The sequence below is a fragment of the Hyphomonas pacifica genome (assembly GCF_000682675.1).
Taxonomy (GTDB): Bacteria; Pseudomonadota; Alphaproteobacteria; order Caulobacterales; family Hyphomonadaceae; genus Hyphomonas; species Hyphomonas pacifica.
In genome coordinates, this window is record NZ_AWFA01000012.1 from 115344 (window position 1) to 172324 (window position 56981).

The window sequence follows — 56981 nt, forward strand, 5'->3', positions numbered from 1 at the left end:
GGCGGGTACATGCCGGGCATTTCCGCCGTTTCGCCGCCGACAAGCGCGCAGCCGGACTGGCGGCAGCCTTCGGCGATGCCGGAAATGACCGCTTCCGCGATACCCGACTCAAGCTTTCCAGTCGCAAAATAATCAAGGAAAAACAGGGGTTCAGCGCCCTGTGCCAGCACATCATTGGCGCACATGGCAACGAGATCTATGCCGACTGTATTGTGAATGCCGGTCTCAAAAGCCAGCATCAGCTTTGTGCCGACGCCGTCCGTGCCGGAGACCAGGATCGGGTCTTCGTAGCCGGAGGCTTTCAGGTCAAACAGCGCGCCAAAGCCGCCGAGACCTCCCATGACACCAGCACGGGCGGTTGCTTTTGCCAGCGGGCCAATGGCCTCAACCAGCCTTTCTCCTGCCTCAATATCGACACCGGCATCGCGGTAGGAAAGGGGCGTTTTGGGCGTATCACTCATCATGACCTGCGCGTTAGCATGGGGAAAACGTCTCTGCCAGTGCCGCTTGCGGTTCCAGCTTCAGCCTGGGCTTGCTAAAAGAAATGCTACACGGAGGCCGTTGACCATGATTCGTATTTTTCTCGCTTCGCTTTTCGTCGCGATTGCGTCTGGTTTCAGTGCGCATGCAGACACGCGTGATGTCTATACCGTCTCCAATATTGACGTGAATGAGGTGGCCGACAGCCTGATCCAGGCGCGTGAGAAGGCCATGGGCGCCGCGCGGACCAAGGGTGCGCGCATTCTGATAGATCGCATCACCCTGCCGGAGGATCTGATCGCTGCAGGCGGCGTGCCGGTCGATTACGCGCTGGCTAACCGCCTCTCCGCTGCCGTTGATGTACAGGAAGAGACGGCCGGTGCCGGACGTTATCGCGGTACTCTGGCGGTTGTCTACAATCCGCGCATGGTACGTGCGCACCTGGATTCGCTGGGCGTGCCCTATGTCGACACGCAGGCCCCCATGGCACTTTTGGTGCCGCTGGCATCCAATGATGTACAGGAATATGCGTGGCGTGAAACGCTGGGTTCGAGCCGCAGCGAGACATTGTCGCCCTACAAGACATCGAGTGGCGGTGGTTACACGCAATTCAGCGACTGGATGGCGCTGTCGCCCGAGGCTTCAGCGCTTGGCGCGCGGCGGGGCATCCTGGCTGAGCTTTCCGGCAGCGAGAATGCATGGCGCGTTACAGTGTCTGTTGTCACCACCGCCGGGACGGAAACCATCGGCACCACACCCTATGCGCAGACCATGGACGGCGCCGTCGACGCCATGCTGAAACTGTTGGACGAGAACTGGAAGCGCAATTCGGTCATACGTAGTGGAGAGCGGACCGCTGCGGAGGCGAGTGTTCGCTATACATCTCTGGCTGAATGGAACACGCTGCGCGGCGCGCTCGCGCGGTCTCCGTTCATCTCTGATCTAAAGATTGAGGCGATTGCCCGGGACGGCGCGCTTGTGGACTTTTCGTATGCAGGAGACCCGCCGCGGCTGCAGAATGATCTGCTTCAGCGCGGAGTGTCCCTGTCGCAGGATGAACATGGCTGGGTGCTGCGTTCGGCTGTATCTGCATCGGCCGGACAGTGAGTAAGGGTGGCACGCATAAAGCCCCCACGCCAAGCCAGCTGAGCCTTGGATTTCCGGAGAGGCAGCTCACGCTGGACTCCTTGCTGGTGACGGCCGCGAACGAGACGGCTGTCTCAATTCTGCGCGGGCCTGAGAGCTGGCCATTCCCGGTCGTGTGCGTGACCGCGCCCGCAAGGGCCGGGCTGACGGCGCTAGGCCGCGCCTGGTGTCAGAAGTTTGAAGGACGATTCTACTCCGCCCAGGAGTTCTCCCGCATGCGCGAAAAGGAGTTGTCGACGCTGGCTGGCACTTATGTTGTCATCGATGACGCAGATCAGGTGAAGAAGATGGACCGCCTGCTGACCCTGATCAACATGATCTCGGCGAATGCGGGCAGGGTTCTGCTGACGTCGCGGCGAAGCCCCGGCCAATGGCAAACCTCTTCCGCTGACCTCAAATCCCGCCTCAATGCCCTGCCTGTGATCGAGATTGATGATCCGGACGAGCCGATGCTGAAAGTGCGCCTGGAAATGGCTGCAAGGAAGCATTTTCTCAAACTTGATCCGGAGGTTGTTAAATATCTGGTGCCAAGACTGGATCTTTCCTATGAGGCAATCGAAACCTTTGCGGAAAAACTGAGCGAGCGGATCACATTGACTGGACGAGCCCCATCTGTCCCCCTGGCGCGGGAAGTGCTGGAGGAGCTTGGCTGGTCGGACCCGGATCAGAGGCCACTATTGTAGTGCACACAGACACGGAGCAGACCTGATGCCGGATGGGGCAACACAAAGCCTGAAACAACAGATGCAGTCGCCACAACGCTTCATCAATCGGGAACTGTCCTGGCTGGAGTTCAACCGCCGCGTTCTGGAGGAGGCCGCCAATCCGGATCATCCGTTGCTGGAACGTCTGCGCTTTCTGTCGATCTCTGCAAGCAATCTCGATGAGTTTGAGATGGTGCGGTATGCGGGCCTGCGGGAGCAGGTGCGTGCAGGCGTCGTCAAGCCTAGCCAGGATGGCCTGACGCCAGCCCAGCAGGTTAGCCGAATTGAGCAGGCATCTCTGCAGCTGATTGCTGACCAGCAGGAGCGCTGGAAAAGCCTGAAGGAAGAAATGCATGTGGAGGGGATAGATGTCCTGGCTGTCAGTGAGCTGACCCGCAAGGACAAGACTGAACTCGATACCTATTTCCGGACCAATATCTTTCCGGTGCTGACGCCGCTGGCTGTGGATCCGGCCCACCCGTTTCCCTTCATTCCCAATCTCGGCTTCTCCGTTGCCATCAATCTGCTGTCGAAGCATGGTGGCGAGCAGCATGTCGGGATTATTCCTCTGCCTGCATTTGTGCGCCGCTTTATCCGGTTGCCGAATGGGCCAAAAAGCACGCTACGCTTCATTGCTCTGGAAGATGTTATCGGCATGTTCCTGGAGGAGCTGTTCCCAGGCTATGAGGAAAAGGACCGCTGCCTGTTCCGCGTGATCCGCGACAGTGATATCGAGATCGAGGAAGAAGCCGAAGACCTAATCCGGGAGTTCGAGGTTCTGCTGAAACAGCGTCGACGCGGACGTATTGTTCGTATACGGATGCAATCCAGCGCGCCAACCGATCTGCGTGAACTGATCACGCGCGAAATTGGTGCCGAGCAGGATGATATCGTTCTCTATGATGGGATCCTCGGTATGGCGCAGCTATCAGAGCTGATCGTGGATGACCGGCCTGATTTGCAATTCCCATCCTATGAGCCACGCTATCCGGAACGCATACGGGAAATGGGGGGCGACTGCTTCGCAGCGATCCGCGCGAAGGACATTCTTGTACATCATCCGTTTGAGACATTTGATGTGGTGGTGCAGTTCGTGCGACAGGCAGCGGCCGATCCGCAGGTCGTTGCCATCAAGCAGACACTCTATCGCACAACAAACAATTCCCCGATTGTTGCAGCGTTGATCGAGGCGGCCGAGGCTGGAAAGAATGTTACGGCGCTGGTCGAAATCAAGGCGCGCTTTGATGAAGAGGCAAATTTGCGCCTGGCGCGGGATCTGGAGCGTGCGGGCGTTCAGGTCGTGTACGGATTTATTGAGTACAAGACACATGCCAAGGTGTCTCTGGTGGTGCGTCGTGAGGGGCAGGAGCTGCGCAGCTATACCCATTATGGGACCGGGAATTATCACCCAATCAATGCGCGTATCTATACAGACCTTTCCCTGTTTACGGCAGACCCGGCGCTGGGGCGTGATGCGAACCGATTGTTCAATTTCGTGACAGCCTATCGCGAGCCGCCTGAAGTGGGTCCGGAACTTGAAAAGCTGTCCATGTCTCCGCTGAACTTGAAGGAAAAGCTAGTCACTTTGATTGAGGCTGAAGCGGCGAACGCCAAGAAAGGCAAGCCGAGCGGCATCTGGGCGAAAATGAACTCGTTGGTCGATGGGGAAGTCATTGATGCGCTTTACAAGGCCAGTCAGGCAGGTGTGCCGATCATCCTGGTGGTACGTGGTATTTGCTGTCTGCGTCCCGGTGTTACCGGCATGTCGGAGAACATCTCTGTAAAGAGTATTGTGGGTCGGTTCTTGGAACATTCTCGGATCGTGTGCTTCGCAAACGGCGAATCTTTGCCGTCCCCGAACGCAAAGGTCTTTATCTCCTCAGCCGACTGGATGCCGCGTAATCTCAACCGCCGGGTTGAGGCGCTTGTGCCGATTGAGAACCCGACTGTTCACCGTCAGGTGATGAACCAGATCATGGTGGCCAATCTGAATGACGAACAGCAAAGCTGGATCATGAATGAGGATAGCGATTATTCGCGCGTGGAAACATCGGGCAACTCGAAACCGTTCTCTGCGCACACCTATTTCATGGATAATCCCAGTCTTTCCGGCCGGGGTAGCGCACTGGAAGTGAGCCTACCGCCGCGCCTGCAACCCAAGAAGGGTGCCATTAGCTGATGTTTCCGAAGTCGGAACGCGCCGCCATCATCGACATCGGATCAAACTCTGTTCGTCTGGTGATTTATGATGTGCTGGGGGCCTCTATTTTGCCGACCTTCAACGAAAAGGTCATGGCAGGATTGGGCCAGGGTCTGATGCGTACGGGGCATCTGTCTGTTGAGGGCAGAGAGGCTGCGATCCGGGCACTTGGCCGTTACCGCGCCATTCTGAAGGCATTAGGCCTGCGGAACTTCACGGCGGTGGCAACGGCTGCTGTGCGGTCTGCGGAGGATGGGCCTGATTTCATCAAGACAGCGTCGCGGGTTCTAGGCCGCAAGATCCTGACGCTGTCCGGTGAAGACGAGGCACGTCTTTCTGCGCTGGGCGTGGAGGCGAGTTTCTACAAGTCCGAAGGCATTATCGGCGACCTTGGCGGCTCCAGTCTTGAGTTTAAGCGCGTCGGTGGCCGTTCTGCGCGGGGAGAGAGCCTGATGCTGGGCCCATTGTCCCTGGCCGAAGGCGATTTCGATCCCAAGGCCTTGCGCAAGACCATTCGTGCGGAACTGAAGAAATCCCGCGTGCTGGCCAGCGCCAGTGGTCGGTTCTACGCTGTGGGCGGCGCATGGCGGACCCTGGCGAAGTTGAACATGCAGCTGGAGAATTACGCGCTGCAGGTGCTGCAGGGCTATCAGATGACGGAGAGCCAGGTCTCCCGCGTAACGAAGGTCTGTCTCGATAGCCTGACCAATGCGGCCTCGCGGTCCATGCTCGAAGCCATCGACAAGAGGCGGGCAAAACATCTGCCGATTGCCGCGATGTTGTTGCAGGAAATCCTGGCAATGAGTTCGCTGGAAGGGGTTAGTATATCTTCCAGCGGTTTGAGAGAGGGGGTGCTGCGTGACCTGACCGGCACACCGACTGCCGACCCGCTGATGGATGGCGTGATTGCCTTTGCACGGCTGGATCATAACCAGATCCAGTTCGGTCAGGCTGTGCATGATTTCATCGCACCAGCCCTCGCGCCGGAGCCGGACTTGTTCGGCTCCCCTGCAGCCGACAAGCGTATCGAGCAGGCGGCCTGTATGATGGCCGACAGTGCCGGGCGCTTTCATCCTGATCACAGGTCAATCATGGCCTATGATCAGGCCCTCCGCGCGCCTTATTCCGGCCTTTCGCACAGCGAGCGCGCCCTGATCGCCTACGCCATTGGCTGCCGGTACGAGAAAGACTTCAAGCGTCCTGCCGAATATGAAGGCCTGACCACGCCTGAACAGGATGAGCGGGCACGCCAGATCGGCAGTGCGATGCGGCTGGGCGCCGTGTTTTCCGGGCGGTCCGGGCCCATCCTTCGCCGCGCCAAACTAGTGAGGCGTGGGGAAACACTGCAATTGCGTGTAAGCAAGGCTGATGAGGCCATGCTGTCGGATACGGTCCGTCGGCGGCTATCGCAGACGGCCAGCCAGCTGAACCTGAAACCGGATACGTCAATCGATTAGGGTCTTGGCCTAGACGTCAAACAGGCGGACCTGGCCACCTTCAAAGGAAACGGCCAGCTTGCCGTTCAGCAGCGCTTGGGCCTTCTGGCCGAACATGTCATAGCGCCAGCCCTGCATCGCGGCGATGTCGCTGCTCGTCTCGCCGCGGGCAATGCGGTCGATATCGGCAGCATTGGCGATTAGACGTGGCACGACATTGTTTTCGTCCGATACGTGCTTCAGCAGCACTTTTAGAAGCTCAGGCGCACCTGCCGGGATCTGCGCATTTTGCGGGCGCTTTTCCATTTCCGGGGCGTAGGCGTCAGGATTTTCGATGGCATCGGCAACCGCTTCGATCAGGCCCTGACCATGCTTTGACCGGATGAAGCCATTCGGCACGGCCCTCAGCTGGTTGAAATCCGCTTCGCTGCGTGGCTTTTGGCTGGCAATTTCCTGGATCGCGTCATCCTTCAGGATGCGACGACGGGGCTTGTCCAGCTCCTGCGCCAGGGATTCGCGCCAGGCCGCGACGGCGACGACAATGGCGGCGTAGTCTTTCTTTGGCTTGCGCAGCTTCAGGCGCTGCCAGGCATTGTTCGGATCTGTGTCGTATTTTGCGGGATCTTCGAGATCCGCCATTTCTTCCCGGACCCAGCTCATGCGGCCGGTTTCTTCCAGTTCGTCGCGCATCTTGAGATAGGCGTCGCGCAAATGCGTGACATCACCAAGGGCGTAGACCAGCTGTTTCTGGCTCAGCGGGCGACGGGTCCAGTCCGTGAACTGGCTCGATTTGTCAATCTGACGCTTCAGGACACGCTGAACCAGATTGTCGTAGGAGATCGAATCACCAAGTCCGAGCGCCATTGCAGCGATCTGCGTATCGAAGACCGGACCGGGGGGGTGGCCGATCAGGCGATTGAAGATTTCGATGTCCTGCCGCGCGGCATGAAACACCTTGATCCGGTTGTCTGCGGCAATCAGATCAAGGAAGGGCCCGATGTCCAGATCCTCGGCCAGTGGGTCAATCAGGCCTTCAACGCCGGGGGCAGAGGCCTGAACCAGACAGAGTTCCGGCCAATATGTTGTTTCCCGGTGAAATTCGGTGTCGACACAGATAAAGTCGGATTCAGCGAGCTTTCCGCACAGGTCTTCCAGCGCGGATTGCTCAGTAATGGGAGTCAGGGTGTTGTCAGTCATCGCGCGCTTGCGTATCGCATCGCCTTGACAATTGCGAGAGCTTGAATGCCTTTCGCGCCTTAAAATTATTGGACCGAATTTCCGGAGAGAGCATCCGATGCACGCCTATCGCACCCACACCTGCGGGGAGCTTCGCAAGTCCCATGTCGGGGAAACCGTTAAACTGTCTGGCTGGTTGCACCGCCGCCGGGACCATGGCGGGGTGATGTTTATCGACCTGCGCGACCATTACGGGCTGACGCAGGTCGTCTTCAATCCGGGTTCTCCCGGTTTTGGGACGGTCGAGCGCCTGCGCGCGGAAAGCGTCATCACGCTGGAAGGCAAGGTCGTTGCTCGTGATGACAGCCTCGTCAACCCGAACCTCGCCACGGGCGAGATCGAAGTGGTTGCAGGCGAAGTTACCGTTCAGTCCGAAGCCGCCGAGCTGCCGCTGCCTGTGTTTGGGGAGCCGGACTATCCGGAAGAGATTCGCCTGAAGCACCGCTATCTGGATCTGCGGCGCGAGACGCTGCACAAGAACATGATCCTGCGCAGCCAGGTCATTGCTAGCCTGCGCCGCCGTATGCTGGAGCAAGGCTTCACCGAATATCAGACACCTATTCTGACAGCCTCCAGCCCGGAAGGCGCGCGGGACTTCCTGGTGCCGAGCCGTATTCACCCCGGTGAGTTCTACGCACTTCCGCAGGCGCCGCAGCAGTTCAAGCAGCTGCTAATGGTGTCCGGCTTTGACCGTTACTTCCAGATCGCGCCTTGCTTCCGTGACGAAGATGCGCGCGCTGACCGGTCTCCGGGCGAGTTCTATCAGCTCGATATTGAAATGAGCTTTGTCACGCAGGAAGACGTGTTCGGCGCGATCGAACCCGTCATGCGCGGCGTGTTCGACGAGTTTGCCAACTGGGAAGGCAAGGGCCGTCGCGTGCCGGAAGGTCCGTTCCCGCGCATCCCGTATGCTGAAGCGATGGCAAAATATGGCTCCGACAAGCCAGACCTGCGCAACCCGATCGAACTGGCCGACGTTTCGGACTTCTTTGAGGACGACAGCAAGACCGGCTTTGGCATCTTTGCGAAGATCATTGCTGGCGGTGGCCGTGTGATCGCGATCCCGGCGCCGAAAGCGGCGGCCGAGAAATCCCGCAAATTCTTCGATGAACTCGACAAATGGGCGAAGAAAGAGATGCAGGCCCCCGGCCTCGGCTATGCCCGCCTGAAGGAAGCTGATGGCGGTGGTGTGGACAGCCAGGACCCGGTTCTGAAGAATTTCGAGCCTGCCCATCTGGCCGCTCTGCTCGAAAAGCTGGGCCTTGGCGCTGGCGACGGCATATTCTTCTCTGCCGGCAAAAAAGGCGACGCCTACAAGCTCGCTGGGGCAGCGCGCACGAAGATTGGCGAGGAATTGGAGCTGATCGAAGACGGCGTCTTCCGTCTCTGTTGGATTGTCGACTTCCCGATGTACGAGTGGGACGAAGAAAACAAGAAGATCGACTTCAGCCACAACCCGTTCTCCATGCCGCAAGGCGGTATGGACGCGCTAATGGCCGCCAATACGGATGAAAAGCTGCTGGAGCTAAAGGCTTACCAGTATGACATTGTATGTAACGGTGTCGAGCTGTCCTCCGGCGCGATCCGGAACCACAGCCCGGAACTGATGCTGAAAGCATTTGAGCTGGCGGGCTATGGCGCTGACGTGGTTGAGACGGAGTTTGGCGGCATGCTGAATGCGTTCCGCTATGGTGCGCCGCCGCACGGCGGTATTGCGCCGGGCGTTGACCGGATTGTCATGCTTCTGGCGGACGCAGAGAACATCCGCGACGTGACACTGTTTCCGATGAACCAGCAGGCCCGTGACCTGATGATGGGCGCGCCGAGCCCGGTGGACGAGCGTCAGCTGAAAGAGCTGAACATCCGGATGGCGCCGCAGCTCAAATCCTGATTTCAGGTCTTGGAATAGTGGAAGAGGGCGGGATGTATGTTCCGCCCTTTTTTCGTGCGCTCTATTGCGCTGCGATCAGGGCAGGGCTGAGCGTTGGGATGGAGCAAAGGGGTAGGCTCAGCTCCTGAGGCAGGCGCGTACTTAGGGACACGCAGGCGCCTGTGAAATCTGCTGTTTCCACGCCAGCCATGTGGCTGAGGTCCGCGTCAATGAAGCGCACATCCTTGAAGGAGGCGCCATCCACGCGGGCATTGTTCAGACTGACACCGGTCATGTTCGCGCCGTTAAAGATGGCCCCCGTCAGGATTCCATCATTCAGCCATGTGCCCGTCATATTGGCGCCTGAGAGGTCTGCCGTGTCGAGGCGTGCGCTGCTCATGTCCGAAGAGGCAAAGTTCGCACCGACGAGTAGAGCACCCTGCAGGCTGGTCCCTTGCATCGTGGCATTGCGGAACTCCGCCCCAGTCGCGCGAACGCCCTGCAGGCGGGCATTGGAGAGGATGGCTCCAGACAGTTTTGCCGATGTCAGGATAGCACCGCGCATGTCTGCGCCAGTCACCTTAGCCTGCTCGAAATTTGCGTTTCCAGCTTCAATACTGCGCATGAAAGAGTATTCGAAGTTTGCGCCTGCGTAATTTCCGCCTGTCAGGTCCCAGCCTGTGAGGTTTCGGCCCGACAAGTCACACTTGCCACAGGCACCGGCATAGCCTGGGGACCACGCAACAGCCTGGCCTTGCGCTGAGGCGTCTGGCGCGCTCACGGCGATAGCCAGCATGGAGACGAGAGCGAAACCTGCACGGATCATGCTATTTGAATATCGCGTTGTTTTGTCACTCCAAACTGAACAAACAGTAAGAACTGACAAAATAGCTCCAAGTGTTGCAATTGCGCCATGGTGGATCACGCTGCGTAAAGTGCGCCAGGCATCTGCATCAGCAACAGTAGAAAGGCGCGGATACTCAATTGCGGAACAGTAATGAGCGCCTTTATTCGATCGTCTGGCGAACTTCTTCGCCGCACGTATCGCATTCTACATCGCCCTCATCGCTGATCTGAAAGAGTGTGAAGCTGCCGCATGCCGGGCAGGCCTCCGTGAGGTATTCAGGCATACTCTGCTCTTCGGACTCGGCTTCTTCCTCGGTCAACTTTTCTTCGCGCTTCTTGTCCAGGATCACGATATTGTCTGGCAATTGCCCCCGCGAGAAACCGCGGGAAATGATCTGCGCGGCTTCTTCCGTAAAGGCGGCAGGCTGGCGGGTGGCATCGCCTTCGCCCCGTCCCAGGCCGTCATGGGTGACGTCCACTTCCGCCAGATCATCCCGCCCGAGATAGGACACGGCCAGTTCACGGAAGATATAATCCAGAATTGAGGTGGCCTTCGTGATGCGGTCATTACCCGTAACAGCCCCGGCGGGCTCGAAGCGAGTGAAAACAAAGGCGTCTACATATTCTTCCAAGGGCACGCCATATTGCAGGCCGATGGAGGTCGCGATGGCGAAATTGTTCATAAGGCTCCGGAACGCGGCGCCTTCCTTGTGCATGTCCAGAAAGATCTCACCGAGCGAGCCGTCTTCGAACTCCCCCGTATGCAGGTACACTTTGTGCCCGCCGACAGAGGCCTTCTGGATGTAGCCCTTGCGACGGTCCGGTAAGCGTGTACGCGTGCCGCTCTGGCTGGTCGATACTGACGCGGAAGCCATAACGGGTGCTTCCGCTTCGGAGGCCAGTTCTTCGGCAAGGCTGAGAATATGTTCCATGCGCTCGGCAACTTCGTCGTCTGCGGGAGCGCGAATGCCGATCAGGAGACTGGAGAGCCCAGCGTTCAGTGCGGCGTCTGCCATGTCGAGGCCCGCGCGGCCCGTGATTCTAACCATGACATCACCGCCCAGTGCTTCGGCGCAGGCCTTTGCGAAGGCGATCTCGGCTTCGGGCGAGACGGTAATATCCAGGCCGCACCCAGTCAGGGCTTCGGCAGCGATCTTCTCTGTCGCGCCGCCCACAGCAGATTCTGCAGCGGCAATATCCCTGCGGGAAAAGCCCATGGCTGAGAGCAGTCCACAGCCATCCGAATCAAAATTTTCCGGCGGCAATTTCAGATCCTGACTGATGATCTCATCGCCGAGGACCCACCGTGAGAAGGCGGCATTCAGGGGCAAGCCCTCGCTGAGCGCGCGTTTGACGCGCTCCAAGGCCGCTTCGGAGAAGCCGCGATCCTTCAGCCTGTCGGCGCCAAGCGCGCTTTCAAGGTCATGTGCGCCGCCATGAGCCAAGCGGTCCAGAATTAACGGCAGGGATTCCGGGGCTTTTCTGGCAATCGCCAGGCGGGCACTGCGCGTCAAAGTGGGGCCTTCATCTGAAAAGGCGAGAACTGTCGTGACCGGACCGCTCGCATTGCTATCGCAGTCAGGCATGATGTCCGGCAGGTCGCTGACCGGCAGGATTTTTACCTGGCAGGCCTTCTTGCCGCCCGCACGGCGCGCCTCAATGCCCAGAGTTGCCGCATGGTTGGCTGAGAGGGAAGCACCGGTCGCCGCGGATTTGACGAGGCCGCAGATCGCCGCGGCCATATCGCGGCCTTCATCGCTGTCATAGGCAAGTCCGAGGGACATGACAGCCGCGCCCAAGCCGTGAATCAGCAGTAGACCATCTCCGAGGCTCTTTGAGGCGGCATCTGTCACAGAGGTCAGAAGGTCTGTCTCCAGGCCTTCCGGGCTGACGGCCAGTGAGATATCCAGCAGGCGGCACAGTGTACGCGACGCGGGAAGCTCTGATTGTGCGAGAATGACCTCGGCGCCTTCCTTCAGCGCTCCCAGCAGCTCCGCTTCGATATCCTCTTCAATGCTGTCAACAGCAAACACAGCGGGTGGCGGAGAAGGCGTGTTCACAGCAGCAATGCGAAGAGCGTCCGCTGTGCGCAGGATGCCATCCGGCTGGCGCAGCGCCTCTTCAAGGATGTCCTGTGGCAGGCCGGAGGCGATGGCTTCGGCCAGCTCGGCATTGCGCGGGGCATTGCCAAGACGCTCCAGCATTTCGGCTGTCGCGATCTGAGTGGCCTCCAGAAGGCTGGCAGATGCGTAGGCAGAGGTTACATTGCGCAGCGATTCCGGCGTTGCCGGTCTGCGGTGACGGCCTGCTGCACGCCAGATGTCACCGAGGTCGAGGGGGCCTGACAGCAGGCCATCCATCTCCGCAGCCTGTAATATGGATTTTAGCTCGGCCTTGGTCATTCTCGCCTCCCTGCGAAACATTGGCGAATCATTCCACACAGGGTGACGCTTCGCAGACATTGTATCAACCTGAGCTGCCTCAAAATCGCCAATGTGAAATGAGTTTTGTGCGTCGCATTGCCTGCGGCTGCTCTATGGATTAACTGCCGCGAAGACGCCATATTGCGGCCAACAAGACAGGTCAGGACATCAAGACGATGCTGAAACAGATTTTCACCTGGTGGAGCGGGCACACGCTCGGGGCTTCCTTCGACATCAAACGGCGCTCGACCTATGTCGGCACTGATGAGTATGGCAATCGCTATTTTGAAGAGCGCAAACCATCCCTCGAAGGGCGTAAGCGCCGCTATGTGATGTACAAAGGGCTCGCGGAGCCGTCCAAGGTGCCCGCAGACTGGCATGGTTGGATGCACCATACTATTGATGAGCCGCCGACCCGTATGCCGCTCAACCGTCGTGAGTGGGAAAAGGATCACAAGCCGAACATGACCGGTACGCCTTACGCCACGAAGCCGAAAGGCAGCATTTCCACTGACCGGGCCCGCCAGAAGGCGACCGGAGACTACGAGGCCTGGACGCCTGATGCGTGAATCACTTTTTGAAACCCTGATTGGCGCTCTGGTTGTTGCCGTTGCAGGCGCTTTCCTTTGGTTTGCGATTGGCCAGGGAACAGATGTGAAAGCTTCCGGTGATCAGTATGAGGTGACGGCGCGCTTCAATAATATCTCCGGCATTTCCCGTGGCACTGATGTGCGGATTGCTGGCGTGAAGGCTGGGATCGTAAAGGCGGTCGAAGGAGATCCGAAGCGTTTTGAAGCTGTCGTTACGCTAAGCGTCGATGAGAAATGGGACCTTCCGGAAGACACGGATGCCCGCATATCGACAGATGGCCTTTTGGGCGGCAGCTATGTGGCTCTAGAGCCCGGTGGCAGCTTTGACAACATTTCAAAGGATGGCTCGGGCGAAATCATTTACACGCGTGGCAGTGTCGATCTGCTGACCCTGTTTGCCTCTTTCGCCTCCAGTGGCGGCGGGAATGCGGATGGGGCCCCTGATGCATCTCCCGTCGCGGCTGGTGATGCTTCATCTGCAGCAAGTAATGATTCATACCCTGACGAGGATTATCAATAATGAAATTCGCTGTCTCTGCCTTGGCAATCTGCGCTGCTATGGCTGGGGCCGCGCATGCGGCGACCTTCGTGCAGAAGGATCGCGCCACGTTGCGCGCACTCGACAAGATTACCGGTCGCTCCACGGACATTGAGGTCAAAGTTGGTGAGCCGGTTGTGTTTGGGTCTCTGAAGGTGGAGCTGAAGGTTTGCTATCAGACTCCACCGGAAGAAGCGCCGGAGAGCGCAGCTTTTCTCAAGATCAACTCCACGCAGCCGGTTGCCGTCGAGACGATGGAAGCTGCCGTGACGGCCGACGATGTGAATACGGTCAGCGACGAGAATCCGGAGCTATTTTCTGGGTGGATGTATGCATCTTCTCCAGGACTCAGCGCTCTGGAGCATCCGGTTTACGACATCTGGGTGATCCGCTGCAGCGCACCTGATCCTGTGAAGTTGCCGCCCAAGGCGTCTGCGCCCGTGGATGATGATGTGGTGTATGATGACGAAGTGCCGCCGGGCATCGAGATCGTCGACGACCCGTCCGAGGTTGAAGATCCGCAATAGAAATCGGCCTCTACGGTCAGGGCCATTCTCAGCATTTTTTTGAACTCCGTACGCGTGATTTCATAGAGTCCAAACTGCTCAAGGTGCGGATTATGGAATTGTGCGTCCAGCAGGATGTATCCGCCAGTCAGCAAGCGCGCGACGAGGTGCACGAGCGCGATCTTTGAAGCATCTGTCGCGCGGGAAAACATGCTCTCCCCAAAGAAGGCACCGCCCACAGAGACGCCATAGAGCCCGCCGACAAGATCGTCCCCATCCCAGCACTCAATGGAGTGGGCATGGCCCTCGCGGTGCAGGGCGCTGTAAAGATTCAGGATTGGAGAGTTGATCCAGGTGCTCTCTCGGCCAGCGGTGCTCTCGGCACACATTTCCATCACGCGCGTAAATGCCTGATCGGCGGTGACCCTGAATGGGTCCTGCTTTACTTTCCGCGCAAGGCGTTTGGGAACGTGAAAGCCTTTGAGGGGAATGATCCCACGCATGTCCGGGTCGACAAGGAACAGGTGCGGGTCGTTGCGGGCATCTCCCATCGGGAAGACGCCCCGCCTGTAACAGGCCAGCAGGTCAGACGTACCAAAGCGCGAAGACATGGCTTCATATGTTAGGGCGGACACTCAGATGTCCACCCTCCAATATGATGCCGCTGGCATTAGGTTGCAGATGAATTACTCACCAGCTTGTTTGGCGTCAGCGAGGAATTTCTCCAGCCAGTGTATGTTATAATTACCTGCTAGGACGTCGTCGTTCTCAACGAGTCTGCGATGGAGGTCCAGTGTTGTGAAGACACCACCAACCACCATTTCAGACAGAGCGCGACGCAGCCGCATCAGGCACTCGCGACGCGTGCGGCCATGTACAATCAGCTTGCCGATCAACGAGTCGTAATGAGGTGGAATGCGATAACCGGCATACGCAGCGCTATCGAGGCGCACATCGGGGCCGCCTGGTGCGTGGAAGTCGGTTATCAGGCCGGGCGACGGGACGAATGTCTCGGGGTGCTCAGCATTGATACGGCACTCGATGGCGTGGCCCACAAGCATGACGTCTTCCTGGCGGAAGGACAGCTCCTTGCCTTCAGCGATCCGAATTTGTTCGCGGACCAGATCTATCCCTGTGATCATCTCCGTGACTGGGTGTTCCACCTGAAGACGGGTGTTCATTTCGATGAAGTAGAACTTCCCATCCTCGTAAAGGAATTCGATTGTGCCTGCGCCCCGATAGCCAAGCTTTTCCATCGCATGGGCAACGATTCCGCCGATTTCCTCACGCTGCGCCTGATTTAGAGCAGGGGATGGCGCTTCCTCGAAGACCTTTTGGTTGCGGCGCTGCAGTGAGCAGTCGCGTTCCCAAAGGTGGGCGACGTTGCCGTGCGTATCGGCAATAACCTGCACCTCAATGTGACGCGGGCCCTGAAGGTATTTCTCCAGATAGACAGCGTCATCACCAAAGGCGGCTTTCGCCTCAGTCTTCGCAGTACGGACAGCGTTTTCCAAATCGCCTTCCGTCATGGCCAGCTTCATACCGCGACCCCCGCCGCCTGCAGAGGCTTTTACCAATACCGGGAAACCGATTTTCTTTGCGGCTTTCTTGGCTTCGGAAATGCTTGAGAGTGCACCTTCTGAGCCGGGGACACATGGTACGCCAGCTTCGATCATCGCCTGCTTGGCTGCGATCTTGTCGCCCATGATGCGAATGTGCTCAGCGGTTGGGCCAATAAAGGCCAAGCCGTGCGCTTCTACCATTTCAGCGAACTGGGCGTTCTCTGACAGGAATCCATAGCCGGGATGGATCGCATCAGCGCCGGTAATCTCGGCTGCCGCCAGGATCTGCGACTTTTTCAGATAGCTTTGCGCGGATGGGGCCGGGCCAATGCAGACACTCTCGTCTGCCAAGCGAACCGCCATGGCATCCCTGTCTGCCTCGGAATGGACAACTACCGTGGACAGGCCCATTTCTTTGCAGGCGCGGTGAATTCTCAGGGCAATCTCACCGCGATTAGCGATGAGAACCTTTTTGATGACAGGTTGCTCGGCCATATTACTCGATCAGTATCAGAGCTTCGCCATATTCCACTGGCTGGGCGTCGGTAACATAAATTTCTTTAACGACACCAGCCTTGTCCGATTCGACCGGGTTGAAAGTCTTCATGGCTTCAACCAGCATCAGAGTGTCGCCTTTCTTCACCTTGTCGCCAACAGCGACAAAGGCTTTCGCGCCAGGCTCAGGTGATAAATAGACCGTACCGACCATGGGGGATTTGATGGCATTGTCAGACGCGGCAGGCGCACCAGCTTCAGCGGAGGGAGCGTTTGCAGCCGTCGTAGCAGGGGCGGCGGCGGGAGCAGCAGACGGGGCTGGCGCGTACGCTGCGGCCTGAACGATTGGGGCGGCAGGCTTGCTCACGCGAATGCGAAGGCCATCATGCTCAACTTCGAGTTCGCCGAGGTCAGCTTCACGCAGGATGGCTGCGAGTTCCCGGACGAGGCCGGTATCCAGCTTGTTCTTTGTCGTACTCATGAAATATCAGGTCTCTTTCTGGCCCAGAAGGGTCTTAGCCGCCAAAAGCGCCAGCTCATAGCCATAGGCGCCCAGGCCCGCAATCGTGGCCTTCACAGCGGGGGAAACATAATTCACCTGACGAAACGCGTCACGCGCCGCCGGGTTTGATAAATGAACTTCTACAACCGGCACCGTACAGGCCTTCAGTGCATCATGCACTGCAATGGAGGTATGCGTGTATGCAGCCGCATTTAGAATGATGGCTGCGCCCTTGGCAGACCCTTCTTGAATCCAGCTTACCAACTCACCTTCATGATTCGTCTGGCGGGTTTCCAATGGAAGGTCACCTGCCAGCACTCTGAGCCGTGTGTGGATATCTTCCAGCGTGTCACGGCCGTAAATCTCCGGCTCACGTGAGCCGAGAAGGTTGAGGTTGGGGCCTCCAAGTACGTATACCGGTTTAGACATGGTGTCCGTCTTGCGCTGTATCGCCTGGCAAGGCAAGGGGCAGATGAACGGAGAAAACTCGAATGTTGGTTACTGTCAATGGTGAGACGCGCTCAGTGCAGCCGGGGACGACGATTGCAATGCTGATTACGCAATTGGCAGGCGAATCAGGCAAGGATCAGCGCGGCATCGCCATTGAGCGGAATCTTGAGATTGTCCCCAAATCCGAGCATGCCTGCACGGTCATTGAAGAAGGCGACCGCATAGAGCTTGTTCAGTTCGTCGGCGGGGGGTAGGCCTGCACCTGCCTCAGACTAAAGAGGCCATCAATTTTCCTTTCCAGACCAAGGTTAGACCTTTGACAGATTCACTTACTATTGCCGGCAAGACGTATAATTCCCGCCTGATCGTCGGGACAGGAAAGTACAAATCCTATCAGCAGAATGCCGACGCGGCGCGTGCCGCGGGTGCCGAGATCGTCACGGTTGCCTTGCGCCGGGTAAATCTCTCTGACCCTGAACAGGAACGGCTGACAGATTTCGTGAAACCTGACGAGTTCACCTATCTGCCCAACACAGCCGGCTGCTACACGGCGGACGAGGCTGTTCGCACGCTGCGACTTGCGCGCGAGGCAGGCGGTTGGAATCTGGTGAAACTGGAAGTGCTGGCTGATCAGAAGACACTGTACCCTAATATGCCGGAGACGCTGGAGGCTGCCAAAGCGCTGATCGCTGATGGCTTTGAAGTGATGGTCTACTGCTCGGATGATCCGGTCTATGCCAAGATGCTGGAAGACGCCGGGTGCTGCGCGATTATGCCTCTCGGCAGTCTGATTGGATCAGGTCTTGGGATTATGAACCCGGTCAATATTCGTCTGATCGTTGAGCAGACGCGTGTGCCGGTAATCGTGGATGCCGGTGTCGGTACGGCTTCTGACGCGGCCATGGCGATGGAGCTTGGTTGTGATGGCGTTCTGATGAACACGGCTATTGCCGCAGCCAAGGATCCGATCATGATGGCCAGCGCCATGAAACATGCTGTGATCGCAGGCCGTGAAGCTTATCTCGCCGGCCGGATGCCCAAGAAGATGTACGCTGATCCCAGCTCACCGCTTGCCGGGCTGATCTGATCAGAAAACTGCCAGTAGCATGTAAATCAAGGAACACATGGCAAAGCCCACGATGCTTATAAGGCTCGTGGAGACGGTCCAGGTCCGGAGTGTTTCCCCCGGCGTGATCCCGAAGATGCGCCCAACCAGCCAGAAGCCGCTGTCATTCACATGACTGCCTGTGCTGGCCCCGGCGGCAATTGCAATGGTCAAGAGCCCTAGTTGCGGTGCAGTCAATGGTGCGGCAATCAGGAGAGGCGCTGTCAGCCCCGCCGATGTGATCATCGCAACGGTGGCGCTGCCTTGGGCAAGGCGCAGGATAACGGCCAGCGCATAGCCTGTTAGAAGCGGGCCAAAGCCCACGCTTAGCGCAGCATCGGCAATCTGGGTGCCCGCGCCTGTATCCACAAGAACCTGCTTGAACGCTCCGCCAGCCCCGGTGACAAGAATAACGGCGCCTGTCGGTTCAAAGGCCTTGGCCATGGCTTTCGACATCAACTCACGGCTTTCCTGTGTCGCGGGATAGAGCAGGATCCATGTTGCGCCACAGGCTATCAGCAGAGCGCTGAAGGGGTGCCCTGTGACCGACAGGATGTATCGCAAGGGGCCGGGCGGCAACAGCTCCGCCAGTGTTCCCAGAAGGATCAGTGCCAGCGGCAGTACGATGAGAAACACGGCGCGGCCAAACTTGGCAGTAGACGCCGCCAAGTCTGCGGGCTCTACAATCTCGAAGTCAAAGTCTGAGTCTCCTTCAGGTAGCAGACTTTGCCGTTCTAGAAAAACCGCAAGAAGTGGACCAGACACGGCCAGCGCGACTGCGCCGCAAATGGCCCCGAAAAGGATCACCCAGCCAAGTTCTGCCCCCAGCAGTTCGGCAATCGCTACAGGTCCCGGTGTCGGTGGCAGAAAGGCGTGGCCCACAGCAAGGCCTGCCATCAGGGGCAAGCCGAGCGCCAGAGGCGGCCGAGATTTGGCGTGCGCCATGGTCAGGATCAGAGGCGCCAGGATGATTAGCGCCACATCAAAGAAGACTGGTGTGGAGGCCAAGAGGGCGATGCCCGCGATCTGCCACTGGTTCGTCGTGAAGCTGGCTGTATTGGAGAGCCTGGATGCGAGCGCCTGCAGCGCGCCGGAAGCCTGCAGGATCGCGCCGAATAGGGCGCCGAGTCCGATGATCGTCGCAATAAAGCCCAGCGTGCCCCCCATGCCGTTTGTGATCGTCGCAAAAGACTGGTCGGGCGTCAGCCCGGCGGCAAGGGCGCTGAAGATGCTGATCAGCAGCAAGGCGGCAAACGCATTCAGCCTGGCTTTCAAAATCAGCACCAGCAGGGCTGCAATGCCAAGCCCTGCCGCGATAAGTGGCCGATAGGCCTGAAGGCTTTCGATCAACTCCATCCCAGCCCGCGCGTTCTCGTACGGATACGCATCAATGTATCATGGGCGGTCAGGTAAAGGGTTCGCCCGTCAGGATCGCCAAAGCAGCAATTGGCGGTTGCTTTGCCGGTCTTGATGCGGGCAAGCGGTGTGCCGTCAGGAGAGAGGATAAAGACGCCGCCGGGGCCTGTTGTGAAAATGTGGCCTGTCTCGTCAATGGCCAGGCCATCCGGCAGGCCGGGAGCATCCTCTGCCATAAAGGGTGCTGCATCGAACAGGAGTTCAGGTTCCGCGCCGTCCGGTCCCATCTGTAGAAGGTGAGCGGCATCGGGGTCTGACTGCGTGACATAAAGCGTCTTCTGATCCGGGGAGAGCGCTACCCCATTCGGGAATGTCATTGTGCTGATGACACGGGTCAGGCTGCCATCAGGCGAAAAGCGATAGACGCCATTGGCATCCTGCGCCTTGAGCGGAGAGTCATTCATACCCTCCAGCCCATATGGAGGATCAGTGAAGAACAGCGTTCCGTCTGATGCCTCGACAACATCATTCGGGCTGTTGAGCGGTTTGCCATCATAAGCGCTGACCAGTGTGGTGCGCTGCTTCGTGTCTATATCCATGGACTGTACGGCCCGCCGTCCGTGATTGCAGATCAACAGGCGTCCATCATGGCTTATTGCGAGACCATTCGCGCCCGGCTCACGAAAGCCTTGTGTCTCATCCGTTGGCGCGCCGGATGGCTGCAGGAAGACCGTTGCGCCTTCATCCTCGGTCCACTTCCAGCAAGTATTCTCCGGAACATCCGAGAAATACAGGCAGCTTCGCTTTCGGTCCCAGACAGGACCTTCGCTCCAGGTGTAGCCAGAGGCCAAAACATCCAGCCTGGCCCCCGGACTAATCAGATCGCGCGCTGAATTGTCCAGGATTTCTACGTCCAATGATTTCCGCAAGGAAGGCAGGCGCGGCATTGCGCAGGCCGAAACGAGCCCGGTGCTGGCAGCGGAAGCGAGAAAGAGTCTGCGTGTGTAGCTCATTCGATACGGATCCTTGTTGGCAGGGCACTTGCCGGGGTGCCGGTTATCGTTTGTTGAGTCAGGGTAATCTCGGTGCTGCTGCGTATGTCAGCCGCTGAAGCCCCTACCATGAATTCCAGTTTGCCGGGCTCAACTACCCAGCCTGTACCGCTCTTGTAGATCGCCGCCTGGTCGGGGGTGAGCGTGAAGGTGAGCGTTTTTGTTTGTCCTGCGGGAATGTTCACACGCTGGAAGCCGCGCAATTCGCGCTTCGGCCGGGCAATACTGGCATATGGGTCTCGCATGTAGAGCTGGACGACTTCGTCCGCATCCACCTTGCCGGTATTGGTAACCGGAATGCTGAGAACGATGTCTTTGCCCGCCTGCACCGTGGTGGACGCCGTGTTCAGTTCTCCATACTCAAATTGAGTGTAACTGAGACCGTGCCCGAACGGGAAAAGAGGCGTGATCGGAATATCCATGTAGCGGTTGGTATCTTTTGTCAGGTCAGAATCAGCCGGGCGTCCGCCGGGATATTCGGAATAGGTATGCGGCAGAGCGCCCGTACGCCTTGGGAACTCAATCGGTAAACGCCCCGCAGGCGACACTTTCCCCCACAGCACATCTGCCAGCGCGTTCCCGGCCTCGACGCCCAGCATCCATGTGTTGAGTACAGCGTCTGCCTGGGCCGCTTCGCTTTCAATGGCCAGTGGACGCCCGGTAACCAGAATGATCGTGACAGGCTTTCCGATTGCGAACATCGCCTCGGCCAGCTCTGCCTGATTGCGGGGCAGGGCGATGTCAGACCGGCTGCGCGCTTCGCCAGAGAGGTCGTAGTCTTCCCCGATCACAAGCAGAATGCGGTCAGCCGCTGAGGCGGTTACAATTGCCGCGTCCAGAGTCGCCTCGCCGTCGCCCTTCGGAAAGACCCCTGCAGCGTAGGTGATCCGTGTGCCTTCAGGGGCGTTCTGTTTCAATCCGTCCAGAAGCGAGACAACATCTTCAGGTTTGCCCTGCGCACGCCAGGAACCGAGTTGGGTCATCTTGTCTTCGGCCAGTCCACCAATCACGGCAATGGTTTGTGGGGAGCTGGAGAGGGGTAGGGCGCCGTTCTTGTTCTTCAACAGAACCATGGCGCGTGTCGCGGCTTCACGAGCGGCTTGACGGTGCTGCGGGCTGAGCAACGTCTCCGCTTCCCGCTGGGCATCATGATAGGCCATGGGCGCATCAAACAGACCCAAACGCTCCTTTGCTGTCAGGATGCGCGCCACTGCGGCATCAAGATCCTGCATCAGGCACTCGTCAGCCTGCACGACATTTCGGATATCTGTAGGCAGAACATTGCTCGTCATGTCCATGTCGACGCCCGCTTTCAGGGCCAGCACGCCGGCTTCTTCGCGCGTTGCGGCCACACCATGGTTCATTAGTTCTGCGATGGCATTCCAGTCCGACACGATCATACCCTCAAAGCCCCAGTCGCCGCGCAACAGGCCGTCGATCAGAACTTCATTTGCTGTCGTCGGTACGCCTGCAATGTCATTGAATGCCGTCATCATGGAGCCTGTTCCGGCGCGGGTGGCCGCGTAGAAGGGCGGCATATAGGTTTCCATCAGGCTTTGCTCGCTGATATCAGCCGTGCCGTAGTCGCGCCCGCCAGTCGGCGCGCCATAGGCGCCGAAATGTTTGGTTGTGGCAAGAATGGTTTCAGGAGAGGAGAGGTCCGTGCCCTGATAGCCTTCGACCTGCGCCTCGGCCATGCGCGCGCCAAGATATGGATCGGCGCCCGCGCCCTCTACGATGCGTCCCCAGCGCGGGTCACGCGTAATGTCGACCATGGGCGCAAAGGTCCAGTGAAGACCGGCGGCGGAAGATTCGTCAGCAGCTATCGCTGCGGCCTGTCTCCAGTCTTCTGGGTCCCAGGTGGCGGCCATGGCGATCGGCACCGGGAAGATCGTGCGGTAGCCGTGAACCACATCCATAGCGAAGAGCAGGGGAATACCCAACCGACTTTCCTCGACAGCCACTCTCTGAAGCTCTCCCAGAGGTTCTGCACCCGCCACATGCAGGTAAGATCCGATCTCGCCCCGGCGGACCTTTTCCATCTCTTCTGGCGTCAGCTTGGAATTCAGGGATTTGCTGCGCCCGCCAGCGGCCTGGTTAAGCTGACCCAGTTTCTCATCCAACGTCATTTGCGCGACGAGGTCTTTTACCCTGGCGCTGGCGTTCGTCAGGCTCTCGATTGGCTTGCAGGCTTCAGCGGGCGCTTCAATTGGCGCGGTCGCGACAACCGATTCGGCCACTACAGGAGGCTGTGTGGTGCACGAGCTGCTGACTAGCGCCATTAGAGCCAAAGGCAAACGCAAGCGTATCCGGCTATCGGTCATGTATATCCTCCCCATGGTCGCGCATTATTGCGCGCTTGTTTGAGGGGAGTTTTGTTCGCTTGAACAACGTTGTCAACGCTAACATGAAAACGATTACACTGACTGTTTTGGCTAGGCTTTGTCAGAAGGCCAATAAGGATCGTTGCGAAATGACTTTGCCAGAAAGTCCATTAATACAGATATCCGCCGGACATTCCGCAAGTCTGGATGGGTGAGAACCCACAGCGTGTTAGGGGTGCCCAGCGGATAAGTGAAGCACCGCTTCAAGTCAGGCCTGCGCAAGTCGTCCGGCAATAAGGCAACACCAGAGGCTGCAACAGCAAGAGCTGCCATGGCGGTCAGGTCGTCACACATTGTAGGTGAGAGAGGTTGCTTTTTGCTGAGTGCTGCAACAAACACGGGGTGGCGCATAAGCTGGCCGGCTGGAGGGATGAGTTTGTGTTCGGACAAGTCGCTGGCTTGTTCTAGCCGTGGTGCGTCTGCCAGATAATGCGGGGAGGCATAAACGCCCCAATCAATCTCCAATATCCGTCGGCCCCATAGATAATCCGGTGGATTGTGGACCACCCGCAAGGCAATATCCGCGCTTCTGTCAGAGATATTGGCTTCCTGATTGGAGACCAGCAATTCGACCTGAGTACCTGGGTGTGTCGTGCAAAATTCGGCCAGATAACGCGGTAGCACCGTGTGAGAGAAGCTGTGTGGAGCAGTGAGCCGCACCACACCTTGTATGGTGCCATCCCGACCGGAAACGCGCCGGTCGATGGCCTCAAAGGACTGGGCAATTCCAAGACCAATGTCTCTCAGCTCGTTGCCGGCATCGGTAAGAATCAACCGCCCCTTGATGCGGTCAAAAAGGCGGGTGCCCGTTTGATTTTCTAATGCGCCAATGTGCCTGAATACTGTTGCATGGCTTACGCCTATACGTTTCGCCGCCTCGACCTGTGAGCCGGTTTCGCAGACAGCGAGGAAAACTTTGATCAGGTTCCAGTCAAAATGGTTCATATTTCAAATCTGCAATAAGGCAACGCAAATATGATTATATCCATCAATTATGAAAGGAAATATTTCTCTTGAGGTAGCTTAAACCATGGAGATAAGAATGATTGGATACACGACACTAGGAACAAGGGATCTCGCCCGGGCCGAGATGTTCTATGACGCGCTGCTTGGCCTTCTGGGCGCAAAGCAGGCGATGCGCATGGATGATTTTATCGTATGGTCAGGTGAGGCTGGCGGAGCAGCCTTTTCAATTCATGTGCCTGAAAATGGCAAAGCCTACTCGGTTGGGAATGGCGTCATGATTGCCCTCGTTGCCAGAGATCCGGCTCAGGTGGACGCTGTTTACGCCAAGGCATTGGAATTGGGCGGTCAGGATGAGGGAAAGCCGGGTTTTCGCGCGGAAGGCTTTTACGCCGCATATTTCCGTGACCCGGACGGTAACAAGCTCAACATTCACAACATGACCAGCTAAAGAGCGCTGGTTATGTCTCACATGATTATCGGACACAGGCTGTGCCCTTATGTGCAGCGCGTTGTCATCGTGATGCTGGAAACCGGAATCAGCTTTGACCGCACGGACATAGACCTCGACAACAAGCCTGGTTGGCTGGGGGACATTTCCCCCGGCTGGCAGGTTCCCGTGCTTGAGGCAGAGCCGGGCAAATGGTTGTTCGAGTCCACTGTTATCGTGCGTTATCTGGACCAATTGAGCGGGGGTGTACTGCTGCCGACTGATCCGCTTGCAAGGGCACAGCAGGAGGCGTGGATGGCTTTTGCTGACGGAATGTTGAGCCTTGTTGCGCGTATTATCTACTGTGACCAGACCGCTTCGGCAGCCTTTGCCTCGATGTCAGAGCTGGCTGAACGCCTAGACCTGATTACTCGGCGGTTTTGTCCGGATGACTACTTCAATGGCGGTACATTCGGTCTTGCTGACATCGTCTTCGCTACGCTTTTTCGATACTTTCCAGTGCTCGATCAGGTCTGCGCAAGGAAAGTGGGACCAACTCTTTCGGAAGATCTAAGGACGTGGTGGGCGCGTGTCCAGAACAGGCCTTCCGTCATGGGTGCCGTGCCTTACACGTATGAGGCCGAACTCAGCCAATTCATTGCGACAAAGCAGAGTCATGCCGGTTGCGTCCTCGGGCAGCTCAATTGAATCGGAAGGAATGAGAAATAAGGAACATCTAGAAAAGTGGCGGAGAGGAAGGGATTCGAACCCTCGATACGCGTTAACGTATACGCCCTTAGCAGGGGCGCGCCTTCAGCCACTCGGCCACCTCTCCATCGCGGAAATAGCGGTCTAGTGAAAGCCTAACCTGATCGCAAGCCCCCATGCCCTGTCAGGCGGGAAAATGTTCACTCTGAGCTGCAAGAAAGCGGGCGCCGGGCTTATTTCCCCCATTATTTCAAGCTACGCCATATTGCCGCTATGTGATCTGGCCGTGTGGCAGGCTGGAAGACATGTGGTAAAATGTGCGGCTATACTCCGGACAAAGAGGCAGGCGATCAAGATGATAGAGTATTTCAAGCCGGTTCCATTCTCCTTGTTTCGCAAGGATAAGAAAGCTTTTGGCGACGCACTGTGCCAGTCTTTCCGAGAAACCGGCTTTGCGGTCGTCTCAGAGCATACCGTGGATCAAGGCATCATTGATCGCAATCTGGAGGCAACCAAGGCCTTCTTCGCCCTGCCGGAAGAGGTGAAAGCGCAATATGACGGGCGCGACGGCGGTGGCCAGCGCGGCTACACGGCCTTTGGCACCGAAAACGCCAAGGGCAATGCCCATGCCGACCTGAAAGAATTCTGGCATACCGGGCGAGACCTGCCCGTTGACAGCCCATATCGCACGACCATGGCCGATACGCCCTCGGTTTCCGAAGTCGCGTCCTTCGATGAGAGCACGCGCGCGCTCTACAATGCACTGGATGAGATGGGGCGTCAGATCCTGGAAGGCGTGGCGCTGCATCTTGGCCTGCCGGAAGGCTGGTTTGATGACAAGGTCAATTTCGGCAACTCCATCCTGCGCCTGCTGCACTATCCGCCGCAGATGAGCCCGCCGTCCGAAGGCACTGTGCGGGCAGGGGCGCATGAAGACATTAACGTCATTACCCTGTTGCTGGGCGCGGAAGAGGCTGGCCTGCAGGCGCTGCACCGCTCCGGCACGTGGCTGGACGTAAACCCGCCTGAGGGCGCGCTGGTGATCAATTGCGGTGATATGCTGCAACGCCTTACCGCTGGCGTGCTGCCGTCAACCACCCACCGCGTGCTGAACCCCACGCCGGAGCGTGTCAAATTCCCGCGCTATTCGACGCCCTTCTTCCTGCACTTCAATCAGGACTACCTGATCGATCCTTTGCCGGGCTGTGTTGCTGAAGGGGGTAAGGCCGAGCCAGCGATTACTGCACAGGACTATCTGATGGAGCGTCTGAGAGAGATCGGTCTCGTCAAAGCTTGAATGGTCGCCCTTAGTGGCGCAGATGGTGGAAAATCAGATCAAGGGCGGCGGCGACACCGTCCTCTCTGGACATATCCTCCGCAAGTTTGGCGGCGTTTGCGCGCAGCTCCGGATTGGACACGGCATCTTTCATTGAGGCGGCAAGCCTGTCTGCCGTCAGTTTCTTGCGCGGGACAGGCTTTGCGCCGACGCCCAATCCCTCACTGAGCCTTGCCCAGCCAGGCTGATCCCCGAAAAAGGGGCAGATCACACAGGGCACGCCCGCGCGGAATCCTTCTGCGGTGGTACCGGCGCCGCCGTGATGCACGACGGCTGACATTTTCGGGAAAAGCCAGTCATAGGGCGCAGGACCTATGGCGAGCACATCGTCTGATGTCTCAATTTTCAGGTCTGCCCATCCGGAACCGATGATACCGCGCACCCCGGCCTGTTTCAGCGCGCTGGTTACGATGGTGGCCAGGCGGTCCGGGTCCGAACTGGTCATGCTGCCAAAGCCGACAAAGACCGGAGGCGCTCCGACCTCAAGAAATCTTGCCAGCGCTTCTGGCGGTGTAAAGCCGGTGTCCTTCTTCAGGGACCAGTATCCGGTGATGTGGGCATGATCCGGCCAGTCATCCGGGCGTTTTAGAACGGACGGGCTGATCGCGTGCAGGATGGGAATGGAGCCGCGCCCCTGAGGAAAGAGAACCTGACCTGAAGAATGTATAGGCGGCAAGCCCAGACTGTTCTCCCGAAACCGGTTCACGCTTTTGCGTTGTGCGGCAAAGCCCTTGCTGACAAGTGTGTAGGTCAGCCGGTTGTATCCCGGCAAGGGAAGCGCGGGCAGGCCCATGGCAGGGAACTCAGCCGTCGGAACAATCATTGGCTGCAGCAAAGCCAGAAAGGCGGGGATGCCCAGTTTTTCGGCAATGTGCGGTGCCCCGAATTGCTTGGAGTGGAAGACGATAAAGTCAGGCGAGCAGGTCTGCGCGGCATTCCAGCTGTCTGTGATCATTTGTTCCGTAAGGGGAGCAGACTTTTTAGCAAGGCGCATCCCCGCCGCCATGCGCTTGAAAACATTGACCGCGCCTTCCAGCATCATCTTGCCATCGGGAGAGTCGATCAGCGCCAAAGGGGCATCCGACATGGGGAAGCAGGCGATGCCAGCCCCTTCGACCCAGTCCTTATACCGTTCCGACGTGGCCAGCGTTACGTCCACACCGGCAGCTTTCAGGCCCTGGGCCAGTGCCAGAAAAGGCTCCACATCGCCGCGAGTTCCATAGGTGCAGAGCAATCCGCGCAATTGGCTCATTGGTCCATGCTCCCCTGATGGCGGATTACCCTGCGATAGGCCTATCTGGGAGAAACTTCAATACAGAGGAGCTGGAAACCGGTTATTCCGTTGGTGTCATCGCGCCGACCTTGTGGTCTTTCATGACGTCTTCAATCTCATTGAAGATTTTCGGGTCATCCACGGTGGCGGGCATGGCCCAGTCTTCGCCGTCAGCGATCTTGCGGATCGTTGCGCGCAGGATCTTGCCAGACCGGGTCTTCGGCAGGCGGCCTACCGTCATCACCTTCCTCAACGCGGCGACTGCGCCGATGTGCTCGCGTACCAGTTTTACACACTCGGCTTCAATCTGTTCGGAGGGCTCTTCAACGCCTGCCTTCAGAATGATGAAGCCAACCGGAACCTGACCTTTCAGGCTGTCTGCCACGCTGACCACGGCGCATTCCGCAACGGCCGGGTGAGCGGAGAGCACTTCCTCCATGCCGCCGGTCGAGAGGCGATGCCCTGCCACATTGATAATATCATCTGTGCGCGCCATGATGTGGAGATAGCCGTCTTCATCCATGTATCCGGCATCCGCGGTTTCGTAATAGCCGGGGAAATTTGCCAGATAGCTTTCGCGGAACCGGTCATCATTCTTCCATAGGGTCGGCAGGCATCCGGGTGGCAGCGGCAGCTTTACACAGATCGCGCCAAGATCTCCGCGCGGCACTTCATGGCCGCCCTCATCCAGAATGTGGATTTCATACCCCGGCATCGGCACGGTGGACGATCCGTATTTAATGGGCAGATGCTCGATACCCATCGGATTGCCAGCAATCGTCCAGCCGGTCTCCGTTTGCCACCAATGGTCAATAACGGGGATGTCCAGAAGTTTCTCAGACCACTGTATTGTATCCGGATCAGCCCGTTCGCCGGCCAGGAACAGGGTTCGCAGGCTGCTCATGTCGTAACCTTTCAGCAGGATGCCTTGCGGGTCTTCCTTCTTGATCGCGCGCAGGGCGGTGGGCGCGGTGAACAGCGCGGCGATATTGTGCTCATCAATCATGCGCCAGAACACGCCAGCATCCGGAGTGCCGACGGGTTTGCCTTCGAACATTACCGTGGTGCAGCCATGCAGTAATGGTGCGTACACGATGTAGGAGTGTCCCACGACCCAGCCAACATCAGATGCAGCCCAGAAAACTTCACCCGGCTTCACGCCATAGATGTTTTCCATCGACCATTTCAGCGCCACCATGTGGCCGCCATTGTCGCGCACAACACCTTTCGGTTTGCCGGTGGTGCCAGACGTGTAGAGCACATAAAGTGGGTCAGTGGCTGCTACGGGTACGCAGTTTGCCCGCTCACCCCTGGTGGACATCTCGTCCATCAGCTCCATCCAGTCGGCATCTCGGGCCTGGTCCAGATTTGCCGTCACTTGTTCGCGCTGGAAGACGATGCAGGTATCCGGCTTGTGGCGGGAAAGATTGATCGCCTCATCGACTAACGGCTTGTACGGGATGACGCGGTTCGGCTCGATGCCACAGGAGGCGCAGATCATCGCCTTTGGCGTCGCATCATCAATTCGCGTTGCCAGCTCGTGCGGAGCAAAGCCACCAAAGACAACAGAGTGTATCGCGCCAATACGCGCGCAAGCCAGCATTGCAATCGCGGCCTGCGGGATCATCGGCATATAGAGGACCACACGGTCGCCCCTGGTAATGCCACGCGATTGCAGTGCTGCCGCAAAAGTCGCCACCTCTTCCAGCAGCTCTGAATAGGTATAGGTCTTCTGCGCGCCGGTGATGGGGCTGTCATAGATCAGGGCGTTCTGATCGCCCCGGCCTTCCTCTACATGGCGGTCCAGGCAATTATACGCCGTATTGCATTCGGCACCTGCAAACCATCGCCCGTAAACGCCGTGCTTAGCATCAAACACCTTGTCCGCAGGTTTTACCCAGTCGATGGCGTTCGCCGCTTCGGCCCAAAAGTCTTCCGGCGCAGATTTCCATGAAGTGTAGACGTCTTTGTAGCTGGTCATGCATCTCTCCCTCGGCCTCTTGTCGCAGAGATAGGCAAGGAGCGTGCTGTCTCAAGCGAGGCCTCGTGTGAGCTGTTACGTCTGCCGCAGGACATGACAATACGCCTTTAGTCTAATTCGGAGGGGAGATGGGAGATTCAGGCAGGTTTGGGTGAATCGGTCGCATCCCGCTAGAAGGGAAAGCGACTCGATATGGATTGTCCCAGCTTGACGTCGGGATGAATGATGTCAGCTTGATATTTATCGGAGAGGCATATGCCGGAAACAAGCAAAGAGCGGTCAGGTCCGCTGACAGATCTGCGGGTCATTGAACTTGGCCAGTTGGTGGCAGGCCCATTCTGCGGCCAGATGTTCGCGGACATGGGCGCGGATGTCATCAAGGTCGAGCCGCCAGCGCAGGGGGATCCACTGCGCGAATGGGGCCGGGATGGCTTTCCGCTCTGGTGGAGTGTCTGTGCGCGCGGCAAACGCTGCATCACACTGAACTTGCGCACAGAAGAGGGACAGGGCCTACTAAAGCAGCTCGTCGCTGAGGCGGACTTTCTGATCGAGAATTTCCGGCCCGGCACACTCGAAAAATGGGGCCTTGGCTATGAGGAGCTAAAGAAAGTCAATCCCGCTCTGATCATGATCCGCGTCTCCGGCTATGGCCAGACGGGCCCTTACTCTTCGCGTCCAGGCTATGCCTCAGTCGGTGAGGCGATGGGCGGTGTGCGTTATCTGATGGGAGAGCCGGACCGGAAGCCCTCCAGGGCGGGAATCTCTCTGGGTGACAGCCTGGCTGGCCTCTTCTCGGCCTTTGGGGCGCTGGCAGCTCTGCATCACCGCGAGAAGACCGGCGAAGGCCAGATGATTGATACGAGTATCTATGAGTCCGTTCTGGCCTTCATGGAGGGGCTCGTGCCGGAATACCAGTTCGAGGGCTACACACGGGAACGCTCAGGCTCCGTCCTGCCGTCCATTGCGCCCTCCAACATCTATGATGGCAGCGACGGCATGGTCATCATTGCGGCCAACCAGCCGACGGTCTTTGCGCGCCTCTGCAAGGCCATAGGACAGCCCGCCCTGAAAGACGATCCACGTTTCAAAACCCATGCCGGGCGCGGTGAGAACATGGCCGAACTGGACGCGATCATCAATGACTGGACCTCCAGCCGCACGATTGACGAGATCGAAACCGCGATGGTTGAGGCCGCTGTGCCCGTGGGCAAGGTGTTCCGGGCCTCCGACATGCTGGAAGATCCGCACTACAAGGCCCGGCAATCGCTTGTTGAAGTGCCGTCAGAGCGCTGGCCCGGCATTCTCCAGCAGAATATCGTTCCGCGTCTTACCGGTACGCCTGGCAAGATCCGATGGGCAGGGCCCGACCGTCTCGGCCAGCATACAGCCGACGTGCTGACCGAGCTGCTTGAGCTGACGCCAGAGCAAGTCGAAAAGCTCAAACAGTCGGGGATTGTCTGAGCGCGTCAGGCCGTCATCGCACCATCAACGATATGTTCCTGTCCGTTGATATAGCTCGATTTGTCGGACGCCAGGAAGACGATCAGGTTTGCTACTTCATCCGGGCGTCCAGCGCGGCCCATGGGAGAGGATTGTGCGCCAAGCAGCGCGACATTCATCTCATTCGAGCCATCCGGCGCAGTCATGATGCTGGCCGTCTCCGGGTCCATCGTCTCAGTCAGTCTTGAGATGGATTTCTGCCAGATCGGCGTATCGATGATCCCGGGATGCACCGAGTTCACCCGGATCGGCCAGCCCATCTGCGCGCATTCCACCGCGGCAGATTTGGTAAACAGCCTCACCGCGCCTTTGGATGTGCAATAGGCGCTGAGCCCTGCTGCGCCCTTCAGGCCTGCGACAGAGGAAATATTCACAATGGAGCCGCCATTTTCCATCATTCTGCGAATGGCCGCGCGAGTGCCAAGGAATACGCTGTCTATATTGACGCTCATCTGGCGTTTCCAGTCATCCAGCGAGAAATCCGCGATAGCCCCGCCAATGGCGATGCCGGCATTGTTGACCAGGATGGAGGGCGTGCCGAGCTTGTTCTCTGCCGTCTCAAAGGCGGTGTCCCACATCGCTTCGTCCGTCACATCCTGTTGCAGCGTCTCCACCTTGCCGCCATTGGCTTTGATGCGGCTGGCGGCAACTTTCAGGCCGTTATCGTCAATGTCTGTCGCCAGCACCGCTGCGCCCTCCAGGGACAGTGCTTCCGCAGTTGCCAGTCCGATCCCGCTGCCTGCACCCGTAACAATTGCGACACGTCCGTCCAGTAAACCCATGCTTTCCTCCCTTATGGTCTTTATGATTAGCCCTAGCTGTAGCAGGTGTGCAGCTTGACGGAAGAAGATGTTTGGTGTTTACCCCGCGCTTCACAACGGGATGGTGCGGTGCCGCCGTTGAAATCGTGGGTGCGAATGAGCGTCGCCCACCGGCCCGCGTCGATAATGAGGTACTACCATGTCTCGTCGCCACAGCGCGAAGTACAAAATCGACCGTCGCGTCGGTGAAAACATCTGGGGCCGCCCCAAATCTCCTGTAAACAAGCGTAACTACAAGCCGGGCCAGCACGGTCAAAGCCGTCGCAGCAAGACGTCCGACTATGGTATGCAGCTGATGGCGAAGCAGAAGCTGAAAGGCTACTACGGCGACATCACGGAGAAGCAGTTCCTTCGTATTTACGAAGATGCGAACCGCATGAAAGGCAACACCTCCGAGAACCTGATCGGTCTGCTCGAATCCCGTCTCGATGCCGTTGTGTATCGCGCGAAATTCGTTCCAACGATCTTTGCTGCCCGTCAGTTCATCAACCACGGCCACGTGATGGTGAATGGTCGCCGCTGTAATATCGGTTCTGTCCGCCTCAAAGCGGGCGATGTTGTTCAGATCCGCGAAAAGTCCCGCAACCTGGCTCTGGTGCTTGAAGCACTCGGCAGCCCGGAGCGTGACGTTCCGGAATATGTCGAAGTCGACCCGAAAGCGATGACAGCCACTTATGTGCGCGTTCCGGAACTCTCCGACGTGCCATACCCGGTCCAAATGGAACCGGCACAGGTGGTCGAATTCTACTCCTCCTAAGAGGACTGAATTTCTTGAACTATTTGATGGGCCGCGCCAGACTGGTGCGGCCTTTCTTTTTGGAGACCTGCCCCATATGGACATACCCAGCATCAAGCATGTTCGCGATCACCTTATCGCCAAACCCGGCGAGCCATTCAGCCTGGCGGAGCGGCCAACGCGGGATGACGCGATCTTTGCCAATAAGGATGATGCCGCAACCAGCCTCAAAAAGGATGCGGCCGTCATCAATGAGCTGAAAGACATGCTGTATGCCCACAAGAAGCAATCCGTTCTGGTCGTGCTCCAAGGCATGGACACAGCAGGAAAATCCGGCACCATTCGCGGTGTCTTTGCAGACACGACGCCCCTCGGCATGGAGGTGAAGGCGTTCAAAGCGCCCAGCGCGAACGAACTGGCACGCGACTATCTCTGGCGCGTCCACAATGCCGTGCCGAAGAAGGGCAGTGTCGGCATCTTTGATCGTTCACATTATGAAGATGTTCTTGTCGTGAAAGTACGCGGCTGGGCCAGCCCGAAAGAGATTGAACACCGCTACGACCAGATCAATGCTTTTGAAAAACACCTTACACAGAATGGTGTCATCATCGTCAAATGCATGCTGAATGTTGGGCATGAGGAGCAGGGCGTGCGCCTTGCCGAGCGTCTGGTCGAGCCACACAAGCTGTGGAAGTTCAATCCGGGAGACCTGGATGACCGCAAGGACTGGACAAAGTTCATGGCGGCCTATGAGACAGCGATCGAGCGCTGTTCGACAGAGCATGCGCCCTGGTATGTGATCCCGTCAGACAGCCGTACCCGCAGGAATGCGATGATCGCCCGGCTTGTCCGCGGGGCCCTCGAAGATCTGAACCTCGAATGGCCGAACCCGGGATACAAGCCGGACGATTTCGATATCGGTTAGCCTCCGTGGAAGTCCGTAGACCCGCCACTGATGGATTTATTGGCGGAGCGTGAGGCTGGGTTGCCATAAATGTCGACGCTGCCCCCGCTGGATGTCTTGCTCTTGGCTGCGTCGCTGGCATAGGCGCGAACGGAGCCGCCACTATTGGCGCCGGCTTTCACGGTCTTGCAGGTCAGCTCCTTTGCATTGGCTGAGCCGCCGGACGAGGCCTTGATGTTCAGCTTGTTGCAGCTGCCATACGCCGACACGGATGCGCCGCTGGAGACGCTGATCACCATGTCATCCGTCTGCAGTCCTTCTGCGAGAAGGGAGGAACCGGAGCTTGCTTCAATCTCTTCAAGGCTTGGTGCGGTCACATGGAAAGTGACGCGCATTTTCTTGTTGCTCAGGCTGGATGTATTCTTGCGGGCAAGATAGAGCCGATCACCATCCTGACGAACTTTCACATCGTCAGGGCCGCCTCTGGAGAAAACCGCGTGTACGGAATAATCCGGGGCTGTCGTGAACTTTACTTCGACGCCTGCCGCGACATCCAGTTCATCAAAGTTTACCGCATCATATGTCTTGGTGACATCTGCGTAGCTGGCCGGCGTAAAGGCGGTGACTGCAAGGGCTGCGGAGGCAGCAGCGAACAGAATGCGTTTTTTCATGAGAATTTCCTTCCGTTCAGGAATTAGTTGAAGTCGACGTCGCCGCCGCTCGATTTGCTGACATCGCGTTCAGCCGGGTCGCCGTGGACCAAAACATCTGCGCCGCTATTGGCAGTTGCCTTGACGGACTTGGAAGCATGAACGCCGACATCAGCGCTGCTGGAGGCTTCGACTTTCGCGGAAACGCAGATCAGGTCATCGGCGTCAACATCGGCGGAGGAGGAGGCCTCCACGTCGATCAAATTGCAGCTTCCCTCAACAGTGACATCTGCGCTGGAGGACGCGTCGATCTCGACATCGGACGATCCGGCAATAGTGACTTCTACATCAGAGCTCGAAGACGCTTCGACATCAACCGGACCGGCGCCGGAGGCGTTTGCGCTGACATCTGCGCTGGAAGATGCATCAATGCTCAGCTTGTCGCTGACCAAGTCTTCTGCGTCGAGATCAGAGCTCGAAGACGCTTCGATGCTGGTATCCTTTGAAGTGCCGCTGACCGTCAGGGAGGCGCTTGAGGAGCTGTCCAGCTCCAGCTCGTCTGCCGAGATATTGTTCGCTGTCAGCATGGAGGACTGGGATATGTCCAGTTCGCTGATCGAGGGAGAAGTGACGATGACTTTATAGCTCGGCTTCACATCGCCATTCACCTTGACGACAAGTTCGCCATTTTTGTGCTTGATCGACATGTTCTTGCGCCATTTAGCCTTTTCGAGGCTCTTGCGCTTGATCTGCAATTCGTCGCCCTTGGTTTCGATCAGGATATCAGAGAAATCGCCATCCTTCTGATCCACTGTGACGGAATGAGCTGGCCCTTGCGTGTACTCGACCATGATGGCACCGCTGACATCCAGGGCGTCAAAGTCTGACACGTCATAGGATTTGGTCTCGGCGAGGGCAGGCATGGCCGCCAGGGTAAGTGCGGCGATAGAGATGGCAGTGCGTTTCATGAGTATGCTCCAGAACTTGATACCCTCATATTCATATCGAAATACGATAAGTCAATGTATTGTTTTTCAATAATCTCAGTACAGCGCGCACTCGACCTGTGTGCACGTAACATCCGCTACATATCTGCTGGCTTTGTGAAAATCAGAGTTTATGCAGGATGGCCATAAAGATCATAGGAATCGGCATCCGTAACCTGAGCAGAAACGATATCACCCGACTTCAGGTGACTCGCATTGTCCAGATAAATCACGGCGTCAACTTCGGGTGCATCGGCCTTCGTTCGTCCAATCATCTCACCCGGCTCATCGCCTGGGCCATCAATGATAACATCTTGAACCGTGCCGACCTGAGCCGCCGCGCGGTCGGCAGAAATCTGCGCCTGTACTTCCATAAAGCGATGCCAGCGTTCTTCCTTGACCTCTTCGTGGATATGCCCCGGCAGGTCTCGGCTGTCGGCATGGGCGACATTCTCGTATTTGAAACAGCCGGCGCGGTCGATCTTCGCTTCGCGGATAAAGTCCAGCAGGATGTCGAAATCCTCGTCCGTCTCACCGGGGAAGCCGACAATGAAGGTCGAGCGGATGGCCAGTTCGGGAACATCCCGGCGCCATTGCTGGATACGCTCCAGCACGCGGTCCTGCTTGGCCGGGCGCTTCATCGCTTTCAGAACAGGGGCGGAGGCATGCTGGAATGGAATATCCAGATAGGGCGTGATCAGGCCTTCAGCCATCAGCGGGATGACATCATCGACATGCGGGTAAGGGTAGACATAATGCATCCGCGTCCACACGCCGAGGCTGCCGAGCCCCTTTGCCAGATCGAGGAAGCGGGTCTGATATTCCGTGCCGCGCCAGGTTTCCGGCTTGTAGCGCACATCCAAGCCATAGGCGGACGTGTCCTGGCTGATTACCAGCAATTCCTTCACGCCTGCGCCAACCAGACGTTCGGCTTCTGTCAGAACATGATGGATTGGTCGGGACGCAAGATCGCCGCGCAGTTTCGGGATGATGCAGAAGGAGCAGCGATTGTTGCAGCCCTCTGAAATCTTCAGATAGGCATAATGGCGAGGCGTCAGGCGCAGGCCGGCTTCTGGCACCAGATCAAGGTGAGGATTGTGCGGCGGCGTTAGATGCGTGTGCACCGCGTCCATGACCGCTTCGTACTGGTGCGGCCCTGTAATCGCCAGCACTTTGGGGTGGGCTTTCTCGATCACATCCGGTTCTGCACCCAGACAGCCCGTCACGATCACCTTGCCATTGGCCTCGATAGCCTCGCCGATTGCGTCCAGGCTTTCATCGCGCGCGCTGTCGATGAAGCCGCATGTGTTTACCAGAACAAGGTCTGCGCCATCATAGTCGGGCGCGATCTGATAGCCTTCCGCGCGTAGACGCGTGATGATCCGTTCGGAATCCACTAGCGCCTTGGGGCAACCAAGCGAAACAATCCCCACTTTCGGGGATTTTGCGGGCCGGATCGGGGCGGGGGCAATCGGTGTCGTGTTCATCGCGCCCTGCTATAACGAAAGCCCATGTCTGGGAAGAGCATGCCGACAGACCCGGATGAGGGCCTTGCGTCTGGGTAGGAGCTCATCAGGGTTAAGTTTTGGTTGCAGGCCGAGTCCCAAATTGGTCCAAAAACTTGGAGGCGTGGAAACATCAAACTGTTAGCCATAAGATCGCATGAACACGCGATGATAGAGGCGACTATGGAAGGATGGATGATTAATCTGGCTGGCTGGGGCTTCGCGCTGCTAGGCGTTTACCTGATCTGGTATACGCTGAAGCAATGGCGCCGCGCCGCGAAAGCCTGCTATCCAATGCCGTTCCGCCGCCGCAAAAGCTATATGGCCGGTCTGGCGTTTAGCGCTCTGTTCCTGGTCTCACCCGCCCTCGTTCAGGCTGACAGCCCGATGGACGCATATCAAATGGTTGCGAATAATGCGGCAGAGCAGGGCTGAGGCTCATGCCTCTTCCAGCTCGATGCCTTTTTTCTTCAGGAAGTCACGCAGCTCGCCGCTTTCGAACATCTCTTTTACGATGTCACAGCCGCCAACGAACTCGCCTTTGACGTAAAGCTGCGGGATGGTTGGCCATTCGGAATATGCCTTGATGCCTTCACGTACGGCCTGGTCTTCCAGAACGTTGGTGGAGACATATTCCACGCCCAGATAATCCAGCACCTGAACCACGACGGATGAGAAACCGCACTGCGGGAAGGTCGGCGTGCCTTTCATGAAAAGGACAACGTCATTGCTCTTCACGGCCTTGTCGATGGCGTCGAGTGTGGCTTGGTCAGTCATTCAGATATCTCCGCTGTCTGCACAGCATGTGTGGTGGATACCCGGCAGCGTCAAGAAGCGAAGCTGCCGGGTAGTGAGATTACCAGCCGCAGCTCTCGTCGGCGTTCTGGTCTTTCAGGTACAGCATCAGCGGATCAAAGTATTCGATGATCGCGCTGCCATCCATTTCACGGGTGCCGGTGAATTTCTCCAGCGTGTCCGGCCATGGCTGTGAAGCGCCTGCTTCCAACATGGCGTTGAAGCGCTCGCCGACTTCCTTGTTGTCATAGATGGAGCAGCGATGCAGCGGGCCTTCCCATCCGGCCTGCTCACAGGCCGCCTTATGGAACTGGAACTGCAGGATGTAGCTGAGGAAATACCGTAGATAGGGCGTGTTGCCCGGAATGTGGTATTTGGCGCCGGGATCGAAGGCATCCGCCGGGCGCGGGGCCGGCGGCACAAGGCCCTGATTCTTCAGGCGCAGGTCCCACCAGGCCTGATTATAGTCTTCCGGCGCGGTCTTGCCGGCCAGCACATCCCATCGCCAGCCATCAACGGTCAGCGCGAAGGGCAGGAAGGCGATCTTGTCGAGCGCAGTATTCAGCAGCAGCGCCGTATCGGCCTCCTCCGGCGGAATTTGGTCTTCCGTGATCACGCCGATCTTCTGAAGATAAATGGGCGTGATGGACAGTCCGACAAAGTCCCCAATCGCTTCGTGGAAGCCATCATGCGCGCCGTTTTTGTAGAGATAGTCCTGATCCTTGTAGGCGCGCTGATAGAAATTGTGCCCCAATTCGTGGTGCACGGTGTAGAAGTCTTCCGCGTTCACCTCGGTGCACATCTTGATGCGGACATCTTCCTCATCATCAAGATCCCAGGCGGAGGCGTGGCAGACCACTTCCCGGTCTGCCGGGCGCACGATCATGGAGCGTTCCCAGAAGGTCTTCGGCAGTGGATCAAAGCCCAGTGAGGTGAAGAAAGCTTCCCCCGTCTCGACCATCTTGATCGGCGTATAGCCTTTTTCCCGCAGTTGCTCCGTCAGGTCATAGCTTGGCGCAACCACATCGGCCAGCCTCACGATATCATAAATGCTGGACCATTGCTGGGCCCACATATTGCCCAGCAGGTCAGCGCGGATCGGGCCGGTACGCGGCTGCACATCGTCGCCATACTTCTCGTTTAGCTTGGCGCGCGTATAGCAGTGCAGCTCCTTGTAGAGCGGCTCGACCTGCGTCCATAGCCGCTCGACTTCGGCTTCCATCTCTTCCGGCGGCATGTCGTAGCCTGACAGCCACATCTGGTCGAGGCTCGGGAATCCCAGCTCCTCAGCACCTTCATTGGCGATCTCGACCATGCGGGCATAGTCATCCTTCATCGGCACGGAGACGGTACGCCAGCCTTCCCAGACAGCTTTCAGCTCTTCCGGATCGCGGCTGGTTTCGATGATCGTGGAGAGTTGATCCAGATTGAGCGCTTCGCCCTTATAGGTGAACTTGCCGGTGCCATAGGTGGCGTCCAGATTGGTCGTGATCTTGGACAGCTCTTCCGCCGCGCCGGGTGTAGAGGGGGCCGGAATGGTGATGCTGGAGCGCAGGATATTCATCTTGCGGGCCAGGTCAGCCGGCAGGACGTCCACATCAAACGTCTTGGAGTCGTTGGCCAGCGACACGGCTAGCTTGGTTGAGACAGCGCCAGCCTCGGCAGCTGCAGCATTGGTCTCGTCTGTGATATTGGTTGCTTGGTTCCAGTAGGCCTGTGCGGCAATCTTGCTCTGCGCGGCCAGTTTGGCTTCTGCCATCTCCAGGAATGCGCGAGCCTCGGCAATCTCTGCGGAATGATCCGGCTCGGCTGATGTCTCGGCAGCGGTTTCAGTCAGGTCTGCTTGGGGGGCTTCAGCTTTTTCAGGTGATGAGCAGGAGGCCAGCACAAGCCCCAGCGCGATCACGCTGCTTGTCAGGGTCAAACGTTTCATAAGGTTGTTTCCTCATCCTTCGATGCGGGGCAAACAACCGCGAACCGTTCGTTGCGTCAATGCAGCTTGTTCAAGAAGATGGGGCCTTTGTCTTTAATGCCAGCGCATGAAGTTCCCCGCCCATTGTGCCTTTGAGGGCAGAATATACCAACTGATGCTGTTTCACGCGCGGTAATCCGGCAAATTGCGGGCTGACGATTTCCGCTTGCCAGTGATTATCATCTCCGGCGAGATCAGTCAGCGTGATGTCTGCTTCCGGAAACGCATCCGTCAGATATCCAAGCAGCGTTTCGCGGGACATGGCCATGGCAGTCTTCCTTTATTCTTGTTCCCCGCACAGGTGGCTTTTCAGACGTGCGGCGTCAAGCACCCGCACCGGGGGCGTTGTGAGGCTAGTGTCATGGGAATAGGGTGCGCACGTCTTCCACAGCACTCAGGATCTGACCCATGAAGATCGGCCGCGCGTTCATTATTTCCGAAATCCTGCTTGTCGTGACGATAATCGGGGCAGTCGTATTCTTCTCCATGCGCGACAAGCCGGACGATTCTACGACGCTTACTCATTATCAGACCCAGTATATTGACGGCCCAGCCATGCTGAATTTGACGGAGACGCTTTCCTCAGATGCCCTTCAGGGTCGCCGTACCGGCACCGAAGGTGCAGATGCGGCGATGAACTTCATCCTGAAGCGCTACGAAAATATCGGACTGGAACCAGTTGGCGACAGCTACAAACATCCATTCCCGATCACGGCGCCAGAAGACGCACCTGCGGATACGACGCCGGAAGAAGGCGTGAACGTGCTTGGCTGGATGCCTGGCAAGACGCCTGGCAAAGGCCCGATGCTGATCATCACCGCACACTATGACCATTTGGGCATTATAGATGGAGAGATCTATAATGGCGCAGATGATAATGCGTCCGGCGTCGCTGCTATGATTGCAATTGCGGAATACTTCAAACGCAACCGCCCCACGCATGATATCGCCTTTGCTGCGCTGGATCGTGAGGAGATGGGCCTGCAAGGGGCCAAGGCGCTGGTCAGGTCAGATCTGATTGACCTCAAGCGCGTGGCTCTGAACATCAATCTGGATATGGTCAGCCGTTCAGAGGCAGGTGAGCTATATGTGGCAGGCACATATCATACGCCAGCTCTGCTGCCGCTAGTCAAGGAGATTGCAGCTGAAGCGCCGGTCTCGCTCATGGTTGGACATGACCAGCCAGACCTCGGGCCAGATGACTGGACGCTCGCGTCCGATCATGGGCCGTTTCACAAGGCGGGAATTCCATTCCTGTATTTCGGTGTCGAGGATCATCCAGGCTATCACCAGCCTTCAGATGATTATGTGAACATCACCCATGACTTTTTTCTCAGGGCAGGGGACACAATCACTCTGGCTGTTGAAAAGGCAGATGTGTGGGTTGGTAGCAACTACTAAGTAAGATGCAATTGCCGTTTACGGATAATATCGGTCAGTCGTTTACTGCTTAAGGCGGACGCCAAAATATTATCCCTGATCTGAACAACCCTGCCTTACGCCTTGCTTTTGCATTGGTTCCGCCTGTACTGCGCATGCCCCTGCACAGGCTTAACCCCTGAGAGCGTCGGAATCGAAAAAGTTCCATTAAAACAACGTCACGTAGGGTTAATCCGCGTTAAGAATATGTGGCTTTGCAGCAACTGCTGCAGCTTGCGGAATTGTCATCGGAACGAACACAGTTCGGACACGGTTTCCTTGTGGTCTCGTCAATCTGGCGGGAGCTGATTTTTTTAAAAAGGAGACCACATGTTTAAGTATATTCTGATTGCCTCAGCAGCTACGGGTCTGGCAGCAACGGCGAATGCACAGTCTTATGACAATGACACAGGCCTCTATTTGGACGGCGGGTATCAGTATCTGGACATTAAGCCGGATGGTGCTGAGAGCGGTGTTGATACCAATGGCATTGCGGCGCGTCTTGGCTACAAGTTCAACAATGTTTTCAGCCTCGAAGGTGAATTGGCCAGCGGCATTGATGATGGTGAGTTCGACTACAATGTCGACGAAGACGAATTCAATCTTGATGACAATGATGATGGCGACTTTGAAGACGTCATCGGTGCGTCAGGCGATATCGGCCTGAACTATCTGGTCGGTCTCTATGGCCGCGCAGATTTGCCGGTTACGGAGCGTATGAATCTCTTCGCTCGTGCAGGTTATGCCTATATCGACGTTGATGCCTCTGTGAACACGCCCGGTGGCACCGCCATCAATATCGAAGACTCTGCTGATGGCCCAGCCATCGGTGCGGGTCTGACCTATGACCTCAGCGAGAACTGGGAACTGCGGGGTGACTACACCTACTATTCCTTCGACAGCACCGACACGAATGGTGTGATGCTGGGTCTCGGCTACAAATTCTAATCGAACGTAATTGTAGTTGAATGGATTGCCCCTCTCGCAGAATGCGGGAGGGGCTTTTCACATTCAGTCTACGGAATCCATATAAGTCGGCAGCCAGCCTTCATGTGCCTCGCGGAGCGTCGCCAGGGAGATCGACTGGGCCTCTGAGCCCACCAAGGTGAACTCAATCGCATCGCCCTTGAACTTGCCGACTTGCGTATAGGGCAGACCAAGGTCTTTCAGTTTCTGGTGCGTGGCCTCTTCGTCGGCGGCATCCACAGCGATGACAAACCGGTTCTGATCTTCCCCAAACAAATAGCCGAGCTGTCCGGCTTTGGGTCCATAGATCTCGACGCCGACACCGCTGGCCAGCGCCATCTCGGCCAGCGTGCAGGCAACGCCGCCATCGCTGACATCATGCACAGCGCGCACAGCGCCATCTTTGATCAGTTTGCGGACTTCTGTACTAATACGCACCGTCTCTTTCAGGTCCACTGCCGGGGAGGTGCCAAGGTCATCCCCCTTCAGGCCCAGAATTGTGCGGGCATAGAGGGACGCGCCAAGCTCGCTGCCCGCCGCGCCAATCAAGAAGGCTACATCGCCCGCTTGCGCACCTTTCAACGTGATAATCTGCGACACATCCTCTATCAGGCCCACGCCGCCGACAACCGGCGTTGGCGGGATCGCCTTCCCGTCGGTCTCGTTGTAGAGGGACACGTTGCCAGAGACGACCGGGAAGTCGAGCTCGCGGCAGGCCTCGGCCATGCCTTCGATGGCCTTCACGATATAGCCCATCGTGTTCGGCTTTTCCGGATTGCCAAAATTGAGATTATCGGTGATCGCAATCGGCGTTGCGCCCACGGCAGACAGGTTGCGATAGGCTTCCGCCACAACGGCCTTTCCGCCTTCAAACGGGTCCGCTGCCACATAATGCGGGTTGCAGTCGGAACAAATCGCCAGCGCCTTGTTCGTGTCGTGGATGCGGACAATCGCTGCATCCCCCTGCGACTGGGAGCTGTCGACCGTGTCGCCCATCACATGCCGATCATATTGTTCCCAGATCCAGCGCTTGGAGGCCATGTCCGGACAGGACATTAGCTTCAGCAGCACATCGCAATAATTGTCAGGCTCGGAATATTTTGAAATGTCCAGGGCGGCCCGCTTCGGGGGCTCGTTCCAGGGGCGGTCATAATTCGGCGCATCATCGGCCAGCGGGGCAACCGGAATATCGCAAACCACTTCGCCGAACTGCTTCAGGACCAGATGGCCATTGTCTGTCGTTTCGCCGATCACTTCGGCATCGAGGTCGTATTTGTCGAAGATGGCTTTCGCGACATCAATCTTGTCGGGATAGAGCACCATCAGCATGCGCTCCTGGCTCTCCGACAGCATGATCTCGTAGGCGGTCATGCCTTCCTCGCGCTGAGGCACCTTGTCTAGGTCCATGACCACGCCGATGCCTTCGCCATTCTCGCCGCCGCTGGCCGCCATTTCGACAGAGGAAGACGTCAGGCCCGCAGCGCCCATGTCCTGGATCGCCTGAATGGCGTCGGTCGCCATCAGTTCGAGGCAGGCCTCGATCAGCAGCTTCTCGGTAAACGGGTCGCCCACCTGAACCGTTGGGCGTTTCTCTTCGTCACCTTCAGAGAATTCAGCAGACGCCATGGTCGCGCCATGGATTCCGTCACGACCGGTTTTGGAACCAACATAGAAGATCGGGTTTCCGGGCGTTGCGCCGCGCGCATAGAAGATCTTGTCCTGATCTGCGAGGCCAACCGCCATAGCATTCACCAGGATATTGCCATTATAACCTTCGTCAAACTGCGTCTCGCCGGCGACCGTCGGCACGCCAACGCAATTGCCATAGCCGCCAATGCCTGCCACGACACCGGCGACGAGGCTGCGTGTCTTCGGGTGGTCAGGGGAGCCAAAGCGTAGCGCATTGACCAGCGCAATCGGGCGGGCGCCCATGGTGAAGACATCGCGCAGAATGCCGCCTACGCCTGTAGCTGCGCCCTGATAGGGCTCGATATAGGACGGGTGGTTGTGGCTCTCCATTTTGAAGATGGCCGCCTGGCCATCGCCAATGTCGATCACACCGGCATTTTCGCCCGGCCCCTGAATGACGCGGTCATTCTTGGTCGGGAATTTCGACAGGTGCCGACGGGATGATTTGTAGGAGCAGTGCTCGGACCACATCACCGAATAGATACCAAGTTCCACAAGGTTTGGCTTGCGCTCCAGGCGCGTCACAAGACGCTCCCATTCGTCGGCCTTGATGCCATGTTCCAGGCCGGCAGCTTCATCCTGCTCGGCGGTGAGGTGGGCGAGGATCGCAGATGTGTCAGTCATGCCCGGCGCTTTAGCGGCAATTGCCACGAGTCGCCAGACTCTATTGCCGTTCAGACGCCGTTAGAGGCCGCTTTTCGCAAAATGAACGCATTTTAACGAAGCCTTCCGGAGGGGTGGGCGTTGAAACAGCTGAACAGGCAGCTTTGGAAAGGAGCCGACCGTGAAGCAACATCTACTCATTCTGGCAGCACCCCTGCTTGCTGTAGCCTGCGGACAGAACGTCACCAAGGCAGATGGCGAGGCCATGCCCGCGCCTACGCCCATCAACTCCGCCGACAAGGACACGAAGAAGGCCGACAAGGCTCCTGAAATCCAGGTGACTGAAGTCAAAGGCGCATGGGAGAAGACCGATACCCCCCGTGGCCAGCAAGTGGCCTACTTGTCGGAAGATGGTGAGGTCAGCCTGTCGATTACGTGTCAGGAGCCTGACGCTTTTGCAGGCGAAGACGGCCAGAACGTACTGGTTCTGCGCCGCACATTCGCGGGCAAGGATGCCCCGTCCCAGGTCGGCGTGTTCACCTCGGCCAGCAATGCGGCCATCGTCGCTCAGGTAGATGAAGAGAGCCAGGAAATCGTCGGCATGTTCGATACGCGTTCAACGGCGGCTAATGCCCTGGCCAATGGAGATGGTGATCTTCGCTTTGTTGCTGGTCAGAGCGCTTATGTCATGCCGACTGACCCGATGGTTGAAGAGCTGATCGAAACCTGCCGCCCGCCGATCGAGAGCAATTTGGAGGGCGCCAACACGGAAAATGAAGAAGAGGCTGAGGCTCCATCCGATTCCGGAACCTGATCCCCCCAACACGTTCAATCCCCGTGAACGAAACTGGCCCGCCTCGGTATGAGACGGGCCAGCTTTGTTTCAGTTTGTCATTTCATCAGGCCGGAAGGCGATGATGAAAGGTCACCTGCTTACCAGTTATAGCTGGCGCGGGCGTAGACGAAGCGACCGGAGAAGCCATAGGGGCTGCGGCTTGAATACGGGAAGATCCCGTTAAAGTTCAGGCCATCCGGCGTCATGGTCGGATACTCGTCCAGGATGTTGTCCGCACCGATGCCGACGCTGAACTTCTCGGAGACATGGAAGTCGACAGAGGCGTCGAGGATCCAGTCGGATTCCAAAGTGAAGTCATTGTTGGGGTTGTTGGACGGCACCAGAACGTCACCATAGCGGGTGGCGCGCAGGTTGAAGTCAGCCTGCTGATAGGTGTAGTCCGCGTTCAGGATCAGCTTGGTCTCCGGTGCGCTTTCCTCCAGGGTCAGCGTACGGTCACGACCGAAGAGAACCAGAGACGGGATCGCAGTGTTCTCAGGAACGAAGGTGACTTCCGTCTTGGAATAGTTGAACGCAGCAGACACATCCAGCGTCCCCATGGCGTCGAAGTCGAAACCATACTTGGTGACGATGTCGACACCTTTGGTTTCGGTCTCGATACCATTCTGGAAGAAGCGGATTTGATCTACACCAGTGACGCCAGCAGCGGCAAGAACCGCGTCCACATCATCGCCATCCAGGTTTTCCGTCAGGAAGATCTGGTCGTCGATATTGATCTGGTAAGCATCAATGGTGATGAACCAGTCACTTGTCGGCGTGATGACCGTACCCAGGGAGTAGCTGGTCGATTCTTCCGCATCCAGCTGGCCACCGCCGAGGGCTACAGCTGCAGGAGACGTAGCCGGGAACGTACCCACTTCAAACGGCACACCATCACTAAAGTTGGTGGAGATGGCCGTGAAGTATTGCTGCTGAAGGCTCGGGGCGCGGAAGCCCGTTGCGATCGCACCGCGAATGGCAACCTGATCCGTAAAGTCATAACGGCCAGCAATTTTGCCGGTTACAGCATCGCCAAAGTCGGAATAGTCTTCATACCGCAGGGCTGCGGAGAGAAGGGTCTTCTCGTTCGGCACCCATTCGATTTCGCCATAGATACTGGCAGCATCGCGGCTAACGTCCACTTCGGATTCCGGCGTAAAGCCTGGGAACACCTGGCTACCTGCAGCGCCCGGGAACGGGCCCTGAATGTAGGAAGCTTCTTCACCTGCCGTGATTTCGAAGCTTTCGTCACGATATTCCGCACCGAAGGCCAGCGAGGTTTCACCCGGCAGCATGTTGTAAAAGGTCTTCACAATGTCCGCATTGACCGTGACCTGATCGAAGGCCAGCGAGCCGGCATCGAAGGAGGTCTGGCTGGTCGGCCCAAGTGACACGTTCAGCGAGTTGTTGACAGAATAGTCCAGCTCGTTGGAGCCATAGACGGCGCTGACATCATAGTCCCAGCCGCCAGCTTGGCCGCGCACACCGCCGCCGAGGCTGTAGTCCGTGACATCCCCACCAATCAGGGGCAGATAACCGCCCGGATAGATCTCAGGAATGTTGCGGGAGTCGTTGGCACGACGGTAGAAGCCTGGGCTTTCCGCTTCACGTTCCTGCACACCGCCGAAGGCATACAGCTCGACACCATTGTTCAGCGTGTAACCTGAATTGAAGAAGAAGTTGATATTCTCCATACGACCGTTGCCATAAACATGGTTCAGGCGGTCAAAGGTGCGTTCTGCTTCATCATATGCCGGGTCGCTTGGGAATTGCTGACGCGGATCCAGACCGGCGCGGTTGCTGCGCTGGCGCAGGGAGTATTCGCCGGAGACGGTCAGGAAGCCATTGTCGCCAAGGCCGAAACCGGCCCAGCCGCCAATATTGGTCGTCTGACCGTCCACTTCGCTGCGGTTCAGGCCTTCCGGATCGGTGACGTGAGCGCCATAGCGGATGTTCAGGCCGCCGCCATGATCTGCTTCACGCAGGATGACGTTGATCACGCCTGCAATGGCATCGGAGCCATATTGGGCGGATGCGCCGTCACGCAGAACCTGGACATTGCCAATGGCGCTGGTCGGAATGGCATTGAGGTCCACAGCAGCAGAGCCGCGGCCCACAGACCCGTTGATGTTGATCAGAGCGGAAATGTGACGGCGCTTGCCGTTCACCAGCACCAGCGTCTGGTCAGGAGACAGGCCACGCAGGGTAGCGGGGCGGATGATGTCCGTTCCGTCATTGATGGCTGTCTGGTTGAAGTTGAAGCTCGGCACGGTTGTGGCCAGAATCTGGTTCAGTTCAACGCGGCCGGTCTCGGTCAGTTCTTCTACCGGGAACACATCGACAGGAACAGCTGTTTCCAGAGCTGTACGGTTTGCCGTGCGTGTACCGGTAACGACGATTTCACTCTGCCGCAATTCGTCGGATGTCTGGGCTGTGTCATCCTGTGCGAATGCGGGAGTTATAGCTGTAGCCACGGCAAAGGTTGAGGCCGTGACGAGCAATGTCCGCAACTTGGTCATCTTGCAGTTTACTCCTGTAATCATGGTTATTACGCCCCACGGGCAAGAAGTAGTCGCCTAAGGGGGTACGTTACAGGTCTGTAAGGCAAGAATTTGCGGGATTAACGTAAGTCAATTCAGAATTGTGTTTTCAGTGTCACACTCTTGTAACCTAATAAGCACATCCGATAATCAAAATTGGCCCAGTGAGTAAGAATTAGGCAATTGCACTGTCAGCTGTACTTAAGCCCATTGCGGGCAAGGTGAATTGATAAAAGAATCAATTAGTTATCATAGGTAGAAAATCGGTGCGCCGCTATCTACTTTTGGGAGAATGATCGGCTCTGAGGAGGCGCTATGCAGTGGCCGCCGTATCAACCGCCTGAATGTATCGCGCTTTCGCATCTTCTGGCAAAAAGGACCCCGCAAAACTATTGCGCGCGAGTTGGATGATCTGGCCCGCCGATAGGTCCAGCGCCTCTGAAATCGCTTCGTAGTTCTGGTTGATATAGCCGCCAAAATAGGCCGGATCATCGGAGTTGACGCAGACCAGAAGGCCTTCTTCCAGCTGTGTCTTCACCGGGCTCTTTTTCAGATCATCCAGCACGCAAAGCGACAAATTGGAGAGTGGACAATTGGTCAGCGGAGTCTGTGTGTCGCGCAGCACCTGGATGAGGGCAGGGTCTTCCATGGCGCGGTTGCCATGGTCAATCCGGTCTGCGCCAATATCCAGCAGGGCCTCTCGTACATATTCCGGCGGGCCTTCCTCACCGGCATGCAGGCACAGTTTGAAGCCCAGCTCCCGGCAGCGCTCGAACAGGCCTCTGAACTTCAGGGGAGGGTGGCCGACCTCTGAACTGTCGAGGCCCACCCCGATGAAATGCTCATGCCACGGAATGGACTCATCCAGCAGCACAAAGCCGGCGCCCTCGGACAGGTGACGCAGGAAGCTCATTATCAGTTCTGACGTAATGCCCAGCTCGGCCTCACCGCGTTTCAGCGCGGCCAGAATGCCCTCGGCCACAACACCGAAAGGCACGCCGCGCTCGGTATGGGCCTGTGGGTCGAAGAACATCTCGACATGCACGACATTGTCCTGCTTCACGCGCTCCAGATACGCCCAGGTCATGTCGTGAAAGTCCTGTTCGGTGCGCAGCACATTCATGCCCTGATAGTAGATATCCAGGAACTCCTGCAGGTTCGAGAAATCATAGGCGGCCTTGGCCTCTTCCAGCGTCTTGAACGGGATGTCGACCCGGTTGCGCTCGGCAATCGCCATCATCAGTTCCGGCTCGAAACTGCCTTCAATATGAAGGTGCAGCTCGGCCTTCGGCAGGCGGGCGATGAGGTCGGAATGTGCGGACATGTGAGGGCTCCTGTCAGACAGGCCCATAGAGCCGGATCAGGCGGCCGAGAGCAAGCTTTCGAATACGCCGAGGCCGTCTGTACCGCCCTCATGACCGCCAATTGCGCGCTCTGGGTGGGGCATCATGCCCAGGATGCGGCCATTCTCGCTAAGGATGCCGGCAATGTCCCGGGCAGAGCCATTCGGGTTGTGGCCATTGCTGTAGCGGAACGCCACACGGCCTTCGCCTTCCAGCGTGTCCAGCGTCGCATCATCGGCGAAGTAATTACCGTCATGATGGGCGACCGGGATGATGACCTCGCGCTTGCCTTCATAAGCGGATGTATAGGCGGTGTTCGCGCTTTCCACACTCAGCGCCTGCGGGCGGCAGACAAAGTGTAGCGATGCGTTGCGCATCAGGGCACCCGGCAGCAGACCCGTCTCGCAGAGGATTTGGAAGCCATTGCAGACGCCCAGAACATAGCCACCGCGCTCGGCATGGGCATGCAGCTGAGAGATTACCGGAGAATTGCCAGCCATCGCGCCGCAGCGCAGATAGTCTCCATAGGAGAATCCGCCCGGTACCATAACGAGGTCGGTGCCCTCAGGAATGGTTCCATCCTTGTGCCAGACCATGGCAGGGGCCTTGCCCGTTACTTTGGCGAGGGCGTCATGCGCGTCGCGGTCACAATTCGATCCGGGGAAGACAATCACGGCAGTTTTCATGCGCAGGCCTTTAGCAGGGAGTCGGGCAGGAAGGGAACAGGCTTTTGCCGTCATTGCGTCATATCGGTCAGGCTGATTGCCGCATCCTGGCGTTACGATCTTGCCGGAATCGACCGTCGGGCACATTCTGGGCGCGCTTTAATTGTCCGGGAGACGAGAGATGAAAAAAATTCTGATTGCCGCCCTGGCGCTCGCCGCGCTGCCCATGGTGACGGCCTGCAACACGGTCGAGGGCGTCGGCAGGGACGTTCAGGCTGGCGGCGAAGTCGTGGCCGATACGGCGCGGGACGTCAAAGACAAGATCTCGAAGAAAGACTGACAGGCCTGCTTTGGGCCGCCCAAAAAGAAAGGCCCCGGACGCAATGCCGGGGCCTTTTTTATGTCCTGTGACAGGAGGTGCGTTTAGCGCTGATCCATCGGCACATAGTCGCGCATGGCGGCGCCGGTATAGATCTGGCGCGGACGGCCGATACGCTGGGTCGGATCGTCCAGCATCTCGTTCAGCTGGGCAATCCAGCCGACGGTACGGGCCAGGGCGAACAGCACAGTGAACATCTGCTTCGGGAAACCGATCGCATCCAGGATGATGCCGGAATAGAAGTCCACGTTCGGGTAGAGCTTCTTTTCGACGAAGTATTCGTCTTCCAGAGCGATCCGCTCCAGCTCCATGGCAACTTTCAGGATCGGCTGATCCTTAAGGCCCAGCAGGTCCAGAACCTCGTGAGCGGACTCGCGCATCACGGTCGCGCGTGGGTCGTAATTCTTGTACACGCGGTGGCCAAAGCCCATCAGGCGGAAGCTGTCATTCTTGTCCTTCGCGCGGGCGATGAATTCCGGAATGCGGTCAACGCTGCCAATCTCGTGCAGCATGTTGAGGCAGGCCTCGTTTGCGCCGCCATGGCTCGGGCCCCACAGGCAGGCAACACCAGCGGCAACAGCTGCGAATGGGTGCGCGCCGGAAGAGCCGGCCAAACGCACAGTGGAGGTGGAGGCGTTCTGCTCATGGTCTGCGTGCAGGATGAAGAAGCGGTCCATCGCTTTGGCGATTTTCGGGTCAACCTTGTAGTCTTCCGCAGTGACGGAGAAGCACATGCTGAGGAAGTTCTCGGCATAGGACAGCTCGTTGCGCGGATCGACGAATCTCTGGCCCAGGTTGTACTTAAGGATGCGCGCGCACAGCGTCGGCATTTTCGCGATCAGGCGGATGGAGGCCAGGCGGCGCTCTTCCGGATCTTCACTGTCCATGGCGCCAGGGTAGAAGGAGGCCATTGCTCCAACAGCGCCGGTCAGCATGGCCATCGGGTGGCTGTCACGGCGGAAACCGTCAAAGAAACGGTCCATCTGGGTGTGGAGCAGGGTATGCTGCTTGATCTCTTCGTTGAAGGTGTCGAGTTCGGCTTTGCTGGGCAGTTCGCCGTTCAGGATCAGATAGCAGACTTCAGGGAAGGTGGCTTTGCCGGCCAGTTGGCCGATCGGGTAACCGCGATGCAGAAGAACGCCTTCTTCACCATCAATAAAGGTAATCTGGCTTTCGCAGCTGGCGGTGGACGTGAAGCCGGGGTCAAAGGTGAACTGGCCAGACTGGGCGTAGAATTTACGGACGTCGACAACATTCGGTCCGTGAGTGCCGGAATAAACCGGAAGGTCATAGGTCTTGCCGTCTACCTCAATCTTGGCGGTACCAGCGTCTTTCACTTTATTTTCCATCAACTTGCCCTTCTTGTTCACTACAGCGCGAGCCCGGGGCTATTCCCGGCCCTGCGCGATTTGATCATCAATCCGTCCCAGTGCTTCATCTCGGCCCAGCCACTCCAGCACCGGCGCAATATCCGGCGCGGGAAGCCCCCCAGTCAGTGCTGCGCGTAGCGGCGGACCTACCTGCCCCATAGATAGGTCTAGTGCGGTGCAATAGGAACCAATTGCGGTTGATATAGTCTCAGCCGACCAATGCGGCAATTGCTGCAGTTCGTCGCGCAGACCGGCCAGCCGGTCAAGTCCCTCTACCTTGAGAGCCTTGCGCGCTTTCTTGTTCAATTCGATCGGGCGAATATCCTTCAGAAATGCAAAGGCCTCGGCCAGTTCCGGCAGCGTGTTGCCGCGATCTTTCATATGCGGAAGCGCGGCGCGAATGCGGGCAATTTCTGCCTCGGTCAGCGGTTTTTCCGCTTCCAGATAGGGCTTCAGCAGGGAGAACAGGCGCTCATCATCGGCCAGGCGCAGGAAGTGGGAATTGATCTGGCCCAGTTTCTCAATATCCAGCCGGGCAGGCGCCTTGTTGATGCCGCCGATGTCGAACACGGCGGCGGCCTCGTCCTGGGTGAAGATCTCTTGGTCGCCATGGCTCCATCCAAGGCGCAGCAGATAGGCCTTCATCGCTTCCGGCAGATAGCCCATCTCGCGATAGGCCAGCGTCGACAGCGCACCATGGCGCTTGGACAGCTTCGCACCGTCCGGGCCATGGATTAGCGGCACATGCGCATATTTGGGGATGTCCCAGCCCATGGCTTCGTAAATCGGGATCTGGCGGAATGTGTTGCGCAGATGGTCATCCCCGCGGATGACATGCGTCACGCCCATATCGTGATCATCGACCACGACGGCCAGCATATAGGTCGGCGTGCCATCAGCGCGCAGCAGGATCATGTCGTCCAGCTCGCTGGCCTGAATGCGCACCGTGCCCTGCACGCCATCCTCAACGACCCGGTCGCCGCCATCTGGCGCGCGCAGGCGGATCGTATAGGGTGTGTCTTCTGACGGCGCAGGCGCACCATCGCGCCAGGGGGAACGGTAAGGTCCCAGCAGAACATTGGCCTCTGCCAGCAGCGCGGCTTTCTCGTCTTCGGAAATGCCTTCAGCCTTGGCGGCCTGGCGCTTTTCCTCGCCCAGATCGCGGCGGGCCTGCAGCTCTTCCTGTGTGGCATAGCAGCGGAACGCCGTGCCGCGGGAGACCATGTCCAACGCAACTTCCGTGTGACGGCCCGCACGGGAGAACTGCATCAGCGGTTTCTCGTCTGCCGTCAGGCCGAGCCATTCCATGCCTTCGAGAATCGCGGCGGTCGCTTCGTCGGTAGAGCGTTCGCGGTCGGTATCTTCAATGCGGAGAAGGAACTTTCCGTTGTGCCGTTTCGCATAGAGATAGTTGAAAAGTGCTGTCCGAGCCCCTCCAATATGCAACATGCCGGTGGGAGAGGGGGCAAAACGCGTAATGACGCTCATAGGACAGGCAGGCTCCGCATGACAGGCGCGATACGTGCGCCTGCGCCGCAGAAACACAAGACTGCGGCCAAAGGCAAGGGGCAGCGCGCTCACAATACAGTTGAATGGCCTGATCTATGGTCGATTGCATCCGTCGATGTAAGGCCGTTGCTGCTGGCCTTTTCGATGACGGCTGGGGCAGGCGTGTACTTTCTGCTGCCATGGGAGCCGTCACTCTGGGCCATACTCGCCCTGCCGTCAGGGGCGCTCTTCCTGGTGATTATAAGCCGTCGGAGCCTTGTTCTGGATGGCTTGCAACTTGCCATATGGATGCTGTTCGGTATCGCGCTGGGGGCTGGCGCAGCCAGTCTGCGGTCTCATCTTGTGGCGGCCCCTGTTGTAGCCCCGGCTGAGGGCAGGCTGGCCCGTCCCGTCATGCTGGAAGGTTGGCTGACAGAAATTGAGCCCGGCGCAAAGGGCCCGCGCCTACGCATTCAGGTGCATGCCATGGCCAGGCATTCGCCCGCCGAGACGCCGAAATATGTCCGCCTGACCCACCGCGCCCGCCTGGAAGTCTCGCCCGGCCGCTTCGTGCGTTGCTGGGCCGTGCTGCGTCCTCCGCCAGCGCCGTCCATGGCAGGCGAATATGACTTCCAGCGTCAGGCCTGGTTCGAGCAATTGGGCGGCGTAGGCTATGTGCAGGGTCGCTGTCGGGGCGGCACACTCGGCGCGCCTTCGGGATGGGGCCAGCAGATAGGCCTGAAAGTCCCCGCGCTGAGGCGGCAACTGGCCGGGCATGTTCAGCAAGCTGCGGGAGAGCGGGCCGGGGGCTTTGCCGCCGCGCTGATCTCTGGCGACCGTAGCTATATGCGTCTGGAAGACCAGGAGGCCCTGCGCAATTCAGGCCTTGCGCACCTGCTCGCCATATCCGGCCTTCATATGGCGATCGTAGGCGGGCTGGTTTACTTCCTCACTTGGCGCGCGCTTGCTTTGATAGAGCCGCTGGCCTTGCGCGTGGCCGTACAGAAGCCAGCCGCCGTCGTGGCGCTGATGGCGAGCCTGGCCTATCTCATTGTCTCAGGCGCAAGCGTCTCCACCCAGAGGGCCTTTATCATGTCTGCCGTCGTGTTCGGGGCGGTGCTTTTTGATCGTGCAGCGCTCAGTATGCGGTCTTTCTCCATCGCGATGATCCTTGTGGTTCTGATGCAGCCGGAAAGCGTCATGACGCCCGGTTTCCAGATGTCGTTCGCAGCCTCCGCCGCACTGATCGCGACCTATGAGGCGTGGACCCACCGCCGCGCGACACGGGAACGGGTGATGGGCAAGCTCAGCTATAGCTGGGCCTCACTGGCCGTCACCTCGCTTGTAGCGGGCACTGCCACCGCGCCCTTCGCGCTCTACCATTTTGACCGTCTGGCCGGGCTTGGCCTGCTCGCCAATCTGCTGGCCATGCCGGTGATTACCTTTGCGACCGCGCCGCTGGCGGCCTTCGCACTGATCCTTACGCCGTTTGGGTATGGTGATTTTGGCCTGCGCCTGTTTGGTTATTCGCTGGAAGTGATCCTGATGATCGCGCATTTTTGCACCGATCATGCTCCGGCCATGATCTCGGCAGGCAAGCAGATGCCGGGCCTGACGCTGGCCTTGCTCAGCCTCGCGCTGGCCGTCTCCGTCATAGCGAAGGGATGGGGCAGGGCCCTGTTGCCTGCTCTGGCAATCGGACCCGCTGTCTGGGTGTGGACCGTCGCGCCTGCCTTGGCATTGCATTGGAGCCCGTCAGGGGATGTGTTCCTGCGGCAGACGGATGGGCAGATCGCGCGGCTCGCCTATCTGGACGGCGACGGCTTGTCCCCCATGCGCTTCAGTACGTTGGAACCGGCAGAGCTTTGCGCTGGCTGGCCCTGCATCTTGGAGACAGCCGCAGGCCGCATTGCCCTCAATGATCCCGAGCTTCCGGCCGCCACATGCATTCCGGATACCCAAGCCGAATATGAACTCCGCCAGTCCGTCTCCGGCACGCAGGCTGGTTGCGCGCCTCCAATCTATTGGGAAGATGTGCTGCGCCTGAACGGCATCACCCTGAAGACCGGCGGGGCCATGACAGAAACGCGCGGCAGATGCAATCCGCGCCTCTGGCGCCCCTGTCCTGTTTCAGCAGAACCGGACTAGTCGTAACGGCGAACCAGCGCGACCAGACGACCCTGAACCTGTACCCGGTCCGGCCCAAAAATGCGGGTCTCAAAGGCCGGGTTCGCCGCTTCCAGCGCCACCGAAGCGCCCTTGCGCCGCAGGCGTTTCAGTGTGGCTTCCTCACCATCGATCAGCGCCACGACAATGTCGCCAGTATTGGCGGTATCCGTGCGGCAGCAGATCACGATGTCGCCTTCCAGAATGCCTGCATCAATCATGGAATCGCCCTGCACGACCAGCGCGAAATGCTCATCTCCCTCAGCCAGGCCATCAGGCGCGTTCACCTGGCCATTGTCTTCCTGAATGGCAGAGATTGGCAGGCCAGCCGCGATACGTCCGATCAGCGGCACAGTACGGGAGCTTGGCTCTTGTGCAGGTTTGCCTGATGAGACCAGTGCCGGCTTGAATTCCTTGCGACCGCGCGGGGCGGTGGCGGGCGAAGCCGATTCCGGCAGCTTCAGCACTTCCAGTGCGCGGGCACGGTGAGCAAGACGGCGGATGAAGCCACGTTCCTCAAGCGCCGTAATGAGGCGATGGATGCCCGATTTGGAGGCAAGGTTCAGCGCGTCTTTCATTTCATCGAATGAAGGCGAAACGCCTGTGGCCTGAATGCGCTCATTGATAAAGAGCAGCAATTCCTTCTGTTTACTGGTAAGCACCGGGCACTCCCTTAAGCGAATCTCTGTTCACTTATGTTCTATATGTGTTCATGCTTCGGGTCAATCTTTACCCGTTACTCTCATTTTTGTGACTAGTTGAGCGCGGTCTTCTTCCATTTTCATTAGACTCTCTCCAACCAGAAAGCGACGCGCGCCGGTTTTACGCAGGCGATCTATGCTTTCAGCTGACGAAACGCCGCTCTCAGAGATCAGAACCTTGCCGTCTGGAATCAGCGGAGCCAATCGCTCAGTCGTGCTGAGGTCTGTTACCATGCGCTTCAGGTCCCGATTGTTCACTCCGATCAGCGGAGAGGGCAGCTTCAGCGCGCGCTCCAGCTCTTCCTCATTATGGGTTTCAAGAAGCACATCCATGCCCAGTTCCAACGCCGTGCCGGTCAGTTCCTCTGCCTGGCCATCGCTGAGGCAGGCCATGATGACCAGCACACAATCAGCGCCATAGGCCCGCGACTCCACCACCTGATAGGAGTCGATCATGAAATCCTTGCGCAGCATGGGCAGGGTGACGACAGAGCGGATAGCCTGAAAGTCATCCAGGCTACCGCCAAAGCTCGGCCCATCCGTCAGGACGGAGAGACAGGCTGCGCCGCCATATTCATATTCCTGCGCGATGGCGACCGGGTCTGCGCCGGGAAGGATGTCCCCCGCAGAGGGGCTCTTGCGCTTCAGTTCGCAGATCAGGGCGTTCTCGTCATGCCCGGCCACCTGATCCAGCGCATGTGCAAAGCCACGCGGTTTGCGCGCCTTTAGTATTCGGTCCGCCAGTTCAGCAAGAGGACGCTCGCGCTTTAGCGCAGCCACCTCGTCCACCTTGTACTCAATAATCCGGTCGAGGGCGGTACTCATTCAGGTGTTTGTCCATTGGAGAGGGCAACAAGCTTGCGAAGCGTATCACGGGCGCGGCCAGTGTCGATTGCGCCGGCTGCCATGGCAACGCCGTCCTTCAGCGTCTCGGCTTTGCCGAATACGTGCAGGCCCGCCGCCGCGTTAAGCAGAACGACATCCCGGAACGGGCCCTCATGGCCATCCAGCAGCTCTGTCAGCGCCAGGGCATTCTCCTGCACGCTGGAGCCTTCCAGGGTTGAGAGCGGGCTGGTGTCTAGCCCGGCATCGGCGGGCGTGATCTCGAACTCGCGCAGTTCGCCGCCCATGACTTCGCAGACCTTTGTTGTGCCCGCGATGGAGATCTCGTCGATACCGTCCATGCCATGCACGACCCAGGCACGCTTGGTGCCCAGTCGGTTCAGAGTCTCGGCCATGGGGCGCACCCATTCCGCAGCTGGCACGCCCAGCACCTGATACTCGGCATTGGCGGGATTGCTGAGCGGCCCCAGCAGATTGAAGATAGTGCGAATGCCCAGTTTTGAGCGGACCGGTGCAACATGGCGCATCGCGCT

At 58.1% G+C, this 56981-nt stretch carries 51 protein-coding genes, 1 tRNA gene and 1 pseudogene (2 of these 53 cut by a window edge); 22 read left to right on the forward strand and 31 right to left on the reverse strand.

The features are described from left to right. Positions 1-461, reverse strand: partial view of a phosphoribosylformylglycinamidine cyclo-ligase gene (gene purM / locus HY2_RS05425; protein ID WP_034825607.1) — the beginning only. Its footprint begins 565 nt before the window's first position; 461 of the gene's 1026 nt are visible here — the first part of the coding sequence; the start codon lies at positions 459-461; its stop codon lies beyond the left edge, outside the window. A gap of 106 nt (positions 462-567) precedes the next feature. Between purM and HY2_RS05430 the strand changes: the two genes are divergently transcribed. The 4 genes from HY2_RS05430 (at position 568) to HY2_RS05445 (ending at position 5987) form a co-directional block, all read left to right on the forward strand. Next, a complete protein-coding gene (locus HY2_RS05430; RefSeq protein WP_034825440.1) occupies positions 568-1587 on the forward strand; it encodes a hypothetical protein in 1020 nt (339 codons plus the stop codon). Positions 1588-1673: 86 nt separating this feature from the next. Then, positions 1674-2309 (forward strand): P-loop NTPase family protein, encoded by a 636-nt coding sequence (locus HY2_RS05435; protein ID WP_146617168.1) that lies wholly within the window; start codon positions 1674-1676, stop codon positions 2307-2309. Between the two features lie 25 nt (positions 2310-2334). Next, entirely contained in the window at positions 2335-4509 is a 2175-nt protein-coding gene (locus tag HY2_RS05440) for an RNA degradosome polyphosphate kinase (RefSeq protein WP_081814943.1), read from the forward strand. After that, positions 4509-5987, forward strand: a complete 1479-nt coding sequence (locus tag HY2_RS05445; protein WP_051594755.1) for a Ppx/GppA family phosphatase — start codon at positions 4509-4511, stop codon at positions 5985-5987. The genes HY2_RS05440 and HY2_RS05445 overlap by 1 nt, the downstream gene beginning before the upstream one ends. A 9-nt stretch (positions 5988-5996) precedes the next feature. Here the strand turns inward: HY2_RS05445 and rnd are convergent, their stop codons facing one another. Beyond that, the gene (gene rnd, locus HY2_RS05450) at positions 5997-7163 is read right to left on the reverse strand and encodes a ribonuclease D (RefSeq protein ID WP_034825442.1); all 1167 of its coding nucleotides are present in this window, start codon (positions 7161-7163) and stop codon (positions 5997-5999) included. Positions 7164-7260: 97 nt separating this feature from the next. Here rnd and aspS point away from each other — a divergent pair, with 97 nt between their 5' ends. After that, positions 7261-9093, forward strand: a complete 1833-nt coding sequence (aspS, locus tag HY2_RS05455) for an aspartate--tRNA ligase (RefSeq protein WP_034825443.1) — start codon at positions 7261-7263, stop codon at positions 9091-9093. A gap of 61 nt (positions 9094-9154) precedes the next feature. Here aspS and HY2_RS05460 read toward each other — a convergent pair whose 3' ends face one another. Further along, the gene (locus tag HY2_RS05460) at positions 9155-9898 is read right to left on the reverse strand and encodes a pentapeptide repeat-containing protein (RefSeq protein WP_034825444.1); all 744 of its coding nucleotides are present in this window, start codon (positions 9896-9898) and stop codon (positions 9155-9157) included. Between the two features lie 181 nt (positions 9899-10079). Next, the gene (locus HY2_RS05465) at positions 10080-12320 is read right to left on the reverse strand and encodes a TSCPD domain-containing protein (protein WP_034825446.1); all 2241 of its coding nucleotides are present in this window, start codon (positions 12318-12320) and stop codon (positions 10080-10082) included. Positions 12321-12517: 197 nt separating this feature from the next. Here HY2_RS05465 and HY2_RS05470 point away from each other — a divergent pair, with 197 nt between their 5' ends. The 3 genes and pseudogenes from HY2_RS05470 to HY2_RS17690 all read left to right on the forward strand — a co-directional run. Next, a complete protein-coding gene (locus tag HY2_RS05470) occupies positions 12518-12910 on the forward strand; it encodes an NADH:ubiquinone oxidoreductase subunit NDUFA12 (protein ID WP_034825447.1) in 393 nt (130 codons plus the stop codon). Further along, complete coding sequence (gene mlaD, locus HY2_RS05475) at positions 12903-13451, forward strand: outer membrane lipid asymmetry maintenance protein MlaD (RefSeq protein WP_051594756.1); 549 nt, start codon at positions 12903-12905, stop codon at positions 13449-13451. Before HY2_RS05470 ends, mlaD begins: the two co-directional genes overlap by 8 nt. Before the next feature lie 38 nt (positions 13452-13489). Next, positions 13490-13804: pseudogene (locus HY2_RS17690) on the forward strand (DUF2155 domain-containing protein); the annotation flags it as partial. A gap of 35 nt (positions 13805-13839) precedes the next feature. Here HY2_RS17690 and aat read toward each other — a convergent pair. The 4 genes from aat to HY2_RS05500 form a co-directional block, all read right to left on the reverse strand. Beyond that, positions 13840-14586 carry a leucyl/phenylalanyl-tRNA--protein transferase gene (gene aat / locus HY2_RS17110; RefSeq protein ID WP_081814951.1) on the reverse strand — a complete coding sequence of 249 codons (747 nt, stop codon included), beginning with the start codon at positions 14584-14586 and terminating at the stop codon, positions 13840-13842. Between the two features lie 75 nt (positions 14587-14661). After that, on the reverse strand, positions 14662-16032 hold the full coding sequence (gene accC, locus HY2_RS05490) for an acetyl-CoA carboxylase biotin carboxylase subunit (protein ID WP_034825450.1): 1371 nt from the start codon (positions 16030-16032) through the stop codon (positions 14662-14664). A gap of 1 nt (position 16033) precedes the next feature. Continuing rightward, entirely contained in the window at positions 16034-16513 is a 480-nt protein-coding gene (gene accB / locus HY2_RS05495; RefSeq protein WP_034825451.1) for an acetyl-CoA carboxylase biotin carboxyl carrier protein, read from the reverse strand. Positions 16514-16519: 6 nt separating this feature from the next. Continuing rightward, the gene (locus HY2_RS05500; protein WP_034825452.1) at positions 16520-16963 is read right to left on the reverse strand and encodes a type II 3-dehydroquinate dehydratase; all 444 of its coding nucleotides are present in this window, start codon (positions 16961-16963) and stop codon (positions 16520-16522) included. A 62-nt stretch (positions 16964-17025) separates the two neighbouring features. On the opposite strand from HY2_RS05500, the gene thiS reads away from it, so the two are divergent. Then, on the forward strand, positions 17026-17238 hold the full coding sequence (gene thiS, locus HY2_RS05505; RefSeq protein ID WP_034825454.1) for a sulfur carrier protein ThiS: 213 nt from the start codon (positions 17026-17028) through the stop codon (positions 17236-17238). Positions 17239-17300: 62 nt separating this feature from the next. Then, positions 17301-18071 (forward strand): thiazole synthase, encoded by a 771-nt coding sequence (locus HY2_RS05510; RefSeq protein ID WP_034825455.1) that lies wholly within the window; start codon positions 17301-17303, stop codon positions 18069-18071. Here the strand turns inward: HY2_RS05510 and HY2_RS05515 are convergent, their stop codons facing one another. From HY2_RS05515 to HY2_RS05530, 4 genes are all read right to left on the reverse strand, one after another. Next, the gene (locus HY2_RS05515) at positions 18072-19445 is read right to left on the reverse strand and encodes a GntP family permease (protein ID WP_051594759.1); all 1374 of its coding nucleotides are present in this window, start codon (positions 19443-19445) and stop codon (positions 18072-18074) included. Further along, on the reverse strand, positions 19436-20458 hold the full coding sequence (locus tag HY2_RS05520) for an SMP-30/gluconolactonase/LRE family protein (RefSeq protein ID WP_034825457.1): 1023 nt from the start codon (positions 20456-20458) through the stop codon (positions 19436-19438). The genes HY2_RS05515 and HY2_RS05520 overlap by 10 nt, the downstream gene beginning before the upstream one ends. Next, positions 20455-22821 (reverse strand): glycoside hydrolase family 3 N-terminal domain-containing protein, encoded by a 2367-nt coding sequence (locus tag HY2_RS05525; protein WP_233346731.1) that lies wholly within the window; start codon positions 22819-22821, stop codon positions 20455-20457. Before HY2_RS05525 ends, HY2_RS05520 begins: the two co-directional genes overlap by 4 nt. Positions 22822-22932: 111 nt before the next feature. After that, positions 22933-23826: a LysR family transcriptional regulator gene (locus HY2_RS05530; protein WP_034825459.1), complete on the reverse strand. Its 894-nt coding sequence runs from the start codon at positions 23824-23826 to the stop codon at positions 22933-22935. A 97-nt stretch (positions 23827-23923) separates the two neighbouring features. Between HY2_RS05530 and HY2_RS05535 the strand changes: the two genes are divergently transcribed. Both HY2_RS05535 and HY2_RS05540 read left to right on the forward strand, forming a co-directional pair. Beyond that, the gene (locus HY2_RS05535; protein ID WP_034825623.1) at positions 23924-24295 is read left to right on the forward strand and encodes a VOC family protein; all 372 of its coding nucleotides are present in this window, start codon (positions 23924-23926) and stop codon (positions 24293-24295) included. Positions 24296-24307: 12 nt separating this feature from the next. Continuing rightward, positions 24308-24982, forward strand: coding sequence for a glutathione S-transferase family protein (locus HY2_RS05540; protein ID WP_034825462.1), 675 nt, complete (start codon positions 24308-24310; stop codon positions 24980-24982). 37 nt (positions 24983-25019) lie between these two features. Here HY2_RS05540 and HY2_RS05545 read toward each other — a convergent pair. Beyond that, positions 25020-25109, reverse strand: a tRNA-Ser gene (locus tag HY2_RS05545). 228 nt (positions 25110-25337) lie between these two features. Between HY2_RS05545 and HY2_RS05550 the strand changes: the two genes are divergently transcribed. Then, the gene (locus tag HY2_RS05550; protein ID WP_034825464.1) at positions 25338-26279 is read left to right on the forward strand and encodes an isopenicillin N synthase family dioxygenase; all 942 of its coding nucleotides are present in this window, start codon (positions 25338-25340) and stop codon (positions 26277-26279) included. A 10-nt stretch (positions 26280-26289) separates the two neighbouring features. On the opposite strand, the gene HY2_RS05555 is transcribed toward HY2_RS05550, so the two are convergent. After that, positions 26290-27570: a glycosyltransferase gene (locus tag HY2_RS05555; protein ID WP_051594761.1), complete on the reverse strand. Its 1281-nt coding sequence runs from the start codon at positions 27568-27570 to the stop codon at positions 26290-26292. A gap of 82 nt (positions 27571-27652) precedes the next feature. Further along, positions 27653-29572: a propionyl-CoA synthetase gene (locus HY2_RS05560; protein WP_034825466.1), complete on the reverse strand. Its 1920-nt coding sequence runs from the start codon at positions 29570-29572 to the stop codon at positions 27653-27655. 255 nt (positions 29573-29827) lie between these two features. Here HY2_RS05560 and HY2_RS05565 point away from each other — a divergent pair, with 255 nt between their 5' ends. Continuing rightward, the gene (locus HY2_RS05565; RefSeq protein ID WP_034825468.1) at positions 29828-31033 is read left to right on the forward strand and encodes a CaiB/BaiF CoA transferase family protein; all 1206 of its coding nucleotides are present in this window, start codon (positions 29828-29830) and stop codon (positions 31031-31033) included. 5 nt (positions 31034-31038) lie between these two features. Here HY2_RS05565 and HY2_RS05570 read toward each other — a convergent pair whose 3' ends face one another. Then, the gene (locus tag HY2_RS05570) at positions 31039-31854 is read right to left on the reverse strand and encodes an SDR family NAD(P)-dependent oxidoreductase (RefSeq protein WP_034825470.1); all 816 of its coding nucleotides are present in this window, start codon (positions 31852-31854) and stop codon (positions 31039-31041) included. A gap of 178 nt (positions 31855-32032) precedes the next feature. Here HY2_RS05570 and rpsD point away from each other — a divergent pair, with 178 nt between their 5' ends. Together rpsD and HY2_RS05580 are read left to right on the forward strand one after the other, a co-directional pair. After that, positions 32033-32650, forward strand: a complete 618-nt coding sequence (gene rpsD / locus HY2_RS05575) for a 30S ribosomal protein S4 (RefSeq protein WP_034825471.1) — start codon at positions 32033-32035, stop codon at positions 32648-32650. Between the two features lie 76 nt (positions 32651-32726). Beyond that, positions 32727-33554, forward strand: a complete 828-nt coding sequence (locus HY2_RS05580; RefSeq protein ID WP_034825473.1) for a PPK2 family polyphosphate kinase — start codon at positions 32727-32729, stop codon at positions 33552-33554. Here the strand turns inward: HY2_RS05580 and HY2_RS05585 are convergent. The 3 genes from HY2_RS05585 to rimO all read right to left on the reverse strand — a co-directional run bounded on the left by HY2_RS05585 (position 33551) and on the right by rimO (position 36656). Next, on the reverse strand, positions 33551-34204 hold the full coding sequence (locus HY2_RS05585) for a GIN domain-containing protein (RefSeq protein ID WP_034825475.1): 654 nt from the start codon (positions 34202-34204) through the stop codon (positions 33551-33553). The genes HY2_RS05580 and HY2_RS05585 overlap by 4 nt on opposite strands. Positions 34205-34227: 23 nt before the next feature. Further along, a complete protein-coding gene (locus HY2_RS05590; RefSeq protein ID WP_034825477.1) occupies positions 34228-35151 on the reverse strand; it encodes a GIN domain-containing protein in 924 nt (307 codons plus the stop codon). Between the two features lie 149 nt (positions 35152-35300). Next, positions 35301-36656: a 30S ribosomal protein S12 methylthiotransferase RimO gene (gene rimO / locus HY2_RS05595; RefSeq protein WP_034825479.1), complete on the reverse strand. Its 1356-nt coding sequence runs from the start codon at positions 36654-36656 to the stop codon at positions 35301-35303. Between the two features lie 186 nt (positions 36657-36842). On the opposite strand from rimO, the gene HY2_RS05600 reads away from it, so the two are divergent. Continuing rightward, positions 36843-37109, forward strand: coding sequence for a hypothetical protein (locus tag HY2_RS05600; protein WP_146617169.1), 267 nt, complete (start codon positions 36843-36845; stop codon positions 37107-37109). Between the two features lie 3 nt (positions 37110-37112). Here HY2_RS05600 and grxD read toward each other — a convergent pair whose 3' ends face one another. The 3 genes from grxD to HY2_RS05615 form a co-directional block, all read right to left on the reverse strand. Next, entirely contained in the window at positions 37113-37451 is a 339-nt protein-coding gene (gene grxD / locus HY2_RS05605; RefSeq protein WP_034825484.1) for a Grx4 family monothiol glutaredoxin, read from the reverse strand. A 79-nt stretch (positions 37452-37530) separates the two neighbouring features. After that, positions 37531-39402: a M2 family metallopeptidase gene (locus tag HY2_RS05610; RefSeq protein ID WP_034825486.1), complete on the reverse strand. Its 1872-nt coding sequence runs from the start codon at positions 39400-39402 to the stop codon at positions 37531-37533. A 70-nt stretch (positions 39403-39472) separates the two neighbouring features. Beyond that, positions 39473-39709, reverse strand: a complete 237-nt coding sequence (locus tag HY2_RS05615; RefSeq protein ID WP_034825487.1) for a BolA/IbaG family iron-sulfur metabolism protein — start codon at positions 39707-39709, stop codon at positions 39473-39475. Positions 39710-39849: 140 nt separating this feature from the next. On the opposite strand from HY2_RS05615, the gene HY2_RS05620 reads away from it, so the two are divergent. Both HY2_RS05620 and HY2_RS05625 read left to right on the forward strand, forming a co-directional pair. Beyond that, the gene (locus HY2_RS05620) at positions 39850-40842 is read left to right on the forward strand and encodes a M28 family peptidase (protein ID WP_051594762.1); all 993 of its coding nucleotides are present in this window, start codon (positions 39850-39852) and stop codon (positions 40840-40842) included. 348 nt (positions 40843-41190) lie between these two features. Continuing rightward, a complete protein-coding gene (locus tag HY2_RS05625; RefSeq protein WP_034825489.1) occupies positions 41191-41808 on the forward strand; it encodes a porin family protein in 618 nt (205 codons plus the stop codon). 63 nt (positions 41809-41871) lie between these two features. Here the strand turns inward: HY2_RS05625 and purL are convergent, their stop codons facing one another. Beyond that, the gene (purL, locus tag HY2_RS05630; RefSeq protein WP_034825490.1) at positions 41872-44139 is read right to left on the reverse strand and encodes a phosphoribosylformylglycinamidine synthase subunit PurL; all 2268 of its coding nucleotides are present in this window, start codon (positions 44137-44139) and stop codon (positions 41872-41874) included. A 160-nt stretch (positions 44140-44299) separates the two neighbouring features. Between purL and HY2_RS05635 the strand changes: the two genes are divergently transcribed. Beyond that, the gene (locus HY2_RS05635; protein WP_034825492.1) at positions 44300-44932 is read left to right on the forward strand and encodes a hypothetical protein; all 633 of its coding nucleotides are present in this window, start codon (positions 44300-44302) and stop codon (positions 44930-44932) included. A 119-nt stretch (positions 44933-45051) separates the two neighbouring features. Here HY2_RS05635 and HY2_RS05640 read toward each other — a convergent pair whose 3' ends face one another. The 3 genes from HY2_RS05640 to purQ all read right to left on the reverse strand — a co-directional run bounded on the left by HY2_RS05640 (position 45052) and on the right by purQ (position 49522). Beyond that, on the reverse strand, positions 45052-47472 hold the full coding sequence (locus tag HY2_RS05640) for a TonB-dependent receptor plug domain-containing protein (RefSeq protein WP_034825493.1): 2421 nt from the start codon (positions 47470-47472) through the stop codon (positions 45052-45054). 334 nt (positions 47473-47806) lie between these two features. Beyond that, positions 47807-48817 (reverse strand): adenosine deaminase, encoded by a 1011-nt coding sequence (locus HY2_RS05645; protein WP_034825495.1) that lies wholly within the window; start codon positions 48815-48817, stop codon positions 47807-47809. A 36-nt stretch (positions 48818-48853) separates the two neighbouring features. Then, complete coding sequence (gene purQ, locus HY2_RS05650; protein WP_034825630.1) at positions 48854-49522, reverse strand: phosphoribosylformylglycinamidine synthase subunit PurQ; 669 nt, start codon at positions 49520-49522, stop codon at positions 48854-48856. A 160-nt stretch (positions 49523-49682) separates the two neighbouring features. Between purQ and HY2_RS05655 the strand changes: the two genes are divergently transcribed. Next, complete coding sequence (locus HY2_RS05655; RefSeq protein WP_034825497.1) at positions 49683-49841, forward strand: entericidin A/B family lipoprotein; 159 nt, start codon at positions 49683-49685, stop codon at positions 49839-49841. 83 nt (positions 49842-49924) lie between these two features. Here the strand turns inward: HY2_RS05655 and gltA are convergent, their stop codons facing one another. Continuing rightward, positions 49925-51229, reverse strand: coding sequence for a citrate synthase (gltA, locus tag HY2_RS05660; protein WP_034825499.1), 1305 nt, complete (start codon positions 51227-51229; stop codon positions 49925-49927). 39 nt (positions 51230-51268) lie between these two features. Then, positions 51269-52738 carry a glutamate--tRNA ligase gene (gene gltX, locus HY2_RS05665; RefSeq protein ID WP_034825501.1) on the reverse strand — a complete coding sequence of 490 codons (1470 nt, stop codon included), beginning with the start codon at positions 52736-52738 and terminating at the stop codon, positions 51269-51271. Positions 52739-52756: 18 nt separating this feature from the next. On the opposite strand from gltX, the gene HY2_RS05670 reads away from it, so the two are divergent. Beyond that, positions 52757-54886, forward strand: a complete 2130-nt coding sequence (locus HY2_RS05670; protein WP_051594763.1) for a ComEC/Rec2 family competence protein — start codon at positions 52757-52759, stop codon at positions 54884-54886. Here HY2_RS05670 and lexA read toward each other — a convergent pair. The 3 genes in view from lexA to trpD are tightly spaced (at most 60 nt apart) and all read right to left on the reverse strand, a layout consistent with a single transcriptional unit that may run on beyond the window. Further along, positions 54883-55566, reverse strand: coding sequence for a transcriptional repressor LexA (gene lexA / locus HY2_RS05675; protein ID WP_034825503.1), 684 nt, complete (start codon positions 55564-55566; stop codon positions 54883-54885). The genes HY2_RS05670 and lexA overlap by 4 nt on opposite strands. A gap of 60 nt (positions 55567-55626) precedes the next feature. Continuing rightward, positions 55627-56430 (reverse strand): indole-3-glycerol phosphate synthase TrpC, encoded by an 804-nt coding sequence (gene trpC / locus HY2_RS05680; RefSeq protein WP_034825505.1) that lies wholly within the window; start codon positions 56428-56430, stop codon positions 55627-55629. Then, on the reverse strand, positions 56427-56981 hold the 3' portion of the coding sequence (gene trpD / locus HY2_RS05685; RefSeq protein ID WP_034825634.1) for an anthranilate phosphoribosyltransferase. Its footprint extends 480 nt past the window's final position; 555 of the gene's 1035 nt are visible here — the last part of the coding sequence; its start codon lies beyond the right edge, outside the window — the gene reads right to left on this strand; its stop codon occupies positions 56427-56429. The genes trpC and trpD overlap by 4 nt, the downstream gene beginning before the upstream one ends.

Coding starts and splice junctions, on each gene's coding strand:
- trpC (WP_034825505.1), bottom strand. CDS start 56,430: ATGAGTACCGCCCTCGACCGGATTATTGAGTACAAGGTGGACGAGGTG.
- HY2_RS05570 (WP_034825470.1), bottom strand. CDS start 31,854: ATGGGTTTACTGGACGGACGTGTCGCAATTGTTACGGGTGCAGGCAGC.
- HY2_RS05470 (WP_034825447.1), top strand. CDS start 12,518: ATGCTGAAACAGATTTTCACCTGGTGGAGCGGGCACACGCTCGGGGCT.
- HY2_RS05540 (WP_034825462.1), top strand. CDS start 24,308: ATGTCTCACATGATTATCGGACACAGGCTGTGCCCTTATGTGCAGCGC.
- accB (WP_034825451.1), bottom strand. CDS start 16,513: ATGAGTACGACAAAGAACAAGCTGGATACCGGCCTCGTCCGGGAACTC.
- HY2_RS05590 (WP_034825477.1), bottom strand. CDS start 35,151: ATGAAACGCACTGCCATCTCTATCGCCGCACTTACCCTGGCGGCCATG.
- HY2_RS05500 (WP_034825452.1), bottom strand. CDS start 16,963: ATGTCTAAACCGGTATACGTACTTGGAGGCCCCAACCTCAACCTTCTC.
- HY2_RS05535 (WP_034825623.1), top strand. CDS start 23,924: ATGATTGGATACACGACACTAGGAACAAGGGATCTCGCCCGGGCCGAG.
- HY2_RS05600 (WP_146617169.1), top strand. CDS start 36,843: ATGATAGAGGCGACTATGGAAGGATGGATGATTAATCTGGCTGGCTGG.
- HY2_RS05550 (WP_034825464.1), top strand. CDS start 25,338: ATGATAGAGTATTTCAAGCCGGTTCCATTCTCCTTGTTTCGCAAGGAT.
- grxD (WP_034825484.1), bottom strand. CDS start 37,451: ATGACTGACCAAGCCACACTCGACGCCATCGACAAGGCCGTGAAGAGC.
- HY2_RS05620 (WP_051594762.1), top strand. CDS start 39,850: ATGAAGATCGGCCGCGCGTTCATTATTTCCGAAATCCTGCTTGTCGTG.
- purL (WP_034825490.1), bottom strand. CDS start 44,139: ATGACTGACACATCTGCGATCCTCGCCCACCTCACCGCCGAGCAGGAT.
- gltX (WP_034825501.1), bottom strand. CDS start 52,738: ATGAGCGTCATTACGCGTTTTGCCCCCTCTCCCACCGGCATGTTGCAT.
- HY2_RS05645 (WP_034825495.1), bottom strand. CDS start 48,817: ATGTCCGCACATTCCGACCTCATCGCCCGCCTGCCGAAGGCCGAGCTG.
- HY2_RS05580 (WP_034825473.1), top strand. CDS start 32,727: ATGGACATACCCAGCATCAAGCATGTTCGCGATCACCTTATCGCCAAA.
- HY2_RS05515 (WP_051594759.1), bottom strand. CDS start 19,445: ATGGAGTTGATCGAAAGCCTTCAGGCCTATCGGCCACTTATCGCGGCA.
- HY2_RS05610 (WP_034825486.1), bottom strand. CDS start 39,402: ATGAAACGTTTGACCCTGACAAGCAGCGTGATCGCGCTGGGGCTTGTG.
- HY2_RS05625 (WP_034825489.1), top strand. CDS start 41,191: ATGTTTAAGTATATTCTGATTGCCTCAGCAGCTACGGGTCTGGCAGCA.
- HY2_RS05565 (WP_034825468.1), top strand. CDS start 29,828: ATGCCGGAAACAAGCAAAGAGCGGTCAGGTCCGCTGACAGATCTGCGG.
- rimO (WP_034825479.1), bottom strand. CDS start 36,656: ATGAACACGACACCGATTGCCCCCGCCCCGATCCGGCCCGCAAAATCC.
- HY2_RS05530 (WP_034825459.1), bottom strand. CDS start 23,826: ATGAACCATTTTGACTGGAACCTGATCAAAGTTTTCCTCGCTGTCTGC.
- thiS (WP_034825454.1), top strand. CDS start 17,026: ATGTTGGTTACTGTCAATGGTGAGACGCGCTCAGTGCAGCCGGGGACG.
- HY2_RS05440 (WP_081814943.1), top strand. CDS start 2,335: ATGCCGGATGGGGCAACACAAAGCCTGAAACAACAGATGCAGTCGCCA.
- HY2_RS05430 (WP_034825440.1), top strand. CDS start 568: ATGATTCGTATTTTTCTCGCTTCGCTTTTCGTCGCGATTGCGTCTGGT.
- purQ (WP_034825630.1), bottom strand. CDS start 49,522: ATGAAAACTGCCGTGATTGTCTTCCCCGGATCGAATTGTGACCGCGAC.
- aat (WP_081814951.1), bottom strand. CDS start 14,586: ATGTCTTCGCGCTTTGGTACGTCTGACCTGCTGGCCTGTTACAGGCGG.
- HY2_RS05655 (WP_034825497.1), top strand. CDS start 49,683: ATGAAAAAAATTCTGATTGCCGCCCTGGCGCTCGCCGCGCTGCCCATG.
- HY2_RS05460 (WP_034825444.1), bottom strand. CDS start 9,898: ATGATCCGTGCAGGTTTCGCTCTCGTCTCCATGCTGGCTATCGCCGTG.
- rpsD (WP_034825471.1), top strand. CDS start 32,033: ATGTCTCGTCGCCACAGCGCGAAGTACAAAATCGACCGTCGCGTCGGT.
- HY2_RS05555 (WP_051594761.1), bottom strand. CDS start 27,570: ATGAGCCAATTGCGCGGATTGCTCTGCACCTATGGAACTCGCGGCGAT.
- mlaD (WP_051594756.1), top strand. CDS start 12,903: ATGCGTGAATCACTTTTTGAAACCCTGATTGGCGCTCTGGTTGTTGCC.
- HY2_RS05615 (WP_034825487.1), bottom strand. CDS start 39,709: ATGGCCATGTCCCGCGAAACGCTGCTTGGATATCTGACGGATGCGTTT.
- HY2_RS05465 (WP_034825446.1), bottom strand. CDS start 12,320: ATGACCAAGGCCGAGCTAAAATCCATATTACAGGCTGCGGAGATGGAT.
- rnd (WP_034825442.1), bottom strand. CDS start 7,163: ATGACTGACAACACCCTGACTCCCATTACTGAGCAATCCGCGCTGGAA.
- HY2_RS05670 (WP_051594763.1), top strand. CDS start 52,757: ATGACAGGCGCGATACGTGCGCCTGCGCCGCAGAAACACAAGACTGCG.
- HY2_RS05525 (WP_233346731.1), bottom strand. CDS start 22,821: ATGACCGATAGCCGGATACGCTTGCGTTTGCCTTTGGCTCTAATGGCG.
- HY2_RS05445 (WP_051594755.1), top strand. CDS start 4,509: ATGTTTCCGAAGTCGGAACGCGCCGCCATCATCGACATCGGATCAAAC.
- gltA (WP_034825499.1), bottom strand. CDS start 51,229: ATGGAAAATAAAGTGAAAGACGCTGGTACCGCCAAGATTGAGGTAGAC.
- accC (WP_034825450.1), bottom strand. CDS start 16,032: ATGGCCGAGCAACCTGTCATCAAAAAGGTTCTCATCGCTAATCGCGGT.
- HY2_RS05520 (WP_034825457.1), bottom strand. CDS start 20,458: ATGAGCTACACACGCAGACTCTTTCTCGCTTCCGCTGCCAGCACCGGG.
- HY2_RS05640 (WP_034825493.1), bottom strand. CDS start 47,472: ATGACCAAGTTGCGGACATTGCTCGTCACGGCCTCAACCTTTGCCGTG.
- HY2_RS05560 (WP_034825466.1), bottom strand. CDS start 29,572: ATGACCAGCTACAAAGACGTCTACACTTCATGGAAATCTGCGCCGGAA.
- HY2_RS05585 (WP_034825475.1), bottom strand. CDS start 34,204: ATGAAAAAACGCATTCTGTTCGCTGCTGCCTCCGCAGCCCTTGCAGTC.
- aspS (WP_034825443.1), top strand. CDS start 7,261: ATGCACGCCTATCGCACCCACACCTGCGGGGAGCTTCGCAAGTCCCAT.